The organism is Streptomyces sp. NPDC005496 (assembly GCF_042872045.1).
Classification (GTDB): domain Bacteria; phylum Actinomycetota; class Actinomycetes; order Streptomycetales; family Streptomycetaceae; genus Streptomyces.
Genome location: NZ_JBIAJQ010000005.1, coordinates 226901 through 282588, shown reverse-complemented (window position 1 = coordinate 282588; position 55688 = coordinate 226901). Strand labels below are relative to the sequence as shown.

General features: G+C 70.2%; 53 protein-coding genes, 1 tRNA gene and 6 pseudogenes (2 of these 60 running past the window's edge). 35 read left to right on the top strand and 25 right to left on the bottom strand.

The window, feature by feature from the left end; genetic code table 11:
- Positions 1-127, top strand: the 3' portion of a protein-coding gene (locus tag ACFYQQ_RS17335; protein ID WP_355781551.1) for a SpdD protein. It extends 122 nt beyond the left edge of the window; the window shows 127 of its 249 coding nt (coding positions 123-249); the start codon falls outside the window, past its left edge; the stop codon is at positions 125-127.
- 101 nt (positions 128-228) lie between these two features.
- Positions 229-1211 (top strand): annotated as a pseudogene (locus ACFYQQ_RS17330) (replication initiator).
- A 539-nt stretch (positions 1212-1750) separates the two neighbouring features.
- Here the strand turns inward: ACFYQQ_RS17330 and ACFYQQ_RS17325 are convergent.
- A complete protein-coding gene (locus ACFYQQ_RS17325) occupies positions 1751-2731 on the bottom strand; it encodes an acyl-CoA desaturase (RefSeq protein WP_355781547.1) in 981 nt (326 codons plus the stop codon).
- Positions 2732-3055: 324 nt separating this feature from the next.
- On the bottom strand, positions 3056-3862 hold the full coding sequence (locus tag ACFYQQ_RS17320) for a hypothetical protein (protein ID WP_355781544.1): 807 nt from the start codon (positions 3860-3862) through the stop codon (positions 3056-3058).
- A 199-nt stretch (positions 3863-4061) separates the two neighbouring features.
- Here ACFYQQ_RS17320 and ACFYQQ_RS17315 point away from each other — a divergent pair, with 199 nt between their 5' ends.
- From ACFYQQ_RS17315 to ACFYQQ_RS17260, 12 genes and pseudogenes are all read left to right on the top strand, one after another.
- Positions 4062-4496, top strand: coding sequence for an Asp23/Gls24 family envelope stress response protein (locus tag ACFYQQ_RS17315; protein ID WP_355781541.1), 435 nt, complete (start codon positions 4062-4064; stop codon positions 4494-4496).
- A 40-nt stretch (positions 4497-4536) separates the two neighbouring features.
- Positions 4537-4764 carry a hypothetical protein gene (locus tag ACFYQQ_RS17310; RefSeq protein WP_351472778.1) on the top strand — a complete coding sequence of 76 codons (228 nt, stop codon included), beginning with the start codon at positions 4537-4539 and terminating at the stop codon, positions 4762-4764.
- The gene (locus tag ACFYQQ_RS17305; RefSeq protein WP_355781537.1) at positions 4761-5207 is read left to right on the top strand and encodes an Asp23/Gls24 family envelope stress response protein; all 447 of its coding nucleotides are present in this window, start codon (positions 4761-4763) and stop codon (positions 5205-5207) included. Before ACFYQQ_RS17310 ends, ACFYQQ_RS17305 begins: the two co-directional genes overlap by 4 nt.
- Positions 5204-5893, top strand: coding sequence for a DUF6286 domain-containing protein (locus ACFYQQ_RS17300; RefSeq protein WP_355781534.1), 690 nt, complete (start codon positions 5204-5206; stop codon positions 5891-5893). Before ACFYQQ_RS17305 ends, ACFYQQ_RS17300 begins: the two co-directional genes overlap by 4 nt.
- 10 nt (positions 5894-5903) lie before the next feature.
- Positions 5904-6497 (top strand): alkaline shock response membrane anchor protein AmaP, encoded by a 594-nt coding sequence (gene amaP, locus ACFYQQ_RS17295; RefSeq protein ID WP_355781531.1) that lies wholly within the window; start codon positions 5904-5906, stop codon positions 6495-6497.
- Between the two features lie 283 nt (positions 6498-6780).
- The gene (locus tag ACFYQQ_RS17290; protein ID WP_355781529.1) at positions 6781-6951 is read left to right on the top strand and encodes a hypothetical protein; all 171 of its coding nucleotides are present in this window, start codon (positions 6781-6783) and stop codon (positions 6949-6951) included.
- 111 nt (positions 6952-7062) lie between these two features.
- Positions 7063-7259: pseudogene (locus ACFYQQ_RS17285) on the top strand (IS110 family transposase); the annotation flags it as partial.
- A gap of 258 nt (positions 7260-7517) precedes the next feature.
- The gene (locus tag ACFYQQ_RS17280) at positions 7518-7826 is read left to right on the top strand and encodes a hypothetical protein (protein ID WP_388904868.1); all 309 of its coding nucleotides are present in this window, start codon (positions 7518-7520) and stop codon (positions 7824-7826) included.
- A 519-nt stretch (positions 7827-8345) separates the two neighbouring features.
- Positions 8346-8771 (top strand): STAS domain-containing protein, encoded by a 426-nt coding sequence (locus ACFYQQ_RS17275; protein ID WP_355781526.1) that lies wholly within the window; start codon positions 8346-8348, stop codon positions 8769-8771.
- Positions 8771-9433, top strand: a complete 663-nt coding sequence (locus ACFYQQ_RS17270; RefSeq protein WP_355781523.1) for a hypothetical protein — start codon at positions 8771-8773, stop codon at positions 9431-9433. The genes ACFYQQ_RS17275 and ACFYQQ_RS17270 overlap by 1 nt, the downstream gene beginning before the upstream one ends.
- On the top strand, positions 9430-10191 hold the full coding sequence (locus ACFYQQ_RS17265; protein ID WP_355781520.1) for an ANTAR domain-containing protein: 762 nt from the start codon (positions 9430-9432) through the stop codon (positions 10189-10191). Before ACFYQQ_RS17270 ends, ACFYQQ_RS17265 begins: the two co-directional genes overlap by 4 nt.
- Positions 10192-10269: 78 nt before the next feature.
- Positions 10270-10986, top strand: a complete 717-nt coding sequence (locus ACFYQQ_RS17260) for a GAF and ANTAR domain-containing protein (RefSeq protein WP_355781517.1) — start codon at positions 10270-10272, stop codon at positions 10984-10986.
- Between the two features lie 70 nt (positions 10987-11056).
- On the opposite strand, the gene ACFYQQ_RS17255 is transcribed toward ACFYQQ_RS17260, so the two are convergent.
- The 3 genes from ACFYQQ_RS17255 to ACFYQQ_RS17245 form a co-directional block, all read right to left on the bottom strand.
- Complete coding sequence (locus ACFYQQ_RS17255) at positions 11057-11890, bottom strand: DUF1206 domain-containing protein (protein WP_355781514.1); 834 nt, start codon at positions 11888-11890, stop codon at positions 11057-11059.
- A gap of 219 nt (positions 11891-12109) precedes the next feature.
- Positions 12110-12259: a hydrophobic protein gene (locus tag ACFYQQ_RS17250; RefSeq protein WP_355786914.1), complete on the bottom strand. Its 150-nt coding sequence runs from the start codon at positions 12257-12259 to the stop codon at positions 12110-12112.
- 118 nt (positions 12260-12377) lie between these two features.
- On the bottom strand, positions 12378-12590 hold the full coding sequence (locus ACFYQQ_RS17245) for a hypothetical protein (protein ID WP_355786912.1): 213 nt from the start codon (positions 12588-12590) through the stop codon (positions 12378-12380).
- 381 nt (positions 12591-12971) lie between these two features.
- Here ACFYQQ_RS17245 and ACFYQQ_RS17240 point away from each other — a divergent pair, with 381 nt between their 5' ends.
- The 3 genes from ACFYQQ_RS17240 (at position 12972) to ACFYQQ_RS17230 (ending at position 14085) form a co-directional block, all read left to right on the top strand.
- On the top strand, positions 12972-13250 hold the full coding sequence (locus ACFYQQ_RS17240; RefSeq protein WP_355786909.1) for a hypothetical protein: 279 nt from the start codon (positions 12972-12974) through the stop codon (positions 13248-13250).
- Between the two features lie 82 nt (positions 13251-13332).
- Positions 13333-13725 carry an ANTAR domain-containing protein gene (locus tag ACFYQQ_RS17235; RefSeq protein ID WP_355786906.1) on the top strand — a complete coding sequence of 131 codons (393 nt, stop codon included), beginning with the start codon at positions 13333-13335 and terminating at the stop codon, positions 13723-13725.
- Positions 13726-13734: 9 nt separating this feature from the next.
- Positions 13735-14085 carry a PRC-barrel domain-containing protein gene (locus ACFYQQ_RS17230; RefSeq protein WP_355786902.1) on the top strand — a complete coding sequence of 117 codons (351 nt, stop codon included), beginning with the start codon at positions 13735-13737 and terminating at the stop codon, positions 14083-14085.
- Between the two features lie 407 nt (positions 14086-14492).
- Here the strand turns inward: ACFYQQ_RS17230 and ACFYQQ_RS17225 are convergent.
- Positions 14493-15181: pseudogene (locus tag ACFYQQ_RS17225) on the bottom strand (hypothetical protein).
- 6 nt (positions 15182-15187) lie between these two features.
- Positions 15188-15472 (bottom strand): annotated as a pseudogene (locus ACFYQQ_RS17220) (helix-turn-helix domain-containing protein); the annotation flags it as partial.
- 1 nt (position 15473) lies between these two features.
- On the opposite strand from ACFYQQ_RS17220, the pseudogene ACFYQQ_RS17215 reads away from it, so the two are divergent.
- The 3 genes and pseudogenes from ACFYQQ_RS17215 to ACFYQQ_RS17205 all read left to right on the top strand — a co-directional run.
- Positions 15474-16115, top strand: a pseudogene (locus ACFYQQ_RS17215) (NADP-dependent oxidoreductase); the annotation flags it as partial.
- A 481-nt stretch (positions 16116-16596) separates the two neighbouring features.
- The gene (locus tag ACFYQQ_RS17210; protein ID WP_355786900.1) at positions 16597-17592 is read left to right on the top strand and encodes an NADP-dependent oxidoreductase; all 996 of its coding nucleotides are present in this window, start codon (positions 16597-16599) and stop codon (positions 17590-17592) included.
- A 48-nt stretch (positions 17593-17640) separates the two neighbouring features.
- Complete coding sequence (locus ACFYQQ_RS17205; RefSeq protein ID WP_355786897.1) at positions 17641-18243, top strand: TetR/AcrR family transcriptional regulator; 603 nt, start codon at positions 17641-17643, stop codon at positions 18241-18243.
- A gap of 820 nt (positions 18244-19063) precedes the next feature.
- Here ACFYQQ_RS17205 and ACFYQQ_RS17200 read toward each other — a convergent pair.
- Positions 19064-19261 carry a hypothetical protein gene (locus ACFYQQ_RS17200; protein ID WP_355791729.1) on the bottom strand — a complete coding sequence of 66 codons (198 nt, stop codon included), beginning with the start codon at positions 19259-19261 and terminating at the stop codon, positions 19064-19066.
- A 94-nt stretch (positions 19262-19355) separates the two neighbouring features.
- Complete coding sequence (locus ACFYQQ_RS17195; RefSeq protein ID WP_355791730.1) at positions 19356-19664, bottom strand: hypothetical protein; 309 nt, start codon at positions 19662-19664, stop codon at positions 19356-19358.
- Between the two features lie 963 nt (positions 19665-20627).
- Here ACFYQQ_RS17195 and ACFYQQ_RS17190 point away from each other — a divergent pair.
- On the top strand, positions 20628-22385 hold the full coding sequence (locus ACFYQQ_RS17190) for a DUF262 domain-containing protein (protein ID WP_355791735.1): 1758 nt from the start codon (positions 20628-20630) through the stop codon (positions 22383-22385).
- A 358-nt stretch (positions 22386-22743) separates the two neighbouring features.
- On the opposite strand, the gene ACFYQQ_RS17185 is transcribed toward ACFYQQ_RS17190, so the two are convergent.
- On the bottom strand, positions 22744-23841 hold the full coding sequence (locus ACFYQQ_RS17185) for a DUF1152 domain-containing protein (RefSeq protein WP_356163768.1): 1098 nt from the start codon (positions 23839-23841) through the stop codon (positions 22744-22746).
- Positions 23842-23846: 5 nt separating this feature from the next.
- Between ACFYQQ_RS17185 and ACFYQQ_RS17180 the strand changes: the two are divergent.
- Positions 23847-24795: pseudogene (locus ACFYQQ_RS17180) on the top strand (tyrosine-type recombinase/integrase); the annotation flags it as partial.
- A gap of 49 nt (positions 24796-24844) precedes the next feature.
- On the opposite strand, the gene ACFYQQ_RS17175 reads toward ACFYQQ_RS17180, so the two are convergent.
- Positions 24845-24918 (bottom strand) — tRNA-Gly (locus ACFYQQ_RS17175).
- Between the two features lie 546 nt (positions 24919-25464).
- Here ACFYQQ_RS17175 and dcd point away from each other — a divergent pair.
- Positions 25465-26040, top strand: coding sequence for a dCTP deaminase (gene dcd, locus ACFYQQ_RS17170; protein WP_355790461.1), 576 nt, complete (start codon positions 25465-25467; stop codon positions 26038-26040).
- A gap of 20 nt (positions 26041-26060) precedes the next feature.
- Complete coding sequence (locus tag ACFYQQ_RS17165) at positions 26061-26570, top strand: phosphoribosyltransferase (RefSeq protein ID WP_355790472.1); 510 nt, start codon at positions 26061-26063, stop codon at positions 26568-26570.
- Between the two features lie 52 nt (positions 26571-26622).
- On the opposite strand, the gene ACFYQQ_RS17160 is transcribed toward ACFYQQ_RS17165, so the two are convergent.
- Positions 26623-27114 (bottom strand): DUF3592 domain-containing protein, encoded by a 492-nt coding sequence (locus ACFYQQ_RS17160; RefSeq protein WP_355790463.1) that lies wholly within the window; start codon positions 27112-27114, stop codon positions 26623-26625.
- 219 nt (positions 27115-27333) lie between these two features.
- Between ACFYQQ_RS17160 and ACFYQQ_RS17155 the strand changes: the two genes are divergently transcribed.
- Positions 27334-28719 (top strand): FAD-binding oxidoreductase, encoded by a 1386-nt coding sequence (locus ACFYQQ_RS17155; protein WP_355790466.1) that lies wholly within the window; start codon positions 27334-27336, stop codon positions 28717-28719.
- A gap of 32 nt (positions 28720-28751) precedes the next feature.
- Here the strand turns inward: ACFYQQ_RS17155 and ACFYQQ_RS17150 are convergent, their stop codons facing one another.
- The 6 genes from ACFYQQ_RS17150 to ACFYQQ_RS17125 all read right to left on the bottom strand — a co-directional run bounded on the left by ACFYQQ_RS17150 (position 28752) and on the right by ACFYQQ_RS17125 (position 38941).
- The gene (locus ACFYQQ_RS17150; RefSeq protein ID WP_355790469.1) at positions 28752-29747 is read right to left on the bottom strand and encodes a YIP1 family protein; all 996 of its coding nucleotides are present in this window, start codon (positions 29745-29747) and stop codon (positions 28752-28754) included.
- Between the two features lie 131 nt (positions 29748-29878).
- Entirely contained in the window at positions 29879-31231 is a 1353-nt protein-coding gene (locus ACFYQQ_RS17145) for an FG-GAP and VCBS repeat-containing protein (protein ID WP_388904817.1), read from the bottom strand.
- Positions 31232-31301: 70 nt separating this feature from the next.
- A complete protein-coding gene (locus tag ACFYQQ_RS17140) occupies positions 31302-32777 on the bottom strand; it encodes an FG-GAP repeat protein (protein WP_356163770.1) in 1476 nt (491 codons plus the stop codon).
- 242 nt (positions 32778-33019) lie between these two features.
- Positions 33020-34447, bottom strand: a complete 1428-nt coding sequence (locus ACFYQQ_RS17135) for an FG-GAP repeat protein (RefSeq protein WP_356163771.1) — start codon at positions 34445-34447, stop codon at positions 33020-33022.
- A gap of 579 nt (positions 34448-35026) precedes the next feature.
- Complete coding sequence (locus tag ACFYQQ_RS17130; RefSeq protein ID WP_356163772.1) at positions 35027-36478, bottom strand: FG-GAP and VCBS repeat-containing protein; 1452 nt, start codon at positions 36476-36478, stop codon at positions 35027-35029.
- A 180-nt stretch (positions 36479-36658) separates the two neighbouring features.
- Entirely contained in the window at positions 36659-38941 is a 2283-nt protein-coding gene (locus ACFYQQ_RS17125; RefSeq protein WP_388904816.1) for a heterodisulfide reductase-related iron-sulfur binding cluster, read from the bottom strand.
- Between the two features lie 434 nt (positions 38942-39375).
- Here ACFYQQ_RS17125 and dnaK point away from each other — a divergent pair, with 434 nt between their 5' ends.
- From dnaK to ACFYQQ_RS17105, 4 genes are read left to right on the top strand one after another with little or no spacing between them, the layout of a single operon-like run.
- Entirely contained in the window at positions 39376-41226 is a 1851-nt protein-coding gene (gene dnaK / locus ACFYQQ_RS17120) for a molecular chaperone DnaK (RefSeq protein WP_355785522.1), read from the top strand.
- A complete protein-coding gene (grpE, locus tag ACFYQQ_RS17115) occupies positions 41223-41894 on the top strand; it encodes a nucleotide exchange factor GrpE (RefSeq protein ID WP_355785525.1) in 672 nt (223 codons plus the stop codon). Before dnaK ends, grpE begins: the two co-directional genes overlap by 4 nt.
- Positions 41895-41924: 30 nt before the next feature.
- Positions 41925-43106, top strand: a complete 1182-nt coding sequence (gene dnaJ / locus ACFYQQ_RS17110) for a molecular chaperone DnaJ (protein WP_355785528.1) — start codon at positions 41925-41927, stop codon at positions 43104-43106.
- A gap of 7 nt (positions 43107-43113) precedes the next feature.
- Entirely contained in the window at positions 43114-43569 is a 456-nt protein-coding gene (locus ACFYQQ_RS17105) for a heat shock protein transcriptional repressor HspR (protein ID WP_355785531.1), read from the top strand.
- Between the two features lie 87 nt (positions 43570-43656).
- Here ACFYQQ_RS17105 and ACFYQQ_RS17100 read toward each other — a convergent pair whose 3' ends face one another.
- Positions 43657-44169 carry a hypothetical protein gene (locus ACFYQQ_RS17100; protein ID WP_388904815.1) on the bottom strand — a complete coding sequence of 171 codons (513 nt, stop codon included), beginning with the start codon at positions 44167-44169 and terminating at the stop codon, positions 43657-43659.
- 337 nt (positions 44170-44506) lie between these two features.
- Here ACFYQQ_RS17100 and ACFYQQ_RS17095 point away from each other — a divergent pair, with 337 nt between their 5' ends.
- Complete coding sequence (locus ACFYQQ_RS17095; protein ID WP_356163862.1) at positions 44507-45613, top strand: substrate-binding domain-containing protein; 1107 nt, start codon at positions 44507-44509, stop codon at positions 45611-45613.
- Between the two features lie 531 nt (positions 45614-46144).
- On the top strand, positions 46145-47188 hold the full coding sequence (locus ACFYQQ_RS17090) for a LuxR C-terminal-related transcriptional regulator (protein WP_356163775.1): 1044 nt from the start codon (positions 46145-46147) through the stop codon (positions 47186-47188).
- Positions 47189-47264: 76 nt separating this feature from the next.
- Here the strand turns inward: ACFYQQ_RS17090 and ACFYQQ_RS17085 are convergent, their stop codons facing one another.
- Positions 47265-48134, bottom strand: a complete 870-nt coding sequence (locus ACFYQQ_RS17085) for a helix-turn-helix transcriptional regulator (protein ID WP_388904814.1) — start codon at positions 48132-48134, stop codon at positions 47265-47267.
- 361 nt (positions 48135-48495) lie between these two features.
- Between ACFYQQ_RS17085 and ACFYQQ_RS17080 the strand changes: the two genes are divergently transcribed.
- Together ACFYQQ_RS17080 and ACFYQQ_RS17075 are read left to right on the top strand one after the other, a co-directional pair.
- Positions 48496-48624 (top strand): hypothetical protein, encoded by a 129-nt coding sequence (locus ACFYQQ_RS17080; RefSeq protein WP_355794964.1) that lies wholly within the window; start codon positions 48496-48498, stop codon positions 48622-48624.
- The gene (locus ACFYQQ_RS17075; RefSeq protein ID WP_121405144.1) at positions 48621-48956 is read left to right on the top strand and encodes a hypothetical protein; all 336 of its coding nucleotides are present in this window, start codon (positions 48621-48623) and stop codon (positions 48954-48956) included. The genes ACFYQQ_RS17080 and ACFYQQ_RS17075 overlap by 4 nt, the downstream gene beginning before the upstream one ends.
- Positions 48957-49121: 165 nt before the next feature.
- On the opposite strand, the gene ACFYQQ_RS17070 is transcribed toward ACFYQQ_RS17075, so the two are convergent.
- Positions 49122-49535, bottom strand: a complete 414-nt coding sequence (locus ACFYQQ_RS17070) for a pyridoxamine 5'-phosphate oxidase family protein (RefSeq protein WP_355789319.1) — start codon at positions 49533-49535, stop codon at positions 49122-49124.
- Between the two features lie 116 nt (positions 49536-49651).
- On the opposite strand from ACFYQQ_RS17070, the gene clpB reads away from it, so the two are divergent.
- Positions 49652-52264 carry an ATP-dependent chaperone ClpB gene (gene clpB / locus ACFYQQ_RS17065; RefSeq protein ID WP_355789322.1) on the top strand — a complete coding sequence of 871 codons (2613 nt, stop codon included), beginning with the start codon at positions 49652-49654 and terminating at the stop codon, positions 52262-52264.
- Between the two features lie 230 nt (positions 52265-52494).
- Entirely contained in the window at positions 52495-53025 is a 531-nt protein-coding gene (locus ACFYQQ_RS17060; protein WP_355789325.1) for a YbjN domain-containing protein, read from the top strand.
- Between the two features lie 13 nt (positions 53026-53038).
- Here ACFYQQ_RS17060 and ACFYQQ_RS17055 read toward each other — a convergent pair whose 3' ends face one another.
- From ACFYQQ_RS17055 to ACFYQQ_RS17040, 4 genes are all read right to left on the bottom strand, one after another.
- Positions 53039-54241: a hypothetical protein gene (locus ACFYQQ_RS17055; RefSeq protein ID WP_388904813.1), complete on the bottom strand. Its 1203-nt coding sequence runs from the start codon at positions 54239-54241 to the stop codon at positions 53039-53041.
- Positions 54242-54558: 317 nt separating this feature from the next.
- Positions 54559-54819, bottom strand: a complete 261-nt coding sequence (locus ACFYQQ_RS17050; RefSeq protein ID WP_356163778.1) for a Txe/YoeB family addiction module toxin — start codon at positions 54817-54819, stop codon at positions 54559-54561.
- Positions 54820-54828: 9 nt separating this feature from the next.
- Positions 54829-55086, bottom strand: coding sequence for a type II toxin-antitoxin system prevent-host-death family antitoxin (locus tag ACFYQQ_RS17045; RefSeq protein WP_355794378.1), 258 nt, complete (start codon positions 55084-55086; stop codon positions 54829-54831).
- 144 nt (positions 55087-55230) lie between these two features.
- Positions 55231-55688, bottom strand: partial view of a pyridoxal phosphate-dependent aminotransferase gene (locus ACFYQQ_RS17040; RefSeq protein WP_355794377.1) — the 3' end only. It continues 736 nt past the right edge of the window; only the last 458 of its 1194 coding nucleotides appear in the window; its start codon lies beyond the right edge, outside the window; it ends in the stop codon at positions 55231-55233.

The following is a 55688-nucleotide window of genomic DNA, read 5'->3' as shown; positions in this document are numbered from 1 at the left end:
TGGCGCCCTGGTCCTCGTCGTCGGCGCGGTCCTGGTCTCCATGCTCCTCGGGGTCGCGATCACCGCCGCCTCCGTGGCCGTCTGCGCGGTCACCGTCCGCTCGATCCTTAAGAGCGACCGCCACTGACCTCATCGTCTGTCGCGCCTCGGCCTGCCCATGCTGTCTAACCCCCTGGACAAGCCGAGGTGCCTGCCCCGACCTCTGTCACTCCCTGGAGGAATCTGCACATGCGCCTCGAGACTCCGACCGGAGTCATCCGTCAGGTGGCGAACCTCGCCCAATTCGGCGACCTCAGCAGCTACGTCCGGCAGATCCAACGACTCGGCGGCTGCGAGCGGCCCATACGGATGGAGGGCCACCGCCTCGACGTCCACGCCGCAACCGGTGAGATCGTCGGCGAAGTCGTCGACCACGACCTCCCCGCCGGACAGCTCCTCATCCGCTGCAACAATCGCCGCGCCACCCGGTGTGCTGCCTGCGCCGAGGTCTACCGCAAAGACACCCTCCATCTCGTCACGGCCGGCCTGAGCGGCGGCAAGGGAATCGGTCTGGCGGTCGCCCGACACCCGCGCCTCTTCGCCACCTTCACCGCCCCGTCCTTCGGCCCGTCCACAACCGGCCCGGCGGTGGTCGCTGCCGCTGCGGCCGTCTCCACGCCGACGACGATCCGGTCCTCGGCACGCCCCTGGACCCTGAGCGCTACGACTACCGCGCCGCCGTCCTGTGGAACGCGCACGCCGGTGCCCTGTGGGCTCGCTTAACCACCTACCTCCGTCAACAGCTCGCCTCCCGCGCGGGCATTGGACGCTCCGAGCTGCGCCACTGCCTGAAGGTGTCGTATGCCAAGGTCGCCGAGTACCAGCGACGCGGAGCCGTGCACTTCCACGCCGTGATCCGTCTCGACGGTCCCGAAGGTGCCGAGGACTCCCCGCCCGCCTGGGCCACGACAGAACTCCTCACCGACGCGATCCGCTCGGCCGCACGCCTCGCCGAGACACCCGGCCCGCTCCTCGACGGCCGCGCTGATCTACCAGCACTCCGACGACGACCGACAGCAGGAGGTCGCCGCCGGCCTCGACGCCACCGTGCGAAAGGCGCGGGCCGCCGCGGCCGGGAGATCGCCGGACAGGCCTTCTGGCACGAATCTGGCACGCGGCGAGTGATCGCCGAACACAGCAAAAAAGGCCCCGGTCGACGACCTGGGCCTTGATCATGGAGCGGGTGACGAGAATCGAACTCGCGCTCTCAGCTTGGGAAGCCACGGCGCTTGGCGGACCGGATGGCTTCTGACCTGGTCATATGCGCTCTGGCGTGGCGCCCGGAAGCGTGGGATCGCACCGCTGTTGACCGCGGTTCACCGGTTTTAAGGGCACGCCATGGGCACGCCGTCGGCTTGGAGACGAGGAGGGCCACTCTTGGTGGCTGGCGCACGGACGAGCCCTGGAAGCGAGCGTTGCCCGGAAGGTCGCCGTTGCAGGAGCACCTGGAGCAGGGCTCAGCGGCGACCGAACGACTCGGGCCGGAGGCGGCTCGGAGCAGTCCCTGCAACACGGGCCTGCTGGACACCGCCGAGGCGATAGAGCGGGCCGACTTCGAGGGGAGGGCTGCGAGGAGATGACGGGCCTGCGGGATCACGGGGGGCAGGCATGTCGTGAAGAAGCCGGGACACAGGCAGGTCCAGGGCTGAGCCTTGATGTGTCCCGTGTCAGTCACCACACCACGGGCACGGATGGCTACGGCAGCACCTCTCTAGGCGGGGACGCCGGGGTGCCTGAGCGGTGCTCCGGCCTGATGGAGGCTGGTGAGGGCCTGCCGGTAGGAGTTGATCAGCCCGGTCTCGACGTAGTCCACGCCCAGTTCCTCGCAGTAGCGGCGGACGATGGTCCGGGCCTTGCGCAGGTTGGGGCTGGGCATGCTGGGGAACAGGTGGTGCTCGATCTGGTGGTTCAGCCCGCCCAATGCGATGTCCGTGAACCAGCCGCCGCGCACGTTGCGTGAGGTGAGCACCTGGCGGCGGAGGAAGTCCGGGCGGTCATCGCCCGTCAGGATCGGCATGCCCTTGTGGTTCGGAGCGAAGAGGGAGCCGAGGTAGACGCCGAACAGGCCCTGGTGGACGGCGACGAACGCGATCGCCATGCCGGGCGGCAGCAGCCAGAGCAGGACGGTCAGGTAGAGCGCGAAGTGCGCGAACAGCAGGGCGCCGTCGAGTGTTCGGTGCTTGAGCGAGCGATTGGCCAGCGCCTTCACGCTTGACACGTGCAGGTTGAAGCCCTCCAAGGTGAGGAGCGGAAAGAACAGGAACGCCTGCCAGCGGCCGATCAGGCGGGGGAGCCCCTTGGCGGCCCGGGCCTGGTCCTGGGACCAGACCAGGAGGTCGGGGTCGAGGTCGGGGTCGAGTTCCTCGTGGTTGGGGTTGGCGTGGTGGCGGGTGTGCTTGTCCTGCCACCATCCGTAGCTCATCCCGACGCCGGTGCCGGCGATCCGGCCGGATGCTTCGCTGGCCCTGCGTCGGCGGAACACCTGGCGGTGGGCCGCGTCATGGGCGAGCAGGGCGACCTGGCCGAAGACGACGGCCAGGAAGCCGGCGACGGTCAGCGTCCACCAGCTGTCGCCGATGAGCGCGACGGCGGCCCACCCACCGACGTAGAGCGCGGCCACCACGGTGATCCGCACTGCGTAATAGCCGGGACGGCGCCCCAGCAGGCCGGCATCAGCGATCTTTCTCGACAATCGGGCGAAGTCACTGCCGGACGTCTCCGATGAACTCCGATGAAGGGGGGCGGACCGTGGTGTTGGTGGTCATGTCGCTGAAGCTCTCTGAAGGAGGCAGATGGTCAGGCGCCGCCTCGGAGTTGCTGAGACCGGGCCACAGGCAGGGATGCGCTTTCGCCGTTGCGGACACACATCGCGCGAGGAACAGGGACGACGGCCCTCTCCGCATGCGGGTTCCCTGCCAGGCGGGTCTCACACCGTGGCAGGACAGGGCCGACGGAGCGACGGCCGCGCGCCTTCAGGGAAGAACAGGGAAGAACCGGGAAGGTCGAGGGCGGCTGATCACTGAGGGGCACTCGTCACGGTGACCGGCGAGGTCTGCCGCCAGGCCGCGGTTTCCGTGATGAGGACGGCGACGGTGGCCGGGCCCGGGGTGTCAGTGGTGGCTGCCTCGACTACCGCCTCCCGGACGGCGCGGGCGACTTTCAGTGGATGGTGTCCGGGGCCGACCGCGAGGTGAACCTCGATGTGTCGGCAGGGTGGATCATCATGGTCCTCCACCCTGACCGGGCGGCTGCCCAGTACGGTGGTGAGGCGGGCGACGCCCGGCACGCCCGCTGCGACGGCCGCCAGCTCCCTGGCGAGTCCCCGCGTGGACCCTGTTCCGGTCACAGGGGGCGAGCTCCGCGCGGCCGCAGCTTCCGGCGTGGGCCTCGTGGACGTCGCCGCGGTCCGAGAAGCCACGCCTGCCTCCGGAACCTCACGGAGATCCGTTACGCGCATGTCAGCCGTCACCGTGGCCAGCCCGAGCTGTTCAGCGGCCGCGCCCAGGAGCGCGCTCCTCAATTCTTCGGCGGTCTCCGGCAGCGGCCGCACGAGGGATGCGGTGAAGGCGGCCTCGATGGTGAGCGGGCCCGGCGGTAGCGCGCTGGCCGGCGGACGGACGGCCGGCTCGGACACGGGTTGGTGCGGCGCCGACCCGATGCGCAGGGACTCCAGTCGGACACCGGGAATCTCGGCGGCGGTGCGCCCGAGGGCTTGGACGGCCGCTTGCTCGGTGATCCACGTCCCGTCGTCGGGCCCGCCGAGCGGGAGCAGCCGGCCCAGGTGCAGCCGGCTTCGTACTGCCTGCGTCCACGCCTCGGTCACTGGCCTCTCACCCTTCTTCCACGGCCGCGGTTCTTGTCACGCGGCGCTCTGCCCGAGTGTCCGCGAGAGCTCGGGGCAGGGGCCTCAGGCCCCCTATCGGACCACCCCGTCTCACGCCCTATAGACGGGCAAAAGGTACTAAAAATACTATAATCGGAGTAATGGATGCTCTGTGGCCTCGCGAGGGAGGAATATCCCGATGACTGAGAACACCGGCGTCAAGCTCGGCGCTGCGCCCGGGTCTCGCGGCCGGACGACCATCGCTGAAGTGGTGGTGGAGAAGATCGCCGGAATGGCGGCACGGGACGTGCTCGGCGTCTATGCCCTGGGCAGCGGATTGGCCCGCTCGATGGGATCCATGCGCGAGCGGATGCCCGGCGCCGGCAGCGGCAGATCCGCCACGCGCGGGGTCAGTGTCGAGGTCGGAGAGCTGCAGGCGGCCATCGATCTGGAGCTCGTCGTCGAATATGGCGTCGCGATCACGGACGTGGCCGCCGCGGTGCGGGAGAACGTGATCTCCGCGGTGGAGCGGATGGCGGGCCGGGAAGTCGTGGAAGTCAACATCACGGTCAGCGACGTGAAACTGCCGGACGACGAGGAGGACGAAGGGGAGGAGCGGCAGCGGATCCAGTAGCAGCGGGGCGGAACAGCCCACTTGAGTGAAGGAGCGCGAAATGAGCAGGGCCGTGGTGGGCTTGATGGCCGGAATGGCGCTGGGTTTCGCCGCGTATTTCGGTGACTTCTGGGCTTTCCTGCTGGTGCTGGTGCTGGGCCTCGTCGGCCTCGTCATCGGGCGGTTCACGGAGGGTGATCTCGAACCGGGCGACTTCGTCCGCCGCCGGGACCGGCAGGATCGGATCCGTGACGACCGGCGCCAGGCTCGGGGAGACTGGCGGCGGTGAACGGGGAAGCCGATGAGCGTCCGGGCGTCCCCCGCGGGGAGCGCGGGGCGACCGCCGTCACCGACCGGGTCGTCGCGAAGATCGCGGCCCGGGTGGCGCGCGAGGCGCTGAGCCGGTTCACCGAGCCGGCCGGCCACGTACCACCCGGCCGCCGGACGCCACACGTGAGCACATCCGTACGGCGGGCGCCGGAACGGACCACCGCAGGACGGGACGCCGAGTCCGCCGCCGGACGGCAGGCGGTGCTCGGCGAGGCGCGGCTGCACATCACCGTCGAGCTCGGCTATCCGTCCGACATCGGGGCGCAGTGCGCCGCGGTGCGCCGGGAGGTCACCGAGCGGATCAGGGCATGGGCCGGCATGGAGGTGTCCGACCTCGCGGTGTCGGTCGGGCAATTGCACTCGGCCTATACGCGGCACACGGACCGGGAGAGGGTGAGATGAGCGCGAACACCTCGCGGCAGCCGACCGGTGACAGCGACCTCTCCTCCGGTCCGGGACAGGCGGCTCCGACCGCCGACGGCACCCCGGGGGCCGCCGAGGACGCGACGAAGGTGATCGACGGATCAGGCCGGTCGACGCACCGTTTCTGGTCGTCGCGGCGGATTCCCGCGGCCTTGGCGGCCCTGCTGTCCGCCGCGGCCGTCGGGTTTCTCCTGTACGACGTGGTCGCGGTGCGGGCAGGCCGTAATGCGATGCGCTGGCGGCGGCGGCTCGCCGAGGAACTGGCGACACGGCCCCTGGACGACGTCTGGATGATCGTCGGGGCCGCGGTGGCGATGGCCCTCGGCCTGTGGCTTTTCCTGCTGGCGGTGACGCCGGGACTGCGTCGGCTGCTGCCCATGCGGCGGCCCACCGGTATCCCTGGGACAGAGGACGTCCGAGCCGGGCTCGACCGCCGCGCGGCCGCTCTGGTTCTGCGCGACCGGGCCGTGCGGGTGCCCGGTGTCCAGTCGGCGCAGGTCGATGTCGGCCGCCGGAAGGTCAAAGCCCGGGCGCGGGCACATTTCCGCGATCTTGAGGAGGTCCGCGCGGACCTGGACGCCGAGCTGGGCGAGGCCGTTGCGTCCTTGGGCCTGGCCCGGCAACCCACACTGGCCGTGCGCGTCCGGCGCCCCAAGAAGGGCTGAGGTGATCCTGATGCTCAAGACGGTGAACCGGGTGCTGCTCGGGCTTCTCGGCCTCGGACTGTTCGCCCTGGGCGGCGGCGTGCTGCTGGGCGCACTGGACCTGCCACGCCACTGGGACTTCGACGTGCCGGGCTGGTGGCCCTTCCGTGGGCCGGACGATGTGGTGCTGGGCACCTGGGGACGCACCCGGTGGCGGGAAGAGGACTGGTGGTGGCCGACCGTCATCGCGGTGCTCGTCGTGCTGCTGGCCCTGCTGCTGTGGTGGCTCCTCGCGCAGCGTAGACACCGCCTGGACCAGGTCCTCGTCGACAGCGAAGAGGGCGCGCCGGCCCGACTCAACGGCCGCACCCTGGAGAACGTCATCGAGGAGGAGGCACAAGCCCTGGACGGGGTCTCGCGGGCCCATGTCCGGCTGACGGGCCGACGTACCGCTCCCACCGCACGCGTACGGCTGCTGTTGGAGCCTCACGCCGATCCGACACGGGCTCTCGGGCGGCTGAGCCGCGAAACACTCGCCCACGCACGAGACTCGACCGGCCTGGACCGCCTTCCCTCGGAGGTGCGACTCCGGGCAGCCCGCCACCGCGCCGAACGCACCGCCTAGGGTCCGCTGGGCGGAAGCCCGGTGGGGGTAGCGGCTGCGAGGCGCCCGGGATTCCCGGAACCCGAGCGTTCCGGTACGCGGAGGATCAAACCGACAGCACGCTGCCCGGGGTACTCGTCTCGCCGACGCGGAGCGCGAAGACACCGGCCCTTGGCGGCTTTGTGCGCCGGGGCCGCACGTACCACTTCTCGGCCGACGCGACATCGAGCACAGGCGCAGCGTGTCGTGCCGTACCGAGAGACCACGCAGATCTCGCACGGCCCTTGCCAGGAGGCATCCCGTCATGCTCCTCTTCCTGACCCTGCTCATCGCCGGAATCGCTCTGGTCGCCATAGGCGTGGCCGTCGACGGCATGCTCTACCTGATGTCCATCGGCGTACTGCTTCTGATTGTCGATCTGCTCTACCTGGCGACCCGCTCCATCTGGCGCTCCACCCGGCGCCCGGCCCGCTGACCGGCTCCCGAATGCCCAGGACCAGAGTGCGATGTTCGGGATCGGCTCGTGCAGCAAGGCGTGAGGGGTGTCGCGGGGGAGGGAACGGGAGAGAATTTCGCGCTGTACCGCAACCGCCTCATCAACGCCGGCTTCCTCTGGGGGCCTTCGCGGCCCTCACCGCCTCACCGGGAGCCACGGCTCACCACCGACGTCGACGCGAGCACGGAGACTGGCATGCCGCCGCACCACGGCTCTTGTTGAACCGCTTCCTCGGCCAGCTCCATCACTGCCTCAAGACCCGGCAGTTCGTCGACGAACAACGGGCCCTTCGCGCCGATGGCTCTGATTCCGGAAGCGTCGAGCGCTCAGACATGGTCAGGGCCGCTGTCGGCTTGCCGCTCACCCGCCTGCCCTGTCCGCTCCCGTTGCCCTGCTCAACTGGGCGGCGAGAGGGACGGCGGTCTTCTCCTCAGACCCTCTTTGGCAGCTGCACGAAGCCAGACCTCCGAGCTGTCCCCATCGGCCTTCAGCACCCGCGCGGTCACCACTACGGGATTCAGACGGCGGCACCGCCGCTGGCAACGATGCGGATAGTTTCCTCCTCACCAAGGCGAACTGTCCTGCTCGTCGGCGACGCCGCCGGCTACATGGACGCCCTCACCGGCGAGGACATCGCCCTCGCACTGGCCACGGCCGGGGCCGCCGTCCGCTGCCTGACCACCGGACGCCCTGACACGTACGAGCACGCCTGGGCCGGACTGACCCGCCGCCGCCGACTGCTGACCGGCGCCCTCCTGGCCGCCACCCGCCGCCCCGCCACCGCCCGCCTCGTCGTCCCCGCAGCATCCCGGCTCCGCCCACTGTTCTCAGCAGCGGTCCACGCACTGCAGTAGTGGTAGGCCGGACCTGGAGACCGCCTGTGTCCCGTGGCCGGGCACAGAGATCGTCTCGCCCTGTGGCCCGGAGGTCCGCTGCAGCCAGAAACTCACCTAGGCCAGGACGGAGGCACGAGCGCCGACCTACTCAGCCTGCACCCACGAGGGACTGTCAGCGTCATTGATCAGCCCCCTGCGCAGTGACATCAATCGCCCTCGACTGTCCACATCCTGAGATGGGGCGGCTTCGGGCCGTCTTTCCCATTGGGGCAGGACTACCATGCTGTACAAGCGTCCCAGACCCCGGCGGCTTGTCGTTGAGCGACACAGATGGCTGCGCGGAGCGGACCTCTCGTCCGTCACCCGACGCATCCCTGGAGAGAACCGGGCGGACCCCATGTCCTGTTGCGCAGGCCCTCGGACCGGCCGTTGTTCCGCCTCCGCCGCACGTACGTCCCTGTCGGCGGCGCGTCAGGAGGAGCCGAGGCTCCCGGCGTCCCCATCTCGCTGCCTGATGGTCTTCTGGACCGAGGCGTCATGCCCCTCCCACAGCTCGCCATCTATCGTCATGACCGACGGAAACGGGCACTGATCACCCTGGCTGGTGAGATCGACCTGGATACGGCACCGCTGGTGTGCGCGGCGCTGGCGCGATGCCTGAGCGACGGCATCCGCGTCCTCGATGTCGACCTCACCCCTGTGACCTTCTGCGACTGCAGCGGCCTCAACGCCTTCCTCTACGCCGCGCAGCGGACCAGGGAGGCCGGCGGGACCCTACGACTGCACAATCCGCCGCCGTCACTGGCGCACATCCTCGACCTCGCCGGTTGCGGGTTCCTGCTTCTCGGCCTTCCGCTCGGGCATCTTCCACCGGCTCTCGGGGACGTCCCCGACCCGGTCGTTCCGGCCCTGCCGGACCGGAGTGTTCCGCTGGTGACCGTCCTCACGGGCGATGTGCGGTGATGGCCCAGCCCGGACAGGGGCAGCCGCACGAGCGGCATGCGGGCGAGTCGTCCACCATGGACGCGGCGCGGTTGCGCCGCGTTAACCGCTGGCTGGCGCAGGACCTGGGCGAGGAGCTGGGGGATCTGTACGTCGACTCCCGAGAGACGTCCGCCGCTGAGGCGTACCGCAGCCGCAGCCGCCAAGACTTCCTGAACCGTCTCACCGGCGACATCCGGCGGTCGGGGTTCGCCATGGTGATCGCGGAGACGGACCACCTGGTGGGATGCGCCTTCGGGTTCCCGGTGGGCAGTGACGGCATCTGGTGGCTCGGGTTCGACGGAGCACTGCCGCAGAGCATCGAGCAGCTCACCGCGTCCGGCGGCGTCTTCGCGATCACCGGCATCCTGGTCCGGCCACACCCACAGGACCAGGACGTGGCCCGCCGTCTGCAGGAGCGGCTGCTGAGCGGCCACCAGGCATCCCTCGGCGCCACCTTGGTGGATCCGGGAGATCACCCGACCCTCGCGTCGCTCCGCTCCTGGGGATGGCTGGACCTGGGAGAGGTGCGGCGGCCGGCGGACCCGACCATGTTCCGTGCGCTGGTACTCCCCCTCGGGGAACGCACGACGGCGCGGCTGGAGGGCCTGGCCCACGATGCCTGGACGCGGTGGCCCGGATGAGGGCCGACAGCCGGTCGGCCCGCATCCAGGTGCTGGTCGCCGAGCAGGCCGCCCGCCGCGGCGCCCCGGTCGGTGTGGTGGACGTGTGCACCGCGGCCGTGGCCGCCTTGCCGGTCGGCGGAGCCGGGGTGTCGGCGATGTCCCGGACCGCAGCAAGCCATCCGCTGTGCAGCACCGACGACATCAGCGAGCAGTTGGAGGAGCTCCAGCTCACCCTGGGCGAGGGCCCCTGCGTGGACGCCTTCACCCACGGCGCGGCCGTCCTGTCCCCCGATCTGCTGACCGGCGGGCTGCAGGACCGCTGGCCCGTGTTCGCCGACGCGGCCCTGGAAGCCGGGGCACGCGCCGTCTTCGCACTCCCCCTGCAGATCGGGGCGATCAGCCCGGGAGTCCTCGACCTGTACGCCGACGTGCCGACCGTGCTGGACGCGGAGCAGCTGGCCGACGCGCTGGCGTTCGCCGATCTCGCGACGCTGCTCCTGCTCGACGCGCGGATCGACGGGACGGGCGCGCAGGCCGGCGCACCGTCCCGGGACCACGGCTTGGAGGACCTGGGTGGATACCGGGCGGAGATCGACCAGGCCACCGGCATCCTCACCGTCCAGCTCGGCGTCGGCATCGACGAAGCCTTCGTCCGGCTCCGCGCCTACGCCTATACGCAAGGGCGCCGGCTCGCCGACGTGGCCGCCGACGTGGTGGCCCACCGACTGCGCTTCCTCCCGGACAGCGAACCGAAACGGACCGACAACGGCAACTGACCCATCGGCTCAGGCCGACGAACGTGCTGCGCTTCCCGCCCCCTCCCGGCGGGACTAGTCTCAATCGAGGGTGTCACGATGAATCAGCAGCTTTTGGCCAAGACTTTCGTCGAGCTGGCCGACAACCTGGTCGCGGACTTCGACCTGATCGATTTCCTGCGCCTGCTGACCGACCGCTGTGTGAGCATGCTCGACGCGAGTGCCGCCGGGCTGCTGCTCGCCGACCGGGACGGCAAACTGCGCGTGATGGCGGCCTCCGACGAAGAGATGCGCCTGCTGGAGCTCTTCCAGCTGCAGAACGACCAGGGGCCGTGTCTTGAGTGCTTCAGTACCGGTGCGCAGGTGATCGTCCCCGACCTGACGCGGGAGGCCGACCGCTGGCCGCGCTTCGTCACGGCGGCCCACCGCAGCGGGTTCGGCGCGGTCCAGGCCCTGCCGATGCGCTTGCGTGACGAGACCGTGGGCGCCCTGAACCTCTTCCGCGCCGCGCCCGGCCCCTTCGACGCGCCCGACACACTCATCGCCCAAGCCCTGGCCGACGTAGCCACCATCAGCCTCCTGCAGCAACGGTCCGCCCACCGCAGCACCGCGCTCAACGAACAGCTGCAGACCGCGCTGAACAGCCGCGTACTGATCGAACAGGCCAAGGGCAAACTCGCCGAACGCCAGAGCATCGACATGGAACGGGCCTTCACCGCCCTGCGCGGGTACGCCCGCGCCCACAACCGGCGACTGTCCGATGTGGCCCGCGCCTTCATCGACGACTCCGAACCCCTCCCCGGGCTGGTGACCTGACCACCCTGGCGCGGGCTGTCGCCTCCGCGGACGCTGCCGAGGCGGCTCTGGCAGTGGCACGGGGCGGCGTTCACAGCCGGCGCCAGCGAGCCGAGGCGAAGGAGAAGGCACCGAAGAGGATCAGCCCGATCGCGACGGCGACCAGGAGCCACGGTCCTACCGATGTCTGTGCGAAGCTCCGGAGCGTCGCGTCCATGCCCTTGGCCTCGTCCGGATCGAAGCGGACGGCTGCCACCAGGACGAAGACCCCGGCCGCGGCGAACACCACGCCACGCGCCACGCCTCCCCCCACGCCCAGAGCGGTGACGACCTGCTTCGTACGCCGGCTCATGCCGCCGGTGTCCAACTGCTTCAGGAAGCTCCGCATGGCCGCCCGGACGGCGAGTACCGCGCCGATGCCGATCAGGAGGCAGCCTGCGGCCCCCACCAGCACCTGCCCGTACGACAGTTTGAGCGCCGATGCCGTCCAGTCCTGGGACTGCGCGTTGCCGCTGGAGCCCTGCCCGCCCCCGGCGGCGTACACCGCCGTGGTCCAGCAGACGAAGGCGTAGAAGACCGCCCGCCCGCCGTCCAGCGCGCGCGAACCCGCCTTCCGCCGGGGCCCCCTTGTGACCACGGCGCGGGCTCCCCGCCAGAGCGCCATGGCCGCGAAACTGACCACCAGCGCCCAGAGCATCCCTTTCCCGAAGGGCTGCGTCGCGATCTCGTGCAGCGCGCCCTGCCGGTCCGCCTGGCCGCCGCCGCTCCCGACGGCGATCCGGATGGACAGCAGCCCGATCAGTACGTACACGATGCCGCGCGCGACAAAGCCCGCCCGCCCTGCGGCGGTCAGCGTCTCGCGCTCCGTGGAACGGGCCGCGGACTTCGCGCCCCGGCCACGCCCTTGTGCGGTGGACGACGTCACGGAGTCCTCCCCATGGTGTGGACGCGCGATACGCGCCGTAGCCGGTCGCGGTTGGCCCGGCCGACGCGTTCGGTGACCCGGCCCCGCAACACCTGTGCCTTGTGCCTGATGGTCCGTCCGACGCTCATGGCAGCCTCCTGCCGGTTTGGTGAGTGGGCGCCCGCGTGATCGCCGTACAGGCCGTTGATCCCGCGGGCAGGATCGAGCCTCCCGAACGGACTACTCGCGGCGGCTACGACCGCGCCCGCGCATCGCGAAACCGACGATCCAGAGGACCAGGAGGGCGGCGGCGACCCACCACAGGATCTGCAGGGTGAAGCCGAACCCGAAGACCACCAGGATCAGCAGAAAGAGAAGAATCCAGATCATTGCCGGGCCTCCAGATCGCGGGGATTTCCTGATGTCCGCGGGGTCCGGGCGAAGCGGGAAGGTGGAATGCCGCGCCCGAATGATCCGGAAGTGGCATGGCCCTACACCGTGCTGCCAGTCAACGCCCGGCATCCTCCCTTGTCAACGCGGTGTCGACACTGAGGAGTTGGGGGAGCTGAGCAGGGGCCGCCGGGGTGAACGGAGCCGCGGCGGGTGGTTCGGCCGGCTCGGTCGGCGACGTCGGCAGGATGTGGTCCTCCCACCAGGACAGGGCCATCACGACGGCGAGCAGGACAAAGGGAGTTGAAGCCGGAACGATCAGCGCGTACATGCGTGCCGCCTGGTTCGGGATGCGTGCGACGCGGCGGACAGCAGCTCGTTGCCCGCTTGAGGCACATCGGGCGCGCCGGGACCACGTGACTCCGAGCGTGTGCGGGAACGGCCTCGCTCGTGACGCGGCGGGTCCCGGCACCGATGTGCAGGGTGCGCCCCCGGAAGGAGCGCGAGAGGTGATCGACGCTGCCGGGGGCAGGGGCGGCATGGAGCACGCTAGCCCTCGCGGCGGGTTTCCGACAGGTGTCAAGCAGCCATCCACGCCTGACGGACGCGCTGACCTCGCACGGTATCCAGGACCGTTGGGCAGGACTACGCTCTGGTGTGAGGCCCCAGTCCCCGGTTTCGACGCAGTGTCCAACTCCCGGGGAGGCCCACCGTGTTCGTCCTGCTCCTCATCCTCATCGCCGCCCTGTTCGGCCTCGGCTTCCTTCACCCGATCTGGTGGGTGGCCGCAGCGGTGCTGGTCTACGGCGCGACCCGGCACGCCCGCGATCGTGGCGGAGGCCGGGGCCGCGGCGGCGGTTCCGATCTCGGGGACTACCGCGACTACGAGGAGCGCCGGGACCGTCAGGACCGCTGGGACCGCCGCTACAGCCGCCAGAACCGGGCGCGCTGGCAGCGCGAGGACCGTCGGGACCACGAACACCACAGGTGACTCGTGGAGGGACCTGGCAGTCATGTGTGCCGGACGGCTTCAGCCGGGCCGGGCACGTCGAACTCATTGAGAGGTGCATGTCATGCATCGCACGACCCTGTTACATGAGGACTACTGGAAGCTGCGGGCCGAGGCCACGTGGGGGAACGCAGCCGCTGGAGACGTTCTCGTCGCACTGCGCGACGAGAACGATCAGCTGCGGCGGGCGCTGGCCGGCCGCGCCGTCATCGACCAGGCCCGCGGCATGATGATGGTCCTGACCCCTTGCACCCGCGGGACGGCCAGGGACCTCCTGGTCGACATCTCGCGGCAGTGCCACACCAAACTTGCCGAGGTGGCCGCGGCCATGGTCGCCGCCTGGGAGGGCAAGCCGCTTCCGGAGCGGATGCAGCGGGCGCTGCGGCGTGCACTGCGGCGGCTTTACGCGGAAGCCGACGGTGCGACTCGCCCCCCGGCCGATGAGCGGTCCAGGTAGGGAGCGGCCATGATCCACGCAGCCGACGTCCGGGAATGGCGCAACCGCGACGTCGTCGACAACGAGTCGCACAAGATCGGTGTCCTGGAGGCGGTCTACGTGGACACCACCACCGACGACCCGGCCATGGCCACGGTACGGACCGGACTGCCCACCCGGCACCGCCTGGTTTTCGTCCCCCTTCAGGACGCGATCGCCGGGCCCGACTATCTCAAGGTCGGCTATGTCAGAACGTCGGTGAAGCAGGCCCCGTCGATCGGCACCGACGGCGTGCTTCCCGCCGAGCAGGAGGAAGCGATCTTCAAGCACTACGGACTGCCCTACCAGGCCGGTGCGGCCGGCGAACGGCAGCTGCGGTAGGAGCCGTCAGGGCAGGGCTGTAGTTGCGGAGGAGAGCACGGGGGGACCGTGCCCCAATTCGCTGCGGTGCATGGTCCCCAGACGCTTGGGGACGGAGACGCGACGCTCATCCGGGACGGTCCCCCTGACACGTCGTCACGGGGACCGTCCCCGTTCCACTGCACGGTCCCGGTCTCCGAGGGGACCGAAGGGGCTGCTGCGGGGACGGTCCCCGTCGCTGGGGACGCTCTGGGGACCGGCAGGAAAGGCCCTCTGAGCTGCCGTTTCAGAGGGGACCGGTCCCCGGAAGCCGTCGGCACGGTCCCCGGGACGCGGTCCCCGAAGTGCTCATCGGGACCGTGTACGACAGGTTCGGGACCGACGGTCGTAGCCATGGCAGCTGCCATGAGGAGCGAATCAGGGCCGCGTCACGCAGCTCGGTGTCGGTCCCTCCGGGCAGCGGCGAGGTCGACGCGCGAGGGGTGGGGAATCGTTCGTACGGCATTGCCCCGGGCGGCTCCGTCTGGGGTCGCCCTGCGTTGGCGGCAGGGGGAGCCCACGGGTGCGTGGCACCAGTCGCACCGGACACTGAGCGCATCGGGGACGCCCTCGGCGAGGGCGGCCTCGCGCGCGGCGCGCGTCGGGCGGTAGCGGGCCAACTCGGCGCGGACGGCGGCGGGATGCACGACCCGATCTCGCTCAGCCGCTCCTCGACGTCGCGAGGCCGGCCACCGGTGGTGATCTGGTGGTGTGTCGAAGGGGCGGCAATGCCGGCGGCGACCGCGTTCCGGGACCGGAGCAGCTCGGCACGCCAGGCGGCCGGATCGTCGGGGTCGGCGGCCGGGGTGGGGTCGGTGTGCCGGTCGAGGCGGTCGCGTCGGTGGGCACGCCATCTGCGGGCGATATCCACGGGCAGGATCGGGTACGGCGAGTCGAGGACGTGGGACCGTATCGCCTTGCGGACGTCCCAGCCGTGGTCGGTGGCGAAGGGGACGTCGTCGAGCAGCTCCTGCCACTGGGCGATCTGGTCACGGGCTTCGCCCGTGCCGGTGCGGACGGTGCGGGGGTCGAGGCGGCCGATGTATGCGAGGACAGCTGCGACTTCGCGTCGGTCCAAAGGCGGTTACTCCGTTCCGGTCGGTTCGTCGAGTGCGGCGAGCAGGGCGACCATGTGTGCTTCGGAGCGCGTCATGCCGGTGGGCGGGGTGGTGGTGCCACCGGGCGGGGCGTAGAGGTTGGGGCGGCCAGGGGCGGGGGTGTGTTCCCGGGCGATCCACGCGCGCCAGTCGATGGCCCATGCGGCGGCGGTGCGGGGCGCTCATGGAGTCCGGTAGGCGCGCCACTTCTCGTCCGCTGCGTGCAGGGCGTGCTCGCCGAGTCGGTCGAGGTGGCCGTGGTGCTGGAGCATGGAGTACGTCGTCGCCCCGGCCCGCCACCTCGCGCCCAGGCCGGCGAACCTCACCCACGTGCAGGCGGCGGCGCTGCCGCCGGCCGCGCTGACCGCCTGGCAGGCCCTGGTGGACACCGCCGGGGTGCGCGCCGGTGAGCGGGTGCTGGTGCACGCGGCGGCCGGCGGGGTCGGCCACCTGGCCGTGCAGATCGCCAAGGCCCGCGGCGCGTACGTCATCGGCACGGCCAGCGCCGGCAAGCACGACCTGCTGCGGCAGCTGGGCGCGGACAAGGTGATCGACTACCGCACGGTCCGCTTCGGGGACGCCGTCGGGGACGTGGACGTGGTGCTGGACGGGCTCGGCGGCCAGAACGCCGAGCGGTCCCTGACGGTGCTGCGCCCGGGCGGCCGGCTGATCACCCTGCCCGGCCCCGACGACGTCCCCGACGACGTCCCCGACGACGTCCCCGGCCACGTGCGGGCGGTGTGGATGCTGGTCGAGCCCGACCACCTGGGTCTGCGCGAGATCGCCGCCCTGGCCGAGCGGGGCGCGCTCACGCCCGTGGTCGAGACCGTCGTCCCGCTGGCCGAGGCCGCGAAGGCGCACGAGGTCGGCGAGCAGGGCCGCACCACCGGGAAGATCGTCCTGAGCGTCGCCTGACGCCGGCCGCCCCGGCCGGGTCGGCTGCGGGCAGGTGGAGCGGGACCGGAGTCCCGGGACCGACCGGTCCCGGGACTCCGGGCGCGGCCGAACGGGACGGGGCGGACCTGCGGGCACGGCCGGACAGGACGGAACTGCGGCTCGGGGCTTCGGAGGGGGCGGGGCTGCGGCTCGCGGGGGTGCTTCGGTGACGGCCGGGGCGGCTCGCACGGGGCGGAGACAGGGCTGCGGCTCGGGCCGGAGGGGTGTCTTCGGTGGTGGCCGGGGCCCGCTGCTGCCGACGGGTGCACGCGGCCGGTATGTGGCACCGGGGAGGGCGCGTTGCGGGCCCAGGACGCCCTCGGTTGAAAATAATCCTGAGCAGACTCATAATTGAGTGCACTCGGGTTGAGTGAGTGAGGCGAGGTCCCATGGCCACGCCGAATTGGCTGATCCGGCCTCACGCCTGGATAAATAGGATGAAGACAAGGAGTAGTGCCCCATGCGAGCGTTCGTCGTCACCAAGTACAAGGAGCCGCTGCAGGAGGCGGACGTCCCCGAACCCACCGTGGGGGAGCACGACGTGCTCGTCCGGGTGGAGGCCGCCGGACTGAATCAGCTGGATGAGAAGATCCGCGCCGGTGAGTTGAAGCAGATCCTGCCCTACAAGCTGCCGCTGATCCTGGGCAACGATGTCGCGGGCACTGTCATCAGCGTCGGGACGGCGGTTCGCGGCTTCAGGCCCGGAGACGAGGTCTACGGTCGGCCCGACCAGGACCGCATCGGCACGTTCGCCGAGCGCATCGCCGTGGCGGAGGGCGACCTGGCGCTCAAGCCCGCTTCGATCAGCATGAATGAGGCCGGCTCGCTGCCGCTGGTGGCGCTCACGGCGTGGCAGGCGCTGGTGGAGCGCGGGAAGGTGCGGCCCGGGCAGAAGGTTCTCATCCACGCCGGGGCCGGCGGGGTCGGTTCGATCGCGATCCAGCTCGCCGCGCACCTCGGTGCGAGCGTCGCCACGACCGCCAGCGGGTCCAACGCGGACTTCGTGCGCGCGCTCGGCGCGGACACGGTGATCGATTACCGCAGCCAGGACTTCGAGCAGCTCCTGACCGGCTACGACCTGGTGCTGGACAGCCTCGGTGGGGAGACTCTCGAGAAGTCCCTGCGGGTGCTCAAGCCCGGCGGCAAAGCCATCGAGATCGCTGGTCCCCCAGAGCCCACTTTCGCGCGCGAGGCCGGCCTCAACCCGCTGCTGCGCCTGGGGGTCGCCGCCTTGAGCCGCAAGATCCGCAAGCAGGCGAAGAAGCTCGGCGTGACGTATGAGTTCATGCTCATGCGCGCCAGCGGCGACCAGCTCCGCCAGATCACCACCCTCATCGACCAGGGCGTGGTGCGTCCGGTCGTGGGAAAGGTGGTCGGCTTCGACCAGACCCCGCAGGCGCTGCAGTCCCTGTCCCAGGGCGGCATCCGCGGCAAGGCCGTCATCGACAACAGCTGACCCGCCGCAACCGCGACGGGCGACACAGAACGCACGAGGACACCACCCATGTCTGTCGCCTCCCAGTCGGTCGGACGGCGCGAGCGGAACAAGCAGGAGAAACTGGACCGCATCGTCGCTGCCGCCAGTGAACTGTTCGCCGAACACGGCGTCGATGAGGTCACGACCCAGCAGATCGCCGACCAGGCCGACATCGGCACCGGGACCCTGTTCCTTTATGCCAAGACCAAGGGCGAACTCCTCCTCCTTGTCCAGAACGCCAAGTACGTCGAAGCACTTGAGCAGGGCCGGGCGGACGCCGAGACCGTCCCGGGCGTGCTGGACGCGGTGCTGACGATCGTCCGGCCGATCGTCGAGTGCAACCGCATCCAGATCGACAACGGACGCACCTACCTGAGAGAGATGGTCTTCGGCGACCCCGAGGAGCCCCGGCACGGCGCGGCGCTGGCCATCGTCGCGCAGACCGAGGAGGCCGTCGCCGCCGTGCTGCGCCGAGACGATCGGGTCGCAGAGAGCGACGCCGCGACGCTGGCACACATCGTGTCCGCCGTGATGTTCCTCAGCATGGCGGCAGGCGTGAACATCGCCTTGAGCGTCGAGGAGATCGTGCAGGACATCCGCAGGCAGGTCGACGTCCTGCTGCCTCGCTGAAGCGCGGCCAGCCGGAGCCGCAACGGCAGCGATCTAATGCTGTGACCGCGTAGGTTCGCCGGGTTGGATCAGGCTGCGGTTGTGAGGGGGCGTCCGCCTCATCGGGTGCCTTTCTCGCTGCGGATGCGGGTGCCCCCTGCCCCGGTAGCGCGGTCTTGGGGCACAGCGAGGCGCTTCGCGCGAGGCCACGACCGAGTCCTCCATGGCCTCGCCGACTGCGACCCGCCCGCTCCGCCTCTCTCGCGGCAGCATCACGGCCCTGGCCCCGCCGCTTTGCGTCCGCGACTTCCCTAGCCTGCCGCCCATTAGTGGCGCAGGTCACTAATGCGTCTCGCCATTCGCGAAAATCAGCTGATATGTCATCAGAGACGGCCCTTCGATGTCCCTTTCGATGGCGCCTCGGCGCGGCTTAGGGCGCGCGGAGGGCACGCAACCCCCAAATTGGACTGGACAACAAACAAACCCCAGGCCACTGACCTGGGGTTTCATCATGGAGCGGGTGACGAGAATCGAACTCGCGCTCTCAGCTTGGGAAGCTTGGGTCTTCTGGAGGCGGTAACTCTTCTGACCTGCGGTGGGCCTAGAACGGCGGTCCGGGTGGTTGCCGACTTGTTCCCCGCTGTTCCCCGTGGTTCTCCGCGAGATCTGGCACGCATCTGGCACGTCCACGAGGCCAGGCCCCCGGCGTCCTGCTCGGCCGGTGCCAGCTTCAGGGACCGATCGATGGCGGTTGCGTCGATGACCATGAGTGCACGCTTGTCCGCCGGGGTCGCCTCCGGGGCCGGTGCCCCATGGCGCGGTGTGATCAACGAGATTGCAACTACGGGAGCAGTGCGGTCTTGCGGCAGGTTCGGCAGAGGGTCTTTCTCAGCGCTTCCGCCTGGTCGAGAGGCATCGGCGTGACGCTGTGCGTCCCGACTCCCTGGGTGGTGTTCCCCAGTTGCCCGGAGCTGATGTCCGCGCAGTTCTCGTAGAGGTGGTAGCGGTCTCCTCGCTCAGGCACGTATACGTCACTCATGCCAGCTCCTTCGTTGGAGAGGTCGGGAAGATCCCGCCGTGACGGGGGATCGGCGCGGCGGGGCCTGGCGCTGGCCGGGCCGGTTGATGAGGCGTCAGCGGCGGCGGAACACGCAGATGAGGCCAGCGCGTTCATCGCCGCTGAGGGTCTTGCTCTCAGCTGTCGCCATGTTGGCCAACACCCACCCTTCGGCTTCGATGGCTTCGATCTGCTCGCCTACGCCGGTCATCGGTCCGGTGTAATCGATGCTGCCCCCGCTCGCCTCGATGATCTTGTAAACAAGGACGGCGCGTCCTTCGGCGTAGGCCGTACGCGCTTCGTCAGTGGCACCGTGCACCTTGGCGTTTTTGATGGACTCGACGAACTCGGCACCGAACGCCTTGGCGTTGTTGATGAACCCCATGGCTCCCCCCCAGGAATGTTGAGATGAAAGATCCATCGTCCCGACCGGTGTGGACGGTGTGAAGGGGTGTGACGTGGCTGTGACGTTTCCCCGCACAGACGTCGAGCCAGCGTATCTGCGGTACCTCTTCCGGTACTGCATTGAGGCCCGGTGCGAATCGTCCGTCCTGCCAGAGACCTGGCGTGTCTCTTTGGACGATCGCCTCATCGATCATGAGACGGGCGTCGACCTTGACGGATACGTCTGGGGCGTGAAGTGGCACTCCCTGTACCCAGGTGCGAAGGTCCTCCCGGAGTCGGAAGCGACCCGTCGTTGGGCGCAAGCCTTGGGGATCGACTTCCATGAGGTTCGCATCGAGACCAACGCGCACCGCCTCACCCTGCTCTTCTCGGACCTGCAGATCAGCGAGGTGCCGGACGGCTACGCGTCCCTTCCCACGAAATAGCGGGCATCCCTTCCGCCCCTACGAGCTGCTGAGTGGACGTAGTGGCACGCGGTGGCACGCCCCCGAACACGACGGAGGGTCCGCCTGGGAGGAAACCCTCCTGAGCTGGCCCTTTTGCTGTGCCCCCGGCAGGCTTCGAACCTGCGACACCCGCTTTAGGAGTTCGATCCGGGCCCGGCCAGGCAGGTTCCCTGTCCGATCGGGGCGTTCGTGCCGGACCGCACATGGACGCCTACGTCCGGCGCTGTTGATGTCACCCGTGGATGTCAGCCGGAGCTAGCCTGCGCTTGTTCTCCTTGGCTTCCTTCCCCTTGCGCTGGGCCATACCGTACGCGGACCACGGCCCCTGAGCATCGGGCATCACCCCCTGTCTGCGCGTGGGCGGACGTTGACGCCATCAGTCGTTGTGCAAACTCAGACGCAGGCCCCTCGCGCGTGCCAAGCTGTAACAGGAGCACTGCCAGTTGAGGGAGCGGATCTTGTCATCTGAAGTCCACGTTTCTATCACCCCCCGAGGCATGAGCGTTACGGAGGCGTATCGACTTTTTAGGGAGGATTCACTGCTCGTAAATCGACGGTATCAACGAAAACTCGTCTGGTCAGTTGCCGAGAAGCAGCTCTTGATCGATAGCATCCTGGATGGCTACCCAATCCCTCTGATCCTCCTAGCCGAAAGGCCCAAGATTCACGGGAGCGGCAAGTATGAGATTATCGACGGAATGCAGCGCCTTGATGCCATTTTTTCATTTATTGAGCAAAAGTTCGACTATAATGGTATGCATTTCGATCTAGGGCAAAGCGCTAGGGCCCGCCAGGCCGCCGCCGCCGGTGCGTTTAAGCCTGTCGATACGCAGAGCCTGCTTCCTGCTGATAAATGCGCGAACCTGGTTGATTATCAGTTGGCTGTCACGATTTTTCCAACTCAGACTGAGGGTCAAATCACCGACGTATTTAGTCGAATCAACTCGAACGGGCGCCAATTGAGCGCCCAGGAAAAGCGGCAAGCGGGGATGCTTAACCCATTCTCGGAGCTTGTGCGAACAGTGGCAAGCTCTTTGCGGGGTGATGTCTCGGATGACGTGCTGCTGCTGCATGACATGCCGAGCATCTCTATCGAATCCTCTCGCGAGAGCCAGCAGTACGGGGTGCGGGCGGAGGATACGGTGTGGATCAGGCATGGAATTCTTAATGTCAAGCAGTTGCGAGAGGGGGATGACGAGCAAATGGTGGCAGACATTTCCGCCTCCATCTTGTCCGGAAGTCCTTTCCCTGCAAGCAAAGAAGAGTTCGATGAAATCTATGACTCGCAGAGCGAAAAGCATAAGCGTCTAGAAAGGTCTCTAGCTGCCTATGGGGGAAGGCGGCTTCAAACGGAGATCCAGTCGACGTTTTCCGTGCTCACAGAGGTGATTGACTCTCAGCTCGCTGGCCCGAATGGCCTACGGAACCTGGTTCGTCCTGGTGGCGGAAACCCGATCCGCACGCCTTTCTATGCGATTTTCATGTCTTTCTTTGAACTCATTGTCCGCCAGCAAAAGTCGCCTGCCGATAATTCGGCCATCGTGGCAGCCCTCAGGAACGTAGGGCCTCGTCTTAAGAGTGCGCGGCATTATACTTCGGCAGAGGATCGCACATCCAATATCGACACGATCACAGGGTTGATTCAGAGGCATTTTGTAGCCAAGGTGCCGCCCGTGTTTGGGCATGGTCCCGGCTTGGCACTGGATTTCGAAAACTCTCTCCGTAGATCCAGGATCGAAACCAGTCGGTATGAGTTCAAGCAGGGGGTTCTCAGGCTAGATGACCGTAGGACGAGGGATGACGGGCTCTTCGTGCGGCTGGCGGAAACCATTTGTGGAATCGCTAACGTGCAGCGAGGGCATGAGGGGTATCTGTTCATCGGCGTCGCAGACAAGGAGGCCGATGTAAAGAGGATCGAAACGCTTGACTCTGTGACCCCTGCACTGGTCGGCCGGTATCATCACGTTGTGGGTGTGGACAGGGAAGCGAAAGCGCTTAATATCTCGTTGGACGCTTACGTGCAGCGTTTCGTGACGAAACTATCGCAGCAGCCAATCAGTGATCCTCTGGCAACTCAGATTCTGAGCGGTGTGGATACAATCGAATACAAGGGCCTCTCGGTCATTAGAGTCCTGATTCCCGGTCAAAGCGATCTCTCCTACTGCGGAGATCGTGTCTTCATCAGGCGAGGCTCTTCCACAGAAGAAGTCACCGAGGTCCGGAAGATCGCAGCGCTAGCAAAGGGGTTCAGCTGACGGCAGGCGCCCTGCAAGTAGGTCGGTGGAGCGGCTTTGGGGTGGCGCTGCTTTGGCGCGAGTGATCATGGCCCCGTAAGCTTCCGGCGCGTCGGGCGGTCTGTGGACCTGCCCGGTAAAGCACGACGTTGGGGCCATGATCTTCGAGGCTCGCGCCAAAGTGGCTCCGTAAAGCCGTGGAGCCGACCGCCCCAGCCATGACGTACCCCTTCTCTGGCATCAGGTGGCTGATTGGCGTGCGCGCGGCACGGGCGCCGGCCGGGCTGGAGCGGGGCGGAGACAGGAGCGCAGGCCCGGCCGGGGGTCGGGCCGCGCGCGGTGAGCGGAGCGAGCCGCCTTGAACCCGTGAAGAAGGTTGTTACTCAGCAGGGGCTGTGATCCGCCACAAGGGCGCGTCGTACTTCTCCGGACGGCTGCTGATCAGCAGTTGGCGCAGGTCCTCGCGTAGGGAGCCGTTGAAGTTCAATGCCTCGGTGATGCGGCGGAGCGTCGTGTGGGTGACTCCGCGGCTTCGGGCCTCAGCCTCGAACTGATCGAGTTGCGTCAGTACAGCCTCGGGGTCGAGCTTCGCCGGGGGCTGGTCCTTTAGCCACGTGGCCTTGTTGCGCTCGTAGTCGATCTCCGAGTACCCGCAGATCTCGCGGCTGTGGGCTTCTACCTCGTCCAGGGTGGCGGTAGTGGTGATGGAGCGGGCCAACTCGTTGCGGCTCAGCGCTTCGTCCAGGTCGACCTCATGGACGGTCGGACTTTCCTCAGTGAGAGGGACGGGAAGGCCGGCGTCCCGCATCTCGCACGTGCCGCGTACGCCGCAAGCCGTCGCCGCGAGCATCCCGGTTGCCTCGGAGGGGTGCCACTCCAGGACCGAGCTGATCGGCTCCACGTCCTTGGCAGTGAAGGTGTGGACGAGGGGGCCGAGCATGCTGCGCACTGCGTCAGAAGGCAGTTCGCCGTCGAGGCCGGGGCCTGCCACCAACAGGCGGATCGGTGCGTTCACCTGGCAGCACGCGGCGAGCGTGACGGCATCGGCAAGCGGGCTCTTGAGCGTCGGCTCATCGCCTCGGGCGAGGATGTCTCCGCCGACGTCCAGGAGATCGATCGCCTCCGGTGAGAAGTGGGTTACCAGCTCTTCGAGTTGGCGGGTGATGCCCTCGACTCCGTGGCGTGGGTCGATCAGGGCGAAGGTGTGCGGGAGCTCTGCCGCGAGTCGGGGGAGGGTGGAGCCTGCTGGAGCGATCGGGCGGGCCTCGGCCGGCACTGCCTGGACTGCTGGGGTGAGGGGCTGGAGGCCGGTGAAGTTGTTCGGTCCTCGGGGGCCCGGTACCGGGTCGATCAAGAGGCGGTCCCACGCGTACGTGAGGATCACCGCCTGGTCCTCGTCGCCGTAGAGGGCGGCGTGAAGCATGGCGGCGGCGACTGCGTCGCCCCCTCCTCCTGCTGCGACGATCAACCGCTTCATGCGGTTACGCCGACAAGTGGGTCGACGAGCGGGAGCTTGCGCCGCTCACCCGCGACCTGTACCGCTACCTCCTCGACAAGCACCTGTTCGCCTTCGCCGAGTCGGACTTGGACGAGATCACCGCTCCACGCGTCCGGGAGTGGCGGGCCGGCCGGCTGCGGACCACGAACGCCAAGACGATGACGGCTAAGGCGTACCGGCTCCTCAAGGCCATCATGGAAACGGCCGTGGACGACGAGCTGATCACCCGCAACCCGTGCCGGATCAAGGGAGCTGGGAAGAAGAAGGCGGCTGAACGGCGCATCGCCACCGTCGCCCAGGTCGACGCCCTCGCCGAAGCGGTCGGGATGCGGTGGCGGCTCATGGTCTACCTCGGCGCGTACGGTCCGATGCGTCCGGAGGAGCTGGCCGGCCTCCGCCGTCGAGACGTCGACCTCGACAACCTTCGCGTCCGCGTCCGCCTCGCCGAGCCTGAGCGGATGAGCGGGCGGCGCGTCCAGGGCGACACCAAGTCGGAGGCGGGCACTCGGACTGTGATTCTTCCCGCGTTCCTCCGCCGGGAGCTCCGCTGGCATCTGGAGAGCTACGCCGAGCCGGGCCTGGACGGGCTGATCTTCGTCGGAGAGAAGGGGGCTCCGTTTCGGCGTAGCACCTTCGGGCGGAAGTGGCGGCGGGCACGGGAGATCGTCGGGATGCCCGAGGGCTTCCGGTTCTACGACCTTCGGCACACCGGGCACACGCTGTCCACGCGTTCCGGTGCCACGCTCAAAAGACACCATGGTCCGGGCCGGGCAGTCCTCGGAGAAAGCGGCGCTGATCTACCAGCACTCGGACGACGAGCGGCAAGAAGAGGTCGCCGCCGGGCTGGACGCCACCGTACGGAAGGCGCGGGCCGCTGCCAGGGAGAAAGAGCCCGACAGGCGTTCTGGCACGAATCTGGCACGCGGCGAGTGATCGCAGCGGACAGCAAAACGGCCCAGGTCTTTGACCTGGGCCTTCTTCGTGGAGCGGGTGACGAGAATCGAACTCGCGCTCTCAGCTTGGGAAGCTGATGTTCTACCATTAAACTACACCCGCGTAAGACGCCGGTTGAGCCGGTGTCGAATGCCCGCTCACTCTACCTCATGCCAGGCCCCCGGCGCCGAAGCCGCGGGGCCTCGCGGCGTTTCAGGGGGTGGATGCCGCTGCGGGCGGGCCGAGTTGGGGCGTACGGTGCAGGCGAGGAAGAGGGCCCGGGCGGGACCGGAGTGCCGCCTGTCGGCCCGTCTCTTTCATCCCGTAATGTGGCTTTCGTCGTCAGCCAGACGCGGCTCTTGGGGAAGGGACTCTGAGGACTTGATGGAGCGCACCGTCGTCCGTTGTGCCGAGGGGCACGTGTTCAGCACCGCTTCGCTGCCGATGCAGCAGGCCGAGCGGCTCGGCCCCGGCCGGTTGATCCGGTGTCCGCGATGTGCGCGGCTCCGGAACGTCGTACCGGTGTCACTGCAGAAGCAGTAACCCGCGTATCCCGTCAGCGCGGAAATACACACGCAGCGGCGTCCGCGCCGCGGAGAGCGGAACAGACAGGCGCGCAGGACCGGCCACGATTGTGGCCGGTCCGCGCGCCTTGCGTATCCTCGGGGCGTGCTTCTCTCAGACAAGGACATCCGGGCCGAGATCGACGCCGGACGGGTCCGCATCGATCCGTACGACGAAACCATGGTGCAGCCGTCGAGCGTCGACGTGCGACTCGACCGGTTCTTCCGGGTGTTCGAGAACCACCGCTACCCCCACATCGACCCCGCCGTCGAGCAGGCCGACCTCACGCGGCTCGTCGAGCCCGAGGGCGACGAGCCGTTCATCCTGCACCCCGGCGAGTTCGTGCTGGCCAGTACCTACGAGGTCGTCTCCCTCCCCGACGACCTGGCCTCCCGGCTGGAGGGCAAGAGCTCGCTCGGACGGCTCGGGCTGGTCACCCACTCCACCGCCGGCTTCATCGACCCCGGCTTCTCCGGGCACGTGACGCTGGAGCTCTCCAACCTCGCGACGCTGCCCATCAAGCTGTGGCCGGGGATGAAGATCGGGCAGCTGTGCATGTTCCGGCTCAGCTCGCCGGCGGAGTTCCCGTACGGCAGCGAGCGGTACGGGTCCCGTTACCAGGGCCAGCGCGGGCCGACCGCCTCGCGGTCCTTCCTCAACTTCCATCGGACCCAGGTGTGAGCGGGAGCGGCGAGCAGCGGATGAGCGACATGCGGGAGAACCTGACCTACGAGCGGTTCGGCGTCGCCGTGCGCGAACTCGCCCAGACCATCGTCGACGACGGCTACGAGCCCGACATCGTGCTGAGCATCGCGCGGGGCGGGGTGTTCGTGGCCGGCGGCCTCGCGTACGCCCTCGACTGCAAGAACATCCACCTGGTCAACGTCGAGTTCTACACCGGCGTCGGGACCACCCTGGAGATGCCGGTCATGCTGGCGCCCGTCCCGAACGCGATCGACTTCTCCGACAAGAAGGTCCTGATCACGGACGACGTGGCCGACACCGGCAAGACGCTGAAGCTCGTGCACGACTTCTGCGTGGACGCCGTCGCCGAGGTCCGCAGCGCCGTCATCTACGAGAAGTCCCAGTCGCTCGTGAAGTGCGAGTACGTGTGGAAGCGCACCGACGAGTGGATCAACTTCCCGTGGAGCGTCCTCCCGCCCGTCAGCAGGTCCGGGGAAGCGGCCCGGCCGAACACCGAGGCGCTCTGAACCAGGGGGACGCCGGGCGCCCGGGTCAGGCCGTGGGCCGGGAGCGTCCGGGTCAGGCCGTGGGCCGGGGGCGTTCGCGGGTCACCAGGGCCACCGTCGTGCCTACGCCCGCGAACAGCAGCCCGATCCCGCCGAAGACCAGCGGCAGCAGCCACAGGGAGGCGAAGCCGTCGATCCGCGCGTCCTCGGGGGAGTCCGCGCGGTAGAGCACCCCGACCCGCTCACCCTCCTCGTACGAGGGCGGGTTGGAGCCCGTGTGGTCGCGGAACCGGTGCGTCGTGCCGTCCGCCGAGACGAACTCCACCACCGGGTACGCCACGCGCCGGTCGCTCATCCGCTTCGTGCGGGTCCCGCTGTCGTGGTCGCGCCGCCACTCCAGGGCCGTCACCGTGCCGGAGGTGCGCTCCGCGTCCGCCAGGAACGAGACGGACACGCCCGTCAGGATCAGTCCGACGACCAGGAACAGCGACCCGAACGCGATCGCCCCGAACACGATCCATCGCCGGGCCCGCCGGCCGCGTATCTCCCGAACCCGTATCCGCACGACATCCTCCCCCTGGCCCGGTCCCCCCGGAGCCGCACAGACGCTACCGCAGGGCCGGCGCGCGCCCGGATACCGGTCCGGCGTGCTGAGATGCGGGCGCCGCGCCACGGCGTGACGCTGGAATGGTCAGCCCCGTCGGTGTCCGTGTGGGACCCGTGAGGTGCGATCGCGCCAGCGGCTCATGACGGCGCCGGGGCCCCGCGAGGAAGAGCGATCGCCATGGACGCCAGCACGTGGGAGGCGATGCGGACCGCGCTGCGCGGTCCGGTCATCACTCCGCAGGATTCCGAGTACGACAGGGCCCGCACGGTCTACAACGCGATGATCGACCGCCGGCCGGCCGCCGTGGTGCGGTGCCGGGACGCCGGGGACGTGATGGCGGCGGTCGACTTCGTCCGCGACCGCGGCCTCGAGACGGCCGTACGCGGCGGCGGGCACAGCGGTGCCGGGCTGAGCATGGTCGACGACGGCGTCACCATCGACCTGTCGCCGATGAGCGGGGTCCGCGTCGACCCGGTGACGCAGACCGCCCAGGCCGGCGGCGGCGCCACCCTGGGCGACCTCGACCACGCCACCCACGCCTTCGGCCTGGCCACGCCCACCGGCATCATGTCCACGACCGGCCTCGGGGGCCTCACCCTCGGCGGCGGGCACGGGCACCTCACCCGCAAGTACGGGCTGACCGCGGACAACCTGCTCTCCGCCGACGTGGTGCTCGCCGACGGCGGCTTCGTCACCGCGAGCGAACGGGAGCACGCGGACCTGTTCTGGGCGCTGCGCGGCGGCGGCGGGAACTTCGGCATCGCGACGTCCTTCACCTACCGCCTGCACCCGGTGCACACCGTCTCGCTCGGGATCACCCTGTGGTCGCTCGACAGCATCGGGGACGTACTGCGCTGGTACCGCTCGTTCCTGCCGCAGGCGCCCGACGACCTGAACGGGTTCTTCGCGGTGCTCGTCGTGCCGCCGGGGCCGCCGTTCACCGAGGAGATCCACGGGCAGAAGATGTGCGGCGTGGTGTGGTGCTGGAGCGGGGACCCGGACCGCGTGGAGGAGATGCTGGCGCCGGTGAACGAGGCGGGGCCGCCCACCTTCCACTTCACGGCGCCGATGCCGTACCCGGCGGTCCAGAGCATGTTCGACCAGCTGATCCCGGCCGGGCTCCAGTGGTACTGGCGCGGTGACCTCTTCGACCGGATCACCGACGACGCCGTCGAGGTCCACGCCAAGTACGCGGAGGGCATCCCGACCGCCCTGTCGACCATGCACATGTACCCGGTCGACGGGGCCGCCGGGCGGGTCGGCGAGGACGACACCGCGTGGGCCCGCCGGGACGCCGTGTGGTCCGGCATCGTCGGCGGCGTCGACCCCGACCCGGCCAACGCCGAGACGATCAGGCAGTGGTGCGTCGACTACTGGGAGGAGCTGCATCCGCACTCCATGGGCGGCGCGTACGTCAACTTCCTGGGCGCCGACGAGGGCGGGGACCGGGTCCGGGCCACCTACGGCGACCACTACGACCGGCTGGCGGCGGTCAAGCGCGCCTACGACCCGCACAACCTCTTCCACGTCAACCAGAACATCGAGCCCGCCCCGGCGGTCTGAACCGCCGCGGACGGGCCCGGGTGCCGGTGCGCTCAGAACGTGCCGAGCTTGACGATCGACAGGATGGCGATCAGCTGGATCGCCGACGCGCCCAGGGCCTTGGGCCAGGGCAGGTCGTGACTGCGGGACACCATCAGCGTGAGCAGGGCGCCGGCCGCCAGCCAGGTCACCCAGCCGAGGAGCTGCACGAAGGAGGCGTCGCCGCCGAAGAACATGGCGACCAGCAGACGCGGGGTGTCCGTGATCGACATGATCAGCATGGAGAGGCCGACCGTCGGCTGCCAGGCGCCGTCGCCGCCGAGCTGGCGGGCCAGGGTGTGGGTGACCACGCCGAGGATGAAGGTGCTGAGGACGATCGCGACACCGGTGATGAGGACGATCGGCACCGCGTTGGACAGCGTGGCGTTGATGGCGTCCTCGCGGGCGCCGTCGAAGCCGAAGACGGCGAGCAGGCCGTAGAGGAACGTGACGCCGAGCGCGGGGCCCCACATCGCGTAGTCGCGCATCTGCAGGAAGGTCTGGTTCGGGCGGAGGACGATGCCCTTGAGCAGGTCCTTCCAGTGCAGACGGGGGCCGACCGGCGGGGCCGGGGCCTGTCCCGCGCGGTAGGTCTCGCCCTGGTTGTACGGGTCCTCGCCGATCGCGAAGGCCTGGGTGTGCCCCGGCTGGTTGGCCGCGTACGGGTCGGGCCCCTGCTGGTAGCCCTGGCGGCCGTCGTCGCCGAAGTACTCCGGCTCGCCCTGGCCGCCCTGCGGCCACCCGCCGCCGTTCGGCTGACCGCCGTAGGGCTGTCCGCCGTACTGCTGCTGCGGCGCGGGTGGGTAGCCGTACGTCGAGCCCTGGCCCTGGGGGGCCTGCTGTCCGTACGGCTGCTGCCGCGGGTGTTGTTGCGGTCGCCCTTGCGGGGTGCGGTTGTCCCGGCCGCGTCCGATCCTGAATCCAGCCACGTAATCGAACGTACCTGGTCCCGGAGAGTGACGTGCCGGGGCCGGGGCAATGGACCCGGCTTTGCGGCCGAGCTGTGACATCCCCTAAGGGGGCAACGGGCCTGGTCTCAGTGGCTGCTCAGGGTCTTCCCGTACGCGAGCGCGCTTGACGCTCCGGGTAGGCCCAACGTGGTGGTGCGGGGTCCCGGGACCCCGCACCCGGGGCGTTCGGGTCAGTCGGTGAAGGTGCCGCCGAACTCGGGCAGGACCGCCGGGCCGGACACGGACGGGACCGTGGCGGTGCCGCGCAGGACGAGACCGCCGGTGGCCGCGCCGACGGCGAGGTCCGCCCTGCCGTCCGCGTCCAGGTCGCGCAGGCGCACGGTGTAGCCGAAGGACGTGTGGGAGTCGGGGGCGCCCATGACGGACTGCGCGATCCAGGAGGAGCGGGTGCCGCCGAGGCCGCCCGGGCCGCCCCGGAAGAGGTGCACGCCGCCCTGGTACTCCCGTCCGTCCACGGCCTCGTGGGGTACGCCGACCGCGAGGTCCGCGTACCCGTCGCCGTTCGTGTCGCCCGCCGTGACGTCGTAGCCGAAGTCGTCACCCGCCTCGGGGCTGCCCGCGACGCCGGAGGTGGCCTGGGTGTACGTGGCCGAGCCGCCCGGTCCGGCGGACGTGCCCTTCCAGACGGTCACCGCGCCCTTGCCGCCGCTCGCGTCGGGCAGGGCCAGGGCGACGTCGCCGTAGCCGTCCTTGTCGAAGTCGCCGACGGCGGCCTCGTAGGGCGCGCTGCCGAGCGTCTTGGACGGGCCCGAGGACAGGCCGCTCGCCGTGCCCCTGAGGAACCAGGCCCGGTGGTGGTCCGCGCCGTCGTAGAACTGGTCGCCGAGGACGATCAGGTCGGCCTTGCCGTCGCCGTCGACCTTGCCGGCGGCCAGACCGCCGGAGTACCAGCCGCCGTCCACCTTGTCGATCTTGCTGACGCTGCCGGTGCCGCCCGCACGGGTGAAGGCGCCCCGGTACAGCCACGCCTCCTCGCCGCCCACGACCGCGAGGTCCGGCGAACCGTCGCCCGTGAAGTCGCCGGTGGCCACGTCGCGGCCGAAGTGGCCGTACGCCCCGGACCGGGGAGTGACGTTGGTGCCGCCGCTCAGCCCCGAGCGGGAGCCCCACAGGATCGTGACCGAGCCGCGGTACTCGTAACTGCCCACGTGTTCCATGGGGTTGCCGACGACGAGGTCCGCGTAACCGTCCTTGTCGAGGTCCGCGCTCGCGAGGCTCTCGCCGAAGGTGTCGTCCTCCTCGCCCGTCCCGGGCACGCCCGGGCTGTCCTGGTGGACGACCTGGGGGTGCGCGGTGTCGAGCCCGGAGGCGCTGCCGTACACGACGGTGACGGCGCCGCCCTCCCAGCCGCCGGCGCCGGAGACACCGGCGTAGGCGCTGCCGTACACGAGGTCGCGGTAGCCGTCGCCGTTGAAGTCGTCGTAGTGCTTGGCGACGGCGGCGGAGGCGGGGGCGGCGAGGGTCACGGGGGCGGTTCCCGCGGCCAGGAGGGCGGCGAGGGCCGTGGTGGTGCGCAGGCGCATGCGAGGGCTCCGGAAGTGGGAGGGGGCCCGCGCCGGGAGCGGCGCGGGCCCGACAGGCGGAAGGCGTGGGTCAGTTGGCCGCGTTGGCGCCGAACACCGGGTAGCCGTCGGTCGAGACGCCGACCGCGGACGGCGCCAGGGCGCGCGCGCCGGTGGTGGTGATCTTCGTGCCGCCGGAGGGCAGGTAGGTGACCGAGCCGTTGAAGTCGTTCTCGCCGCTCGCGGCGACCAGCAGGTCCGCGCGGCCGTCGTGGGTGACGTCGGTGAGCTTGACCTCGGCGCCGAAGTAGTCGTTCCTCTCGTCCGAGCCGGGGACGCCGGCCGTGGACTGGGCGAAGTACTGCGCGCCGGAACCGGTGTCGAGGCCGGACGCGGAGCCGTACAGGACGGTCACGGCGCCGGTGTTGACGACGCTGTTCAGGTTCTCGCCCGCGGCGGCGACGGCCAGGTCCTGGAACCCGTCGCCGTTGATGTCGCCGAGCGAGAGCTCGCCGCCGAACCAGTCGCCGCGCTCGGAATCGCCGGGGACCGAGCCGGAGTTCTGGCTCACGGCCACGGTGTAGTCGGGGCCGGCGGAGGAGCCGTAGATGACGTGGACCTTGCCGCCGGTCACCGACTCGGGCACGGAGGGGGTGTCGTCGTCCGTGGAGGGGTCCCAGTCCTGGCCGGTCACGATGTCGCCGTAGCCGTCGCCGTTCACGTCGCCGATGCCCGTGATCACACCGCGCTTGAGCTCCACGGCGCCGGAGGACACCAGGCCGGAGGCCGAGCCGGGGATGTAGTAGTTGGTGTTCCAGCCGGCGGTGCTGTCGGTCTCGTAGCCGTCGACGACCAGGTCGGTCCTGCCGTCGCCGTTCACGTCGCCCGCGGTCAGGTTGATCGGACCGGTGGGGCCGCCCGACTGGATCGGGGGCTTGACGGTGGCGCGGGCGCCGTAGCCGCCTGCCGGGGTGAGGCCGCCCTTGTAGACGTAGATGGTGCTCTCGCTCGAACCGATCGCGAGGTCGTCCTTGCCGTCGCCGTCGTAGTCGCCCGCGGCGAGCGTCTTGCCCCAGCGGTCGTGCGAGGAGACCGCGGGGTCCTTGATCGTCGTACCACCGGTGAGGCCCTGCGAGGAGCCCCACAGGACGAGGACGGTGCCGCCGTCGGTGTCGCCGTCGACGTCCTCGTACGAGGCCGACACGGCGAGGTCGTCGTAGCCGTCGGAGTTGTAGTCGCCGTAGGCGCTGACCCAGCCGAAGTGGTCGCCGGTCTCGGCGGAGCCCGGGACGCCCGTGGTGTTCTGGCTGACGGTCGTGCGGTTCGTCGAGGTCACGCCGGTCGCCGAGCCGTACAGGGCGACGATCTGGCCGGCCTCCTTCTTGCCGCCGACGGTGGCGTCGCCCGCGGAGAACGCGGTGTCGCCGTAGCCGTCGCCGTTGAAGTCGGCCTCGTGGTGGTGGACCGAGTCCGCGGCCAGGGCCGTGGTGGTCGTGAAGGTGAGCAGGCCGCCCGTCAGCGTGGCCGCTGCGGCCGTCGCGAGGGCGATGCGGAAGTGCTTGTGCATGCGGGATTCTCCTGCGGCATGCGGGGAACGCCTGGCGGGCGTCCACAGTCGATGGGGTGCTCGTCGCCCGCGTTCTCCTGGAGTTGTCCTGGGCGTAACGGGGCGGTCGGCGAACAGGAGACCCGCGGAGTGATCCAAGGGTTGTACGTGATTTCGAAGAACTTCTGTTCCCGGTGGGGCGCACGTGACTTGTGCGCCCCACGCGGTGCCGTCGGCCGGTCCCCGGCGGGACCGGCCCGCGGTCAGCGGCCGAGTTCCGTGCCGTACGCCTTCGCGCCGGTCAGGCCGAGGCCGCGCGGGGTGAGGGAGCGCGCGCCCACCGGGTACGCGTCGTCCGTCGTCGGGACGTACCAGACACCGCCGGTGGCGGAGTTCTCGCCGGGGGCGCCGGCGGCGAGGTCCGCGAGGCCGTCCAGGTCGTACCGGCCGGCGGCGACCGTCGCGCCGAACAGGTCGCCGGCCTCGGCTGTGCCGGGGACGCCCTGGGTGTTCTGCGTGTACGTGACGCCGCCGGAGACCGGGCCGGTACCCGTGCCGTTCAGCACGGTGACCGAGCCCGCGTTCTCCAGCGAGCCGACGTCCTCACCGGGCGCGCCCACGAGGAGCTCGGGCGCCCCGTCGCCGTCCAGGTCGCCCACCGCCACCGAGGAGCCCCACGCGTCGCCCGCCTCCGCAGTGCCGGGGACCCCGGCCGAGGACTGGGACAGGCAGACGTCGGAGCCGTCGCGCAGGCCGCCCGCGCTGAACCGGACGAGGACCGCGCCGCTCGACTCGTCCGGGCACGGTGAGGGCACGTCGGCCTCGGGGTTGTCGCGCCGGTGGCCGAGGACCAGGTCGTCCGCGCCGTCCGCGTTCAGGTCGGCGGCGGCCAGGGAGGCGGCGTGGTCGCCGGTGCGCCAGACCTCGGCGGGCTCGCCGCCCGCGAGGGACCAGACGGCCGTGCCGTACAGCTCCATGCCGGACCAGGTGACCGCGATGTCGTCGGTGCCGTCGCCGTCGAAGTCGCCGGTGGCCAGGTCGTCGGCACCGGCGAAGTCGTAGCCGTCGAGGAGCGTCGTCGTGGCGGGGGAGGTCAGCGGGCCGGGGCGGAAGAGGAGTGAGCCGCCCTCCTCGCCGCTGGTGCCGATCGCGAGGTCGGTGTCCCCGTCGTGGTCGTAGTCGCCGGCCGTGAACAGGGCGCCCAGCCGGTCGGCGTCCCCGGCGCCCTTGGCGGCCACCGTTCCGCCGCTGCGGAAGCCGGAGGAGGAACCGAACACGACGGTGAGCGTGCCGTGTTCGTCGTACGCGCTGTCGCTGAGGGACTCGCCGGGGGCGCCGACGAGCAGGTCGGCGAAGCCGTCCGCATCGACGTCGGCCGCGGCGACCCGGGCGCCGAACAGGTCGGTGGCCTCGGCGGTGCCCGGTATCCCGGAGGTGGCCTGGCTGACCGTGGCCGAGCCGGCGGTGCCGGGGCCCTGGGGCCCGCCCCAGACGACGTTCACGTAACCGGCCTTGGCCTGGCCGGAGACGGTGGCGCCGGGGACGCCGACCGCGAGGTCGGCGTAGCCGTCGCCGTTGAAGTCGCCCTGGAGGCCGGTGGGAGCCGCGAGGGCGGCGGGGGACGAGAGGCCGGCGACGGCGAGGACGACGGCCGTGCACAGCACGGCGGCCGGGAGGGGTCTGCGGGTCACGGGGACTCCAGCTTCTGCGACGGGGGAGGGGTGTGGGACGGCGGTCCGGGGAGGCCGCCGGACGGGAGCCGGGGGCTCGGCCGCCGGGAGCGGTCGGCGGCGGGGGCCGCGGGGGTGTCCGGACCGGGGGTCAGCGCGGTCCGGGCGTGACGGTGCGGACGTGGTCGGCGGGGCCCGCGCGACGGGTGAGGGGCGGCGGCCGCCACGTCGTCGCGACGGCCTGCTTCGGTGCGCGCATGGGCCACTCCCGGGACAGGGGCATACGGGTGTCCCCGGTGTGACTCACGAGGTGGACGAAGGGTTGTGCCCGGATGGCCACGGGGTTAACTCCGCCTCCGTGCCGGGTGGTTGGGGGACCGGCCTGGAGGGGAGCCGTACGCGCGCGGTGGTGGTCCCGGACGGGAGCGGTACGCGCGGCGGTGGTCCTGGAAAAGGGCACGCACGGCCGTAGCGCCGCGAGGGGCGGCCCCCATGTCCTCCGGCCCGCAGGGGGACCCCGCCCGGCCGGGCCGCAGGGGGGCCTCGCCCGGGCCCGCAGCGGGACCGCCCCTCGGGCCGGCCTCGGCGTTCCCGGGTCGGTCAGTTGGCGGGCCGCAGCCGCAGGCCCATGTCCTCGGGGGTGAACAGCCGCGCCCCCTTCGGGTCGAACCCGGCGTCCGAGCCGTGCAGTACGAGGAACGCGCCCGCGCGCTTCTCGTACAGCGGCCCGAAGACCACCGCGTCGGCGTGGCCGTCGTCGTCGACGTCCAGCAGAGGCGGCTCGTGCCCGAAGGCGTTCCAGTAGTGCGGGTTGGGCGTCCCGGGCAGCCCCTCGGTCCCGGCGTCCACCGACTGCTCCCCGGCGGTGGACGGCACCCCGTCCGCTCCGCCCGGCAGCAGTGTGACCTTGCCGTCGTGCCGCCGGAAGTCGGGGGTGTTCACCACGAGGTCGGGACGGCCGTCGGCGTCGACGTCGCCCACGGCCGGTCCCGAGCCGAAGTCGACGCGCCGCCGGTCACCGGTGCGGTCGCCGATCACGGTCTCGGGGCGCCCCGTGCCGAGGCCGGAGCGGGCGCCGTAGAGGATCGTCACCGCGCCGCCGGTGCCCGGCATGTCGGCGGGCGCGACGACGAGTTGGGTCGGCAGCAGCAGGTCGTCGGTGCCGTCGCCGTCCGCGTCGCCGACGCGCGGGGTGCGCGGGCCGTCGAAGGTGGACAGCGCGCGGCCGATGCGCTCCTCCAGGCGGGTGTCGCGGACGAGACCCCGCTCGCCGCCCTCGTAGACGCCGACGGTGTGCAGTCCTGCGGGGGCGGAGTCGTCCTGCTCGGCGTCGTAGGAGTAGGTGAGGACGGCCTCCGCCCGGCCGTCGCCGTCGAAGTCGCCGGTCGCGGCGGCCCGCGGCGTGCTGTAGCCCTGCTGGTTCACGTCGAGGGCCGCCGTGCGCCGGGGTGTGCCGGCGCGGTCGAAGGGCCCGTACCGCAGGCTCCCGCCGGTGCCGGGCTCCCTGGAGCCGATGTCCCCGGTGCCGCCCCGCCCGCCGTCCAGCAGGTCCACGGCCCCGTCGCCGTCGAAGTCGGCGGCGGCCAGCGGCCGGAAGCCCTCGGGCAGGTCGAGGACGCGGGCCGGACCGAGGCCGCGCGGGCCGCCGAACATCGCGAACGCCCGCGCGCCGGACAGCTCTTTGCCGCGGCTGCCCAGCAGGTCGGTGAAACCGTCCCCGTCGAGGTCGGCTCGCAGCGGCGCCGACATGAGTTCCTGCCCCTCGGCCACTCGGGCTCGGCTCGTCCAGGCCGGGGCGAGCCCCTTCCGCGAGCCGTAGACGACGATCAGGCTCGGGGTGAACTCCTTGTCCCCCGCGGACTTCGCCTGCAGTGCGGTGACGAAGTCGTCGTAGCCGTCGCCGTTGAAGTCGCCCGGGTCGGGATCCGCGGCGGGCTTCCCGGCCGGGGGCCGCCCGTGCGCGGGGCGGTCGGACGAGGGCTCGTCCGCGCCGCAGCCGGTGGCGGCGGCGAACACCAGCACGCAGGCCAGCACGGTACGCAGACGTATCAAGGCGACTCCAGGCTCGTCCGGTGGTGGCCTTCGCGCCACGATCCGCCCATGATGGCCCCTGCCGGGCCCGGGGACGAGAACACCCCATGTCCCGGCTTCGCGCGGGGACATGGGGTGTTTCTCGTCAGGGAGCCGCGCCGGCGCGGGGCCGGCGAGGCCGCCGTTCCGGGGCGGCGGGCCTCACTTGGCGGGTTCGGGCTCCGGGGTGCTCTCGGCCTCGGCCGGGCCCGTGGGGTCGGCCGGGGTCTTGACGGAGTCCAGGAGCAGCTGGGCGACGTCCACGACCTGGACGGACTCCTTGGCCTTGCCGTCGTTCTTCTTGCCGTTGACCGAGTCGGTCAGCATGACGAGGCAGAACGGGCAGGCGGTGGAGACGATGTCCGGGTTGAGGGAGAGGGCCTCGTCGACCCGCTCGTTGTTGATGCGCTTGCCGATCCGCTCCTCCATCCACATCCGCGCGCCGCCGGCGCCGCAGCAGAAGCCGCGCTCCTTGTGGCGGTGCATCTCCTGCTGGCGCAGGCCCGGGACGGCGGACATGATCTCGCGCGGCGGCGTGTAGATCTTGTTGTGCCGGCCCAGGTAGCAGGGGTCGTGGTAGGTGATCAGACCGTCCACCGGGGTGACCGGCAGCAGCTTGCCCTCGTCGATGAGGTGCTGGAGCAGCTGGGTGTGGTGGATGACCTCGTAGTCGCCGCCGAGCTGCGGGTACTCGTTGCCGAGGGTGTTGAGGCAGTGCGGGCAGGTCGCGACGATCTTCTTCGCGGACTTCGGCTTCGCGGACTCGGGGACGACCTTGCCCTCGTCGTCCGTCTCCTCGCCGAACGCCATGTTCAGCGCCATGACGTTCTCCATGCCGAGCTCCTGGAACAGGGGCTCGTTGCCGAGACGGCGGGCGGAGTCACCGGTGCACTTCTCGTCGCCGCCCATGATCGCGAACTTGACGCCCGCCATGTGCAGCAGCTCCGCGAAGGCCTTGGTGGTCTTCTTGGCGCGGTCTTCCAAGGCGCCGGCGCAGCCGACCCAGTAGAGGTACTCGACCTCGGTGAGGTCCTCGATGTCGCGGCCGACGACCGGGATCTCGAAGTCGACCTCCTTCGTCCACTCCAGGCGCTGCTTCTTGGCGAGCCCCCAGGGGTTGCCCTTCTTCTCCAGGTTCTTGAGCATCGTGCCCGCCTCGGACGGGAACGCGCTCTCGATCATCACCTGGTAGCGGCGCATGTCGACGATGTGGTCGACGTGCTCGATGTCGACCGGGCACTGCTCGACGCAGGCGCCGCAGGTGGTGCACGACCACAGGACGTCCGGGTCGATGACGCCGTTCTCCTCCAGCGTGCCGATCAGCGGGCGCTCGGCCTCCGCGAGGGCGGCGGCGGGCACGTCCTTCAGGGCCTCGGCCGACGCCTTCTCGTTGCCCTCCATGTCCTTGCCGCCGCCGGCCAGCAGGTACGGCGCCTTGGCGTGCGCGTGGTCGCGCAGGGACATGATGAGGAGCTTGGGGGAGAGCGGCTTGCCGGTGTTCCAGGCGGGGCACTGCGACTGGCAGCGGCCGCACTCGGTGCAGGTCGAGAAGTCGAGGAGGCCCTTCCAGGAGAACTGCTCCACCTGGGAGACGCCGAAGACGTCGTCGTCGCCGGGGTCGGTGAAGTCGATCGCCTTGCCGCCGGACGTCATCGGCAGCAGTCCGCCGAGCGAGGTGCCGCCCTTGGCGTCGCGCTTGAACCAGATGTTGGGGAAGGCCAGGAAGCGGTGCCAGGCGACGCCCATGTCCGTCTTCAGCGAGACCGTGATCATCCAGATGAAGGACGTCGAGATCTTGATCATCGCGGTCAGGTAGACGAGGTTCTGCAGGGTGCCGACGCTCAGTCCGCTGAAGGCGCTGACCAGGGGGTACGAGGCGAAGTAGGCGGCCTCGTAGTGGTCCACGCCGGTGAGGGCGCCCTCCAGGCCGCGCAGCGTCATGATCGCGAGGCCGATGATGAGGATGACGGCCTCGACAAAGTACGCCTGGCCGAAGTTCGAGCCCGCGAAGCGGGACTTGCGGCCCGGCCGGGTGGGCAGCGACAGCTGGCGGATCACGATGAGCGTGAGGATGCCGAGCGTCGTCATCGTGCCGATGAACTCGACGAACAGCTCCCAGGGCAGCCAGTGCCCGAGGACGGGCAGCACCCAGTCGGCCTCGAAGAGCTGGCCGAAGGCGTTGACGAGCGTCAGCACGAGCGAGAAGAAGCCGACGGCGACGAACCAGTGGGCGACGCCCACCACGCCCCAGCGGTTCATCCGGGTGTGGCCGAGGAACTCCCTGACGACCGTGACGGTACGCGCTGCCCAGTCGTCGGTGCGGATGCCCGCGGGGACGTCCTGGCCGAGCCGCACGAAACGGTAGATCTGTGCGATGGCTCGGCCGAACAGCGCCGCGCCGACGACGGCGAGTACCAGCGACACAATGATCGCGGCGAGTTGCATTTGGGGGCTCCTCGGGCCTGCGCGGTGGTGCTTCGAAAGTGATTACTAAGCGGTAACTTATGCAGTCCGTCTGAGACTACCCATTTCTAGCGCCGCACTGTAGCCAGGCGGGCGGTGATCTGTGTCGCTGAGGCTTGCCTCAGGCGCCGCACCGCCCCGCGCCGCCGGGTCGCGGCCCGCCCGGTGGAACCGGATCCTGTCATTCACACCATATTGCGGTATTCGTTCCCTGCGTGGGTGTGTGCTTCGGGGGCACCCGGTGTCGAATTGTCCCGGCACACGCGTCGGCGGGCCCATCGAAATCCCAGGTCAAAGCTTCATTGCGCGTAAGGAACGGATAAGAGTTGAGCCCACTCGACTCAGCTCTGTTGACCACGCGCCGGACGTGATGCACACTTGAGTCCGTTCCACTCAAGTCAGCTGGAGGAATTGTCATGGCACGTGCGGTCGGCATCGACCTGGGCACGACTAACTCCGTCGTCAGCGTTCTGGAGGGCGGCGAGCCCACCGTCATCACCAACGCCGAGGGCGCCAGGACCACGCCGTCCGTCGTCGCCTTCGCCAAGAACGGTGAGGTGCTCGTCGGCGAGGTCGCCAAGCGCCAGGCGGTCACGAACGTCGACAGGACGGTCCGTTCGGTCAAGCGCCACATGGGCACTGACTGGAAGATCAACCTGGACGGCAAGGACTTCAACCCGCAGCAGATGAGCGCCTTCATCCTGCAGAAGCTCAAGCGGGACGCCGAGGCCTACCTGGGCGAGAAGGTCACGGACGCGGTCATCACCGTCCCGGCCTACTTCAACGACTCCGAGCGCCAGGCCACGAAGGAGGCCGGCGAGATCGCCGGCCTGAACGTGCTGCGCATCGTGAACGAGCCGACGGCCGCCGCCCTGGCGTACGGGCTCGACAAGGACGACCAGACGATCCTCGTCTTCGACCTCGGCGGCGGCACCTTCGACGTGTCGCTGCTGGAGATCGGTGACGGCGTCGTCGAGGTGAAGGCCACCAACGGTGACAACCACCTCGGTGGTGACGACTGGGACCAGCGCGTCGTCGACTACCTGGTGAAGCAGTTCCAGAGCGGCCACGGCGTGGACCTCTCCAAGGACAAGATGGCTCTCCAGCGTCTGCGCGAGGCTGCCGAGAAGGCCAAGATCGAGCTGTCCTCGTCCACCGAGACCTCGATCAACCTGCCCTACATCACCGCCTCCGCCGAGGGCCCGCTGCACCTGGACGAGAAGCTCACCCGGGCTCAGTTCCAGCAGCTGACGGCCGACCTGCTGGAGCGCTGCAAGACGCCGTTCCACAACGTCATCAAGGACGCCGGCATCCAGCTGTCCGAGATCGACCACGTCGTGCTCGTCGGCGGCTCCACCCGTATGCCGGCCGTCGCGGAGCTCGTGCGCGAGCTGACCGGCGGCAAGGACGCCAACAAGGGCGTCAACCCGGACGAGGTCGTCGCCATCGGCGCCGCCCTGCAGGCCGGTGTGCTCAAGGGTGAGGTCAAGGACGTCCTGCTCCTCGACGTGACCCCGCTGTCCCTCGGTATCGAGACCAAGGGCGGCATCATGACCAAGCTCATCGAGCGCAACACCACGATCCCGACCAAGCGGTCCGAGATCTTCACGACGGCCGAGGACAACCAGCCGTCCGTGCAGATCCAGGTCTACCAGGGCGAGCGCGAGATCGCGGCGTACAACAAGAAGCTCGGGATGTTCGAGCTGACCGGTCTGCCGCCGGCGCCCCGCGGCGTCCCGCAGATCGAGGTCGCCTTCGACATCGACGCCAACGGCATCATGCACGTGACCGCGAAGGACCTGGGCACGGGCAAGGAGCAGAAGATGACCGTCACCGGCGGCTCCTCGCTGCCGAAGGACGAGGTCGACCGGATGCGCCAGGAGGCCGAGAAGTACGCGGAGGAGGACCACGCCCGCCGCGAGGCCGCCGAGACCCGCAACCAGGGCGAGCAGCTCGTCTACCAGACCGAGAAGTTCCTCAAGGACAACGAGGACAAGGTCCCGGGCGAGGTCAAGACCGAGGTCGAGGCCGGCATCGAGGAGCTGAAGGCCGCGCTCAAGGGCGAGGACACCGCCGAGATCCGCACGGCCACCGAGAAGGTCGCCGCCGTCTCCCAGAAGCTGGGCCAGGCGATGTACGCCGACGCCAACGCCGCGCAGGCGGCCGGTGGCGCCGAAGGTGCCGGCGCCGAGCAGCCCAAGGCCGCTGACGACGACGTCGTCGACGCCGAGATCGTCGACGAGGACCGCAAGGACGGTGCCGCGTGACGGAGGAGACCCCGGGTTTCGAAGAGAAGCCTGACGTCCCCTCCGGCGCCACCTCTGACGACGCCGAGCCGCAGGCCGCCACCCCCTCCTCGGAGGAGGAGGCGGCGGCGGCCCCGGACGGGGACGCAGCAGCACAGTTGGTCGGCCTGACGGCCCAGCTGGACCAGGCCCGCACCGCGCTCACCGAGCGCACCGGGGACCTCCAGCGGCTCCAGGCCGAGTTCCAGAACTACCGCCGCCGGGTCGAGCGCGACCGGATCGCGGTCAAGGAGATCGCCGTGGCGAACCTCCTGACCGAGCTCCTCCCCGTGCTCGACGACATCGGCCGCGCGCGGGAACACGGCGAGCTGGTCGGCGGCTTCAAGTCGGTGGCCGAGTCGCTGGAGACCGTCGCGGCGAAGATGGGCCTGCAGCAGTTCGGCAAGGAGGGCGAGCCCTTCGACCCGACGATCCACGAGGCCCTGATGCACAGTTACGCGCCGGACGTCACAGAGACGACGTGCGTGGCGATTCTGCAGCCTGGGTATCGCATCGGCGAGCGCACCATCCGCCCCGCGCGGGTGGCCGTCGCCGAGCCCCAGCCCGGCGCGCAGACCGTCAAGGCGGACTCCGCCGAGACCGCCGAGGCGGCGGACGACAAGGAGAGCGGTGGCCCGGACGAGGGCTGACGTACGCACGAGGGAGGAGGGACGTCGAGGATGAGCACCAAGGACTTCATCGAGAAGGACTACTACAAGGTCCTCGGCGTCCCCAAGGACGCCACCGAGGCCGAGATCAAGAAGGCGTACCGGAAGCTCGCCCGCGAGTTCCACCCGGACGCCAACAAGGGGAACGCGAAGGCGGAGGAGCGCTTCAAGGAGATCTCCGAGGCGAACGACGTCCTCGGTGACCCCAAGAAGCGCAAGGAGTACGACGAGGCCCGCGCCCTCTTCGGCAACGGCGGCTTCCGGCCCGGTCCCGGCGCCGGCGGCGGCTCCTTCAACTTCGACCTGGGCGACCTCTTCGGAGGCGGCGCCCAGGGCGGCACCGCGGCGGGCGGTTTCGGCGGAGGCATCGGCGATGTCTTCGGCGGGCTGTTCAACCGCGGCGGTGCGGGCACCGGCGCCCGCACCCAGCCGCGGCGGGGCCAGGACATCGAGTCCGAGGTCACGCTGAGCTTCACGGAGGCGGTGGACGGCGCGACGGTGCCGCTGCGCATGTCCTCCCAGTCGCCCTGCAAGGCCTGTTCGGGCACCGGCGACGCGAACGGCACACCGCGTGTGTGCCCGACGTGCGTCGGCACCGGCCAGGTGGCCCGCGGATCGGGTGGTGGTTTCTCGCTGACCGACCCGTGCCCCGACTGCAAGGGCCGCGGCCTGATCGCGGAGAACCCCTGCGAGGTCTGCCGGGGCAGCGGCCGGGCCAAGTCCTCGCGCACGATGCAGGTCCGCATCCCGGCCGGCGTCAGCAACGGCCAGCGGATCCGGCTGCGCGGCAAGGGCGCCCCGGGCGAGCGCGGCGGTCCCGCCGGCGACCTGTACGTCGTCGTGCACGTCGACGCCCACCCGGTCTTCGGCCGCAAGGGCGACAACCTCACCGTCACGGTGCCCGTCACCTACCCGGAGGCGGCGCTGGGGGGCGAGGTGCGTGTGCCCACGCTGGGCGGGCCGCCGGTCACCCTGAAGCTGCCGCCGGGCACGCCCAACGGGCGCACGATGCGCGCCCGGGGCAAGGGCGCGGTCCGCAAGGACGGCACCCGCGGCGATCTGCTGGTCACCGTCGAGGTCGCCGTCCCCAAGGACCTCTCGGGCAAGGCTCGCGACGCGCTGGAGGCGTATCGCGAGGCGACCGCGGAGGAGGATCCGCGGGCGGAGCTGTTCCAGGCCGCGAAGGGAGCATGAGGACGCCATGGACGGAATCGGCCGTCGACGCAATCCGTACGAACTGACCGAGGAGACGCCGGTCTACGTCATCTCGGTGGCGGCCCAGCTCTCCGGCCTGCACCCGCAGACCCTGCGGCAGTACGACCGCCTCGGCCTGGTCTCCCCGGACCGTACGGCCGGGCGGGGCCGGCGCTATTCGGCCCGCGACATCGAACTGCTGCGTACGGTGCAGCAGTTGTCGCAGGACGAGGGCATCAACCTCGCGGGCATCAAGCGGATCATCGAGCTGGAGAACCAGGTGGCCGCGCTCCAGTCCCGGGTCGCGGAGATGCAGTCGGCGCTCGACGGAGCCGCGGCCGCGATGCAGCAGCGCGAGGCCGCCGTCCACGCCTCATACCGCCGGGACCTGGTCCCGTACCAGGACGTCCAGCAGACGAGCGCGCTGGTGGTCTGGCGGCCGAAGCGGTCGTCCGAGCAGTAGCCGTCACGGCGTCGCTCACTTGTGCAGGGGCCCGGGAGGGGGACCTCCCGGGCCCCTGCACGTGCGTGGGGCGGCCGAGGGAGTGGTTCACGGCCGGTCCGTGCCGTCGTCCGGGAGGGCGCCGCAGACGGGGTCGGCGCAGCGCACCTCGTTCCGCTCGGGGAACGCCCGCAGGGACGCCGCGCCGCAGCGCGGGCAGCGGCCCGGCAGCCGAACCGACGGCTCGGGGTCGCCCAGCGCCCGGGCGCAGCGCGCCGCCATCCGCCGGGCCTCCTCCTCGACGTGCGCGGCGAGCAGCGGGTCGCGGGCGATGCGCTCCAGGAGCCCGGCGACGCGGCGCAGCCGCACGGGTACCGGGGCGGGCGCGACGGGCCGCAGTCCGAGCCGCTCGCGGACCGCCTCCTCCAGCTCCGTCACACCGTCGGTGATGTCGCGTACGGCGTCCGCGAGGTGCGGCCCCGCCGGGTGGGCGGGACCGCTGTCCGGGGCGCTCACGGGGCCGTCCCGGGCCCCGCGGGCCGGTTCCTGGACGAGATCGGGGAAGCGGCGGATGAGCGAGCCGATCCAGACCGCGCTCCCCGTCGCTCGTGCGCCGCTCACGGCCGGCCTCCCTCCACCCGCCACTTGGAACAGGTGTTCGATAACAGGGGTGAGGCAACAGGCTTGCACGGGGAGGCGGTGTACGCAAGTGACTACCGTCCGTGACGGCCGGTTCGGTCCGTGCGGTCGCACGAACATTCCACGAGGTGGAGAGGGTGCAGCGTTCCCGCACGTCCGGCGAGTTGGTACCTTCACAAGCCGAACACGGAAGTCCGTTGCCATCTCGTTAAGTGGTTACTCCTTGACGCTGCGGTGATCGACGCGTTGGCTTTCAGCCACCTGGTCGCAAAGCTGCGCCCTCGTCCGGAAGGCACATGAAGTGAACACCCGTTTCCGTATGCGTCGTACTGCCATAGCCTTGGGCGCATTTGCCATGGCCGTCCCGCTCGCCGCCTGCGGCGTGGTCGACGGCATCGGCGACGACGGCAGTTCCGCGAGCCCCAAGAAGGGCGACGACATCACGGTCGGCCTCCTCCTTCCGGAGAAGGAGAACTCCCGGTACGAGAAGTTCGACTACCCCATCATCGAGAAGAAGGTGGCCGAACTCACCAACGACAAGGGCCGCGTCGAGTACGCCAACGCCGAGCAGGACGCGGCGCGGCAGAGCGCGCAGCTCAACCAGATGGTGGCCGACAAGGTGGACGTCGTCCTGCTGGACGCGGTCGACGCCAAGGCCATCGCGGGCTCCGTGCGCAAGGCCAAGGAGGCGGGCATCCCCGTCATCGCGTACGACCGCCTGGCGCAGGGGCCGATCGACGCGTACATCTCCTTCGACAACGAACTCGTCGGCCAGGTGCAGGGCAGGGCTCTCGTGGAGGCGCTCGGTCCCGGCGCGGAGAGCCGCAAGATCGTCATGATGAACGGCTCGGTCACCGACCCGAACGCCGCGCAGTTCAAGGCCGGCGCCCTCTCCGAGCTGGAGGGCAAGGTGATCATCGCCAAGCGCTTCGACACCAAGGACTGGAAGCCGGAGAACGCCAAGGCCAACATGGAGCAGGCCATCACGGCCGTCGGCCTGGACAACATCGCCGGCGTCTACTCCGCCAACGACGGCATGGCGGGCGCGATCATCTCGGCCCTCAAGGAGACCGGCGCCACCAAGCTCCCGCCGGTCACCGGCCAGGACGCCGAACTGGACGCCGTGCAGCGCATCGTGTCGGGCGACCAGTTCATGAGCGTCTACAAGTCCTACGCGCAGGAGGCCAACGCCGCCGCGCAGATGGCGGTGGCGAAGGTCCAGGGCCGCTCGATCGAGTTCGACGCCCTCACCCGCGACAAGGTCGACAGCCCCACCAAGAAGAACATCCCCGCGCAGCTGGTCCCCGTGGTCGCGCTGACCAAGAAGAACATCGAGGAGACCGTCGTGCAGGAGGGCTTCTACACGGTGAAGCAGATCTGCACCTCGAAGTTCAAGGCGGACTGCTCGGCGATCGGCCTGAACTAGCTTTCCGCGGGCGCCCGCCGGGGTCGCCCGCCCGCCGACACCGCCCGCCCGCGGAACACCGCGCGCGGGCGGTCCCGCGTTCCGCCGCGGCCGACGTGTGCCGCCGCGTCACCCGGCGACCCGTGCCCGTGCCCGTGCCGGCGATCCGTGCCCGTGCCCCGGCCCGTCCGGCCCGACGACCGCTCCGGCAGCAGCATTTCGGCCAGCCGCGGGCCACCTCCGCATCCCCTCCTGCCCCTTCCGGCGCACCCGCGAAATCCCCATACACAGGGACATAAACCTCTCTTCCGCCGTGCCGGTGACGGAACTTGTGGCCGCGGTTGCGTACGACCCCCGCACCGTCAGCTTGTTGCAAGCGGCCGTTGCGGAGGTGGGGACATGTCCCGGCTTGTCGGGGCGATCGGGGGCAGGCGCGGGAAAGAGGCGTGTTGCGATGGCGGACCGGGCCGCGCATAGTGTCGCTGCGGAAGACGCCGAGGCGTTGCATCGCGCAAGACGCTGGAGCCAGGAGTTTGGAGCCAGGGGTGGGAGATGGCGGGGCACGGGACGGACACGCATCCGCACGGTGCTGACCGGCTGTGCGAGGCCGGGGACCGCGTGTATTCCCGTGCCGTACGGCGTGGCCGCGTGCTGCGCTCGGACGCCGACGCGGTGCCCTGCCTGCTCGAACTGGCGCTGCTGCACCCGGATCCCGACGACATGGGCTGGCTCGTGCCGACCTCCCCGCAGGAGGTCATGACGCGGCTGCTGCGCGGCGTCTACGAGGAGGTCACCGCCAGCCAGTCGCGGGTGGGCGACGCGGTGGCCGCCTTCGAGTGGTACGCGGGGCTCGGCGGACGCGTCCGGGCGCCGGCCGAGGGCGCCGCGATCCGCGTGCTCGACGGACTGCCCCGGATCCGGGCCGCGATGGACGAGGCGACCGAGGCGTGCCGTACCGAGGTGCTGACGGTGCAGCCGGGCGGTATCCGCCGTGAGGACGAGCTGTCGGAGGGGCTGCACCGGGCGCTGGGGCTGCGCCGGCGCGGGGTGCGGATGCGCGACCTGTACACCCATGTGGCGCGGCACGGCCAGGGCCTGCACACGTACATGGAGCTGATGGGGGAGGCCGCCGAGGCCCGCACGCTCGACGAGGTCGTGGAGCGGCTGATCGTCTTCGACCGCAAGGTGGCGTTCATCCCCGCCAACGCGGACCGCACGATCGCCCTGGAGCTGCGCCACCCGGCGCTGGTGGACTACCTGGTCACGGTCTTCGAGCGGCTCTGGCGGCTGGGCATCCCGCTCGCCGCGCCGCTGCCCTCGACGGGCATCGAGGGGATCACGCACCGGGAGCGGTCGATCGCGGCGCTGCTCGCGGAGGGCCACCAGGACGCCGTGGTCGCCGAGCGTCTCGGCATCAGCGTGCGCACCTGCCGCGCGCACATCGCCCGGCTCTCCGAGACGCTCGGAGCCGCCAGTCGTACGCAGCTGGGCGTGCGGATCGCCCAGGCGGGCCTGGACGGGCCCCCCAGGGCCTCGGACGCCGCCGAACTGCTGCCGGTCAGCGTCCCGGGCCGGGACGCGCCCACGGCCCGCTGAGAGCGCCTGCGGGCGGACGGCGGTACGGCACCGGGGCGTCGCCGGCGCGGGTGGCCGGCGGGCCGGGTCCGCGCCGTCAGCGTTCGGGGTCGAGGATGCCGGACTGGGCTATCAGGAAGCCGAGTTGGGCGCGGCTGCCGCTGCCGAGCGCGGCGGCGAGCTTGGCGATGTGGGCGCGGCAGGTGCGGACGTTCATGCCCAGGCGCCGGGCGATCGCCTCGTCGACGTGGCCCTCCACGAGCAGTTTGGCGATGGAGCGCTGGACGCCGGTGATGCCGTCCGTGGGGGGCGCGTAGGGGGCCTCCTCGAGGAGCGGGACCGCCCGGGCCCAGAGCTGCTCGAAGACCTTCGCCAGGTACTCCACGAGGCCGGGGTGGCGCAGTTCGAGGGCCATCTGGCCGTCGCCGCGCGCCGGGATGAAGGCGACCGTGCGGTCGAAGATCATCAACCGCTCGATGAGCTCTTCGAGGGTCCGGATCTCGACGTTGCCCTTGGTCATGTGCTCCGCGTAGGCCAGCGTGCCCTGGCTGTGCCTTGCGGTGTGCTGGTAGAGCGTGCGCATGGTGATGCCGCGGGCGATGACCGCCCGCCCGCGCTCCAGGGCCTCGATGAGAGAGTGTTCGCTGCGTCCGCCGCCCGGCTGGACGGTGAGGATCTCGGAGTGGCACTCCGTCATCGCCAGCTCGATCGCCGAGTTGATCCGGTTGATGCCTTCCAGCACGGTGATGGCGTGCGTGGTCGGCGGATCCTGGGCGGTGATGGCCATGAATGGCTCGAAGGAGTCGGTCAACTCCACAGCCAGGCTTCTACGCTCCTGGATCTCCCGCTCTATCGGGTGCAGGCGCTGCGCGAGGGCGGCCGCCGGCGGCACCGGACGGAGCCACAGGGGGTCGTCCGGGTCGGGGTGCAGCAGCGCGAACTCCATCAGGCAGGGAGCGGGTTCCACCTCCTTGCGGGCGATGCGCCCGGAGCGCAGCGCGGAGGCGTAAAGACGCTTGCCTTCGTCGCACAGTTCAGTCTCGGCATGAGGATGTGTCCGATGTGAGTTCTTTGTAGGCAAAGCTCCACCCCCCAGGGTCCTGAACGTGCAGGAACATGATGCATCGACCCTGTGGTGTTTGCCTGACTGAATGAGCCATCGTCTTGGAGGACGGCGGGGGAGAGTATCCAAGGAAGTGAGGACGAAGCCGACTATGTGCAAGAGAATGGTTCGCTCGGTGCTCGCTGTCGCCTTCTCCGCTGGGATGGTCTTCAGTGCCGCGAGCGCCCTGGACCTTTCCTGGAGCAGTGAGCCTGCCGATGCACAGGTGTCCAGCACGACCGAAGCCGTGCCCGGCGACCTCTCCTGGAGCATCGCCCCGCCGGATCTCTCCTGGAGCAGCGTGCAGGGGGACCTCTCGTGGAGCATCGGTTCGCCCAAGGGTGTGGCCGCATGACCATCCCGCCCGACGACCGCTCCTTCCGCCGGGAGATGGCGACCGCCTACCGGTCCGGCTGGCACTTCATCGACCTGGTCACCGCCATCCCCCACAGTGGTGACTCGTTGATGGTGACGGTCTTCGGAGAGCCGGTCGTCGTCACCCGGGACGACGACGAGGACGTCCGGGCGTACCGGTGTCTGCGGCGGCCTCGGGGGGCGCCACAGCCGGTACGGTGCGCGATCCGGTACGGCATGATCTTCGTGAACCTGGACCAGCGTGACCATCAGCTGGTCGAGCCGGAAGCCCCGGACGTACGGACCATCTCAGCCACCCCCCGCAGTGCCTGACGCGATTCCCCCGTCGTTGTAGATCGCGCAGGTGCTTCCCCCCGCAGCGGCGTCACCGTGACCTGAACACGGTGACGCCGCTGTCGTTTCGGGCGAAAGATCCCGGTACGCCCCGGTCTCGGAGCGGCCGGGCGACTCTGGCGACTCCGCGTGCCCGGCCCGCGGTCAGCCGCGACCCATCGCCGAGGTCAGTCCGATCTCGATGACCACCCGGGCCGGATTCGGCGAGGGCACCCGGCCGTACCGCTCCGCGTAGCGCCGCTCCGCCTCGGCGACCCGCTCCGGCTCCCGGCGCACGACCGCGATCCCTTCGAGCGTCGCCCACCGCCGCCGGCCCACCTGGCACACCGCGACCCGGGCCCCGCCGGGCCCCGCCGCCAGGATGTTGGCCACCTTCGTGCTGGACCCGTTGGTGATCACCCGGGCCAGCCCCTCCTCCGGCGCGTACGTCACGCCGACGGGCACCACGTGCGGGGAACCGTCGGGGCGCGGGGTGGTCAGGGTGCACAGGTGGTGCTCGCGCCAGAAGCTGAGGTACGCGGCGTCGGGATCGCGCGGATCCACGGGGTATGCGGCCATGGCGGGAACTTAACCGTTTCTCGTCCCGCGGCACTCCTTGAGTGGAATAGACTCAACTTTGTGTACGTTGCTGGAGTCAGGCTGAGGACGACTGACGCAAGGAGGAGACAGCGACCGTGGACGCCGAGCTGACCAACAGGAGCCGGGACGCGATCAACGCGGCCAGCAGTCGGGCCGTGTCCGAGGGGCACCCGGACCTCACCCCCGCCCACCTGCTGCTCGCTCTGCTGGCGGGGCAGGACAACGAGAACATCACCGACCTGCTCGCCGCCGTCGAGGCCGACCAGGCGGCCGTGCGCACCGGTGCCGAGCAGGTGCTGGGCGCACTGCCCAGCGTGACCGGCTCCACCGTCGGGCCCCCGCAGCCCAGCCGCGACCTGCTCGCCGTCATCGCCGACGCCACCGAGCGGGCCAAGGAACTCGGTGACGAGTTCCTGTCCACCGAGCACCTGCTCATCGGCATCGCCGCGAAGGGCGGCCGCACCGCGGACGTACTGTCCTCACAGGGGGCCAGTGCGAAGAAGCTGCTGGACGCGTTCCAGAAGACCAGGGGAGGGCGCCGGGTGACGACCGCGGATCCCGAGGGCCAGTACAAGGCACTCGAAAAGTTCGGTACCGACTTCACCGCCGCCGCGCGGGAGGGCAAGCTCGACCCCGTCATCGGACGGGATCAGGAGATCCGCCGGGTCGTCCAGGTGCTGTCCCGGCGCACCAAGAACAACCCCGTCCTCATCGGCGAGCCCGGCGTGGGCAAGACCGCCGTCGTGGAGGGCCTCGCCCAGCGGATCGTCAAGGGCGACGTGCCCGAGTCCCTCAAGAACAAGCGGCTCGTCGCGCTCGACCTCGGCGCCATGGTCGCCGGCGCGAAGTACCGCGGCGAGTTCGAGGAGCGCCTCAAGACCGTCCTGGCCGAGATCAAGGACTCCGACGGCCAGATCATCACCTTCATCGACGAGCTGCACACCGTCGTGGGCGCGGGCGCCGGCGGCGACTCCGCCATGGACGCGGGCAACATGCTGAAGCCCATGCTGGCCCGCGGCGAGCTGCGGATGGTCGGCGCGACGACCCTCGACGAGTACCGCGAGCGGATCGAGAAGGACCCCGCCCTGGAGCGTCGCTTCCAGCAGGTCCTGGTCGCCGAGCCGACCGTCGAGGACACCATCGCGATCCTGCGCGGCCTCAAGGGCCGCTACGAGGCGCACCACAAGGTGCAGATCGCGGACAGCGCCCTGGTGGCCGCCGCGGCCCTGTCCGACCGCTACATCACCTCCCGCTTCCTGCCCGACAAGGCCATCGACCTCGTCGACGAGGCCGCGTCCCGGCTGCGCATGGAGATCGACTCCTCCCCGGTCGAGATCGACGAACTCCAGCGCTCCGTCGACCGGTTGAAGATGGAGGAGCTGGCGATCGGCAAGGAGACCGACGCCGCGAGCCGGGAGCGCCTGGAGAAGCTGCGCCGCGACCTCGCCGACCGCGAGGAGGAACTGCGCGGCCTCACCGCCCGCTGGGAGAAGGAGAAGCAGTCCCTCAACCGCGTAGGTGAGCTGAAGGAGAAGCTCGACGAACTGCGCGGCCAGGCCGAACGGGCCCAGCGCGACGGCGACTTCGACACCGCCTCCAAGCTGCTCTACGGCGAGATCCCGACCCTGGAGCGGGACCTGGAGGCCGCCTCCGAGGAAGAGGAGGAGGCCGCCGGCACCGACACCATGGTCAAGGAGGAGGTCGGCGCGGACGACATCGCCGACGTCGTCGGCGCCTGGACCGGCATCCCCGCGGGCCGCCTCCTGGAGGGCGAGACGCAGAAACTCCTGCGCATGGAGGACGAGCTGGGCCGCCGCCTCATCGGGCAGACCGAGGCCGTCCGCTCGGTGTCCGACGCCGTGCGGCGCACCCGCGCCGGGATCGCCGACCCCGACCGTCCCACCGGCTCCTTCCTCTTCCTCGGCCCGACCGGCGTCGGCAAGACCGAACTCGCCAAGGCGCTGGCCGACTTCCTCTTCGACGACGAGCGGGCCATGGTCCGCATCGACATGAGCGAGTACGGCGAGAAGCACAGCGTCGCCCGCCTCGTCGGCGCCCCGCCCGGCTACGTCGGGTACGAGGAGGGCGGCCAGCTGACGGAGGCCGTGCGCCGGCGCCCGTACAGCGTGGTCCTGCTCGACGAGGTCGAGAAGGCGCACCCCGAGGTCTTCGACGTGCTGCTCCAGGTGCTGGACGACGGCCGGCTGACGGACGGTCAGGGGCGCACCGTCGACTTCCGCAACACCATCCTGGTGCTCACCTCGAACCTGGGCAGCCAGTTCCTGGTCGACCCGCTCAGCACCGAGGAGGAGAAGAAGGAGCAGGTCCTGGAGGTCGTACGGGCCTCCTTCAAGCCGGAGTTCCTGAACCGGCTCGACGACCTGGTCGTCTTCTCGGCGCTGACCAAGGCGGAGCTGGAGCGCATCGCCCGGCTCCAGATCGACCGGCTCGCCCGGCGTCTGGCCGACCGCAGGCTCGCCCTGGAGGTCACCGACGCGGCCCTGGCCTGGCTCGCCGACGAGGGCAACGACCCGGCCTACGGTGCCCGGCCGCTGCGCCGCCTCATCCAGACGGCGATCGGCGACCGGCTCGCCAAGGAGATCCTCGCGGGCGAGGTCAAGGACGGCGACACGGTCCGCGTCGACGCCTTCGGCGACGGCCTCATCGTGGGCCCGGCGACTGACCGCCCGGCCGGCAAGACCTTGTAGTCCCCGGCGGCCGTCGGGGTACCCGGCGGGGGAGCCCCGCAGCGGGGGTTCCCTCCCGGGACCTCGTGCGCAGGCCGTAGCCGCCCGGCCACGGCGAGGCGCGCCCGGCCCGCCCGTCGGCGGAGATCGGCCAGATCGTGTCAGCCCCCGGCGGACAGGCCCGCCAGGGGTTGCCACTCCCCGCCCCGCATGGGGGAGGATGGCGTAATCCGTACGAAGGGAAATACACGGTGAGCATCGACCCGTCCTCGATTCCGAACTTCGGGGGCCAGCCCGAGCCGCAGCCCGGCGGACCGGCGGGCCCCGTCGTCCCGGATCAGGACCTCGTGAAGCAGCTCCTCGACCAGATGGAGCTCAAGCACCTCGTCGACGAAGAGGGAGACCTCGTCGCGCCGTGGGAGCAGTTCCGTACGTACTTCATGTTCCGCGGTGAGGGTGACCAGCAGGTCTTCTCGGTCCGGACGTTCTACGACCGGCCGCACCAGATCGACGAGAAGCCCGCGCTGCTGGAGTCCATCGACGACTGGAACCGTCGCACCCTGTGGCCGAAGGTCTACAGCCACACGCACGACGACGGCACCGTCCGGCTCATCGGCGAGGCGCAGATGCTGATCGGCACCGGCGTCAGCCTGGAGCACTTCGTCTCGTCGACGGTCAGCTGGGTGCGGGCCGCCATCGAGTTCGACAAGTGGCTCGTCGAGCAGCTCGGCCTGGAGCAGGAAGTCAACGAGGCGGACAAGCCCGGGGACGACGAGGAGTAGTCCCGGCCCGCACTCACAGGGGCGTATGGGCGACCACCACCAGATACGCCCCGTAGGCGAAGGAGAGCCCGGCGAGGGCACCGGCCACCAGTGCCGCGTGCCACGGCCGGGCTCTTGCCGTCCGCACCAGCGCGCCCGCCAGCGGCAGCAGCAGCGGGAACGCGGGCAGCAGGAAGCGCGGCTTGCACTCGAAGAAGCCCGAGCCGCCCAGCGCGATCAGCAGCAGTACGCCGCTGTGCACGAGCAGCGGCAGCGGGGTGCGGTCCAGGGCGAGCAGCGCGAACAGCAGCACGGCCGCCGCGACGATCACCATGGTCATCGGGAAGACGAAGCGGTCGCCGTGCAGCAGCAGGTGCTTCACGAAGCCCAGGGAGCCGCGGCCGAAGTCGAAACGGGACCCCCACAGGCGCTGCACCGCGAAATAGCCGCCGAGCGGGTCACGCTCGCGCAGGCCCACCCACAGGACGTAGCCGCCCCAGCCCAGCGGTGCGAGCGCCGCGCCCGTCCACAGCCTGTGGGTAACTTTCCGGCCGCGCGCCCTCCACAACTCGTGCGCCGCCGCCGCGAGGACCGCCGCGGCCACGGCGACCCCGTTGGGCCGGGCCAGCCCCGCCAGCGCCGCGAGCGTCCCCGCCCACAGCCAGCGCCCGGTCAGCACCGCGTACAGCGACCAGGCGGCGAAGGCCGTCAGCACCGGTTCCGTGTACGCCATCGACAGCACCACCGAGTGCGGCAGCAGCCCCCAGAGCAGCACGAGCACGGTGGCGACGGCGCGACCGCGCAGCCGCGCCCCGACGAGGTAGATCCCGTACGCGGCGGCCGCGGCGGCGGCCCAGGCGACCAGCAGGGCCGCGGCGCCCCCGCTCAGCGGGGTCAGGGCGGTCACGCAGCGGATCAGCGCCGGGTACAGCGGGAAGAACGCCAGGTCGCTGCGGACGACCTCCGGTCCGGCCTGCAGGGTGCGGCCGTACCCGTGCGCCGCGATGCCCAGGTACCAGGCCGAGTCCCACGAACGGCCGAGCAGGGCCAGCGGATGTCTTCCCTGCGCCCAGGCGGCCACGGCGACCACGAGGAGGCCCGTGAGGCGGGCGGCGGCGAACAGTCCGAGCGCGGTGGCCGCCGTGGTGGGCGGCCGACGGCGAGCGGGAACCGGACGGCCACGGTCCCCGGCGCCGGACTGCCTGGCGGGGGCGGGAATGGTACTCGCGTGGGTCACACCCGCACTGTGCGTCCCTTACGGGGCATTTGCGAGCATTACAGCGCCGTGCGGGTACGGATCGCGCCGGTCCGGCGCGCCACCCGCGACACGGGCCGCCACGGTGCTAGAAACGCGCCTTCCGCCACCGTCAGGCGCTGCGGAACGCGGCCTGCACCGCTTGACGGCGTCCTGGAGCACCTCGGCGCGCTTGCAGAACGCGAAGCGGACGAAGGGGGCGCCCTCCTCGGTTGTCCTGCACGATCCGAGGGCGCTGTCACCGGGCCGGCGGCGCGGGCCGGTTGCGAGAAGGTGCTGTGCCCGACCCTCGAGTCCCGTCAGCTTTCGTAGTGGTAGCGGCACTGTGCGATCAGGACGCCGTCCCCGGTGGCCTTGTAGATCAGTCGGTGCTCGTCGTTGATGCGGCGCGACCAGTAGCCCTGAAATCCGTGCTTGAGGGGTTCCGGTTTGCCGATGCCTTCATTGCCGTTCCGGGTGATGTCCGTGATGAGCGTGTTGATGCGCTTGAGGGTCTTCCGGTCCTGAAGCTGCCACCACAGATAGTCCTCCCAGGCACGGGAGGAGAAGGTGATCTTCAACTCGCGGCCTTACTCGTCGGTCGCCAGCCCGCGCACGACGCCACCGCCGTTTTCCAGCTCGTCGATGGACGCGAGCAGGCGCCGGGCGTTGGCCGGACTGCGCAGCAGGTACGCCGTCTCCTTCAGGGACTCGTAGTCCTCAAGGGAGACGATGACGACCGGCTCATGTCCGGCCCGGGTGATGACGACCTCTTCGCGGTCGTCTGTGACGGAGTTGAGCACCTCGGCGTACCGTGCGCGCGACTCGGAATACGTCATGGTCTTCACAGTCGGCCCTCCCTTCAACGTACAGAAAATTGTACGTCCGTCCCTGTCGGTGCGGCAAGCGCCGAAAGGACGGCCTCCGGCGCGAAGGGCGGGCGAGGCGTGGCAGGCGCGGGGGACGCGTCGACCGGCCGCGCAAGGCGCCGATCAGCCCGCGAACGCCTTGCGGAGCCGTTCCGCGGCGTCTGTCAGCACCTCGGTGCGCTTGCAGAACGCGAAGCGGACGAAGGGGGCGCCCTCCTCGCGGTGGTCGTAGAAGACCGCGTTCGGGATGGCGACGACGCCGGCGCGTTCCGGCAGGGCGCGGCAGAAGGCGAAGCCGTCCGACTCGCCGAGCGGGCGGATGTCGGTGGTGACGAAGTACGTGCCCGCGGGCCTGAAGACCCCGAAGCCCGCCTCCTCCAGCCCCGCGGCCAGCAGGTCCCGCTTGGCCAGCATGTCCGCGCGGAAGGCGTCGAAGTACGCGTCCGGCAGGGCGAGCGCCTCGGCGACGGCGTACTGGAACGGCCCCGAGGCCACGTACGTCAGGTACTGCTTGGCCGAGCGCACCGCCGTGACCAGGCCGGGCGCCGCCGTGATCCAGCCGACCTTCCAGCCGGTGAACG

Coding starts and splice junctions, on each gene's coding strand:
- ACFYQQ_RS17095 (WP_356163862.1), top strand. CDS start 44,507: ATGCGTCGTACTGCCATAGCCTTGGGCGCATTTGCCATGGCCGTCCCG.
- ACFYQQ_RS17140 (WP_356163770.1), bottom strand. CDS start 32,777: ATGCACAAGCACTTCCGCATCGCCCTCGCGACGGCCGCAGCGGCCACG.
- ACFYQQ_RS17275 (WP_355781526.1), top strand. CDS start 8,346: ATGCCCCTCCCACAGCTCGCCATCTATCGTCATGACCGACGGAAACGG.
- ACFYQQ_RS17310 (WP_351472778.1), top strand. CDS start 4,537: ATGAGCAGGGCCGTGGTGGGCTTGATGGCCGGAATGGCGCTGGGTTTC.
- ACFYQQ_RS17195 (WP_355791730.1), bottom strand. CDS start 19,664: ATGGGGTTCATCAACAACGCCAAGGCGTTCGGTGCCGAGTTCGTCGAG.
- dnaJ (WP_355785528.1), top strand. CDS start 41,925: ATGAGCACCAAGGACTTCATCGAGAAGGACTACTACAAGGTCCTCGGC.
- ACFYQQ_RS17145 (WP_388904817.1), bottom strand. CDS start 31,231: ATGCGCCTGCGCACCACCACGGCCCTCGCCGCCCTCCTGGCCGCGGGA.
- ACFYQQ_RS17090 (WP_356163775.1), top strand. CDS start 46,145: ATGGCGGGGCACGGGACGGACACGCATCCGCACGGTGCTGACCGGCTG.
- ACFYQQ_RS17205 (WP_355786897.1), top strand. CDS start 17,641: ATGTCTGTCGCCTCCCAGTCGGTCGGACGGCGCGAGCGGAACAAGCAG.
- ACFYQQ_RS17190 (WP_355791735.1), top strand. CDS start 20,628: ATGAGCGTTACGGAGGCGTATCGACTTTTTAGGGAGGATTCACTGCTC.
- ACFYQQ_RS17105 (WP_355785531.1), top strand. CDS start 43,114: ATGGACGGAATCGGCCGTCGACGCAATCCGTACGAACTGACCGAGGAG.
- ACFYQQ_RS17290 (WP_355781529.1), top strand. CDS start 6,781: ATGCTCCTCTTCCTGACCCTGCTCATCGCCGGAATCGCTCTGGTCGCC.
- ACFYQQ_RS17210 (WP_355786900.1), top strand. CDS start 16,597: ATGCGAGCGTTCGTCGTCACCAAGTACAAGGAGCCGCTGCAGGAGGCG.
- ACFYQQ_RS17230 (WP_355786902.1), top strand. CDS start 13,735: ATGATCCACGCAGCCGACGTCCGGGAATGGCGCAACCGCGACGTCGTC.
- ACFYQQ_RS17155 (WP_355790466.1), top strand. CDS start 27,334: ATGGACGCCAGCACGTGGGAGGCGATGCGGACCGCGCTGCGCGGTCCG.
- ACFYQQ_RS17265 (WP_355781520.1), top strand. CDS start 9,430: ATGAGGGCCGACAGCCGGTCGGCCCGCATCCAGGTGCTGGTCGCCGAG.
- ACFYQQ_RS17300 (WP_355781534.1), top strand. CDS start 5,204: ATGAGCGCGAACACCTCGCGGCAGCCGACCGGTGACAGCGACCTCTCC.
- amaP (WP_355781531.1), top strand. CDS start 5,904: ATGCTCAAGACGGTGAACCGGGTGCTGCTCGGGCTTCTCGGCCTCGGA.
- ACFYQQ_RS17245 (WP_355786912.1), bottom strand. CDS start 12,590: ATGTACGCGCTGATCGTTCCGGCTTCAACTCCCTTTGTCCTGCTCGCC.
- ACFYQQ_RS17235 (WP_355786906.1), top strand. CDS start 13,333: ATGCATCGCACGACCCTGTTACATGAGGACTACTGGAAGCTGCGGGCC.
- ACFYQQ_RS17150 (WP_355790469.1), bottom strand. CDS start 29,747: ATGTCACAGCTCGGCCGCAAAGCCGGGTCCATTGCCCCGGCCCCGGCA.
- ACFYQQ_RS17185 (WP_356163768.1), bottom strand. CDS start 23,841: ATGAAGCGGTTGATCGTCGCAGCAGGAGGAGGGGGCGACGCAGTCGCC.
- ACFYQQ_RS17260 (WP_355781517.1), top strand. CDS start 10,270: ATGAATCAGCAGCTTTTGGCCAAGACTTTCGTCGAGCTGGCCGACAAC.
- ACFYQQ_RS17280 (WP_388904868.1), top strand. CDS start 7,518: ATGCGGATAGTTTCCTCCTCACCAAGGCGAACTGTCCTGCTCGTCGGC.
- ACFYQQ_RS17250 (WP_355786914.1), bottom strand. CDS start 12,259: ATGATCTGGATTCTTCTCTTTCTGCTGATCCTGGTGGTCTTCGGGTTC.
- ACFYQQ_RS17165 (WP_355790472.1), top strand. CDS start 26,061: ATGAGCGACATGCGGGAGAACCTGACCTACGAGCGGTTCGGCGTCGCC.
- dnaK (WP_355785522.1), top strand. CDS start 39,376: ATGGCACGTGCGGTCGGCATCGACCTGGGCACGACTAACTCCGTCGTC.
- ACFYQQ_RS17070 (WP_355789319.1), bottom strand. CDS start 49,535: ATGGCCGCATACCCCGTGGATCCGCGCGATCCCGACGCCGCGTACCTC.
- ACFYQQ_RS17200 (WP_355791729.1), bottom strand. CDS start 19,261: ATGAGTGACGTATACGTGCCTGAGCGAGGAGACCGCTACCACCTCTAC.
- ACFYQQ_RS17315 (WP_355781541.1), top strand. CDS start 4,062: ATGACTGAGAACACCGGCGTCAAGCTCGGCGCTGCGCCCGGGTCTCGC.
- ACFYQQ_RS17125 (WP_388904816.1), bottom strand. CDS start 38,941: ATGCAACTCGCCGCGATCATTGTGTCGCTGGTACTCGCCGTCGTCGGC.
- ACFYQQ_RS17075 (WP_121405144.1), top strand. CDS start 48,621: ATGACCATCCCGCCCGACGACCGCTCCTTCCGCCGGGAGATGGCGACC.
- ACFYQQ_RS17270 (WP_355781523.1), top strand. CDS start 8,771: ATGGCCCAGCCCGGACAGGGGCAGCCGCACGAGCGGCATGCGGGCGAG.